The 57671-nt window shown below is 42.6% G+C and carries 68 protein-coding genes and 1 tRNA gene (2 of these 69 running past the window's edge); 59 read left to right on the forward strand and 10 right to left on the reverse strand.

Features of this window, described 5'->3' with window-relative positions; translation table 11 throughout:
* The 51 genes from K9M52_RS04210 to K9M52_RS04465 form a co-directional block, all read left to right on the forward strand.
* Positions 1–66, forward strand: the end of a protein-coding gene (locus tag K9M52_RS04210) for a hypothetical protein (RefSeq protein WP_224070815.1). Its footprint begins 183 nt before the window's first position; 66 of the gene's 249 nt are visible here — the last part of the coding sequence; the start codon falls outside the window, past its left edge; the stop codon is at positions 64–66.
* Between the two features lie 47 nt (positions 67–113).
* Complete coding sequence (locus K9M52_RS04215) at positions 114–707, forward strand: hypothetical protein (protein ID WP_224070816.1); 594 nt, start codon at positions 114–116, stop codon at positions 705–707.
* Positions 708–754: 47 nt separating this feature from the next.
* On the forward strand, positions 755–1015 hold the full coding sequence (locus tag K9M52_RS04220) for a hypothetical protein (protein WP_224070817.1): 261 nt from the start codon (positions 755–757) through the stop codon (positions 1013–1015).
* 180 nt (positions 1016–1195) lie between these two features.
* A complete protein-coding gene (locus tag K9M52_RS04225; protein WP_224070818.1) occupies positions 1196–1828 on the forward strand; it encodes a hypothetical protein in 633 nt (210 codons plus the stop codon).
* 259 nt (positions 1829–2087) lie between these two features.
* Positions 2088–2816 (forward strand): LbetaH domain-containing protein, encoded by a 729-nt coding sequence (locus K9M52_RS19250; RefSeq protein ID WP_262902425.1) that lies wholly within the window; start codon positions 2088–2090, stop codon positions 2814–2816.
* Entirely contained in the window at positions 2816–3283 is a 468-nt protein-coding gene (locus tag K9M52_RS04245; protein WP_224070819.1) for a recombination protein NinG, read from the forward strand. The genes K9M52_RS19250 and K9M52_RS04245 overlap by 1 nt, the downstream gene beginning before the upstream one ends.
* A complete protein-coding gene (locus tag K9M52_RS04250; RefSeq protein ID WP_224070820.1) occupies positions 3280–3681 on the forward strand; it encodes a helix-turn-helix domain-containing protein in 402 nt (133 codons plus the stop codon). The genes K9M52_RS04245 and K9M52_RS04250 overlap by 4 nt, the downstream gene beginning before the upstream one ends.
* Positions 3682–3808: 127 nt before the next feature.
* Entirely contained in the window at positions 3809–4060 is a 252-nt protein-coding gene (locus K9M52_RS04255) for a hypothetical protein (protein ID WP_224070821.1), read from the forward strand.
* Positions 4061–4093: 33 nt separating this feature from the next.
* Positions 4094–4954, forward strand: coding sequence for a YdaU family protein (locus K9M52_RS04260; protein WP_224070822.1), 861 nt, complete (start codon positions 4094–4096; stop codon positions 4952–4954).
* 14 nt (positions 4955–4968) lie between these two features.
* The gene (locus K9M52_RS04265) at positions 4969–5760 is read left to right on the forward strand and encodes a hypothetical protein (RefSeq protein ID WP_224070823.1); all 792 of its coding nucleotides are present in this window, start codon (positions 4969–4971) and stop codon (positions 5758–5760) included.
* Between the two features lie 2 nt (positions 5761–5762).
* Complete coding sequence (locus K9M52_RS04270) at positions 5763–6227, forward strand: hypothetical protein (RefSeq protein ID WP_224070824.1); 465 nt, start codon at positions 5763–5765, stop codon at positions 6225–6227.
* A gap of 10 nt (positions 6228–6237) precedes the next feature.
* The gene (locus K9M52_RS04275; RefSeq protein WP_224070825.1) at positions 6238–6711 is read left to right on the forward strand and encodes a class I SAM-dependent methyltransferase; all 474 of its coding nucleotides are present in this window, start codon (positions 6238–6240) and stop codon (positions 6709–6711) included.
* Between the two features lie 10 nt (positions 6712–6721).
* Positions 6722–6916 (forward strand): hypothetical protein, encoded by a 195-nt coding sequence (locus tag K9M52_RS04280; protein WP_224070826.1) that lies wholly within the window; start codon positions 6722–6724, stop codon positions 6914–6916.
* Entirely contained in the window at positions 6909–7121 is a 213-nt protein-coding gene (locus K9M52_RS04285) for a hypothetical protein (protein WP_224070827.1), read from the forward strand. Before K9M52_RS04280 ends, K9M52_RS04285 begins: the two co-directional genes overlap by 8 nt.
* Before the next feature lie 196 nt (positions 7122–7317).
* On the forward strand, positions 7318–7500 hold the full coding sequence (locus tag K9M52_RS04290; protein ID WP_224070828.1) for a hypothetical protein: 183 nt from the start codon (positions 7318–7320) through the stop codon (positions 7498–7500).
* A 393-nt stretch (positions 7501–7893) separates the two neighbouring features.
* The gene (locus K9M52_RS04295; protein WP_224070829.1) at positions 7894–8295 is read left to right on the forward strand and encodes a hypothetical protein; all 402 of its coding nucleotides are present in this window, start codon (positions 7894–7896) and stop codon (positions 8293–8295) included.
* Between the two features lie 35 nt (positions 8296–8330).
* Positions 8331–9092 (forward strand): hypothetical protein, encoded by a 762-nt coding sequence (locus tag K9M52_RS04300; RefSeq protein ID WP_224070830.1) that lies wholly within the window; start codon positions 8331–8333, stop codon positions 9090–9092.
* Positions 9093–9113: 21 nt separating this feature from the next.
* Positions 9114–9602 carry a DNA cytosine methyltransferase gene (locus tag K9M52_RS04305; RefSeq protein ID WP_224070831.1) on the forward strand — a complete coding sequence of 163 codons (489 nt, stop codon included), beginning with the start codon at positions 9114–9116 and terminating at the stop codon, positions 9600–9602.
* A gap of 483 nt (positions 9603–10085) precedes the next feature.
* Positions 10086–10568, forward strand: a complete 483-nt coding sequence (locus K9M52_RS04310) for a hypothetical protein (protein WP_224070832.1) — start codon at positions 10086–10088, stop codon at positions 10566–10568.
* A 2-nt stretch (positions 10569–10570) separates the two neighbouring features.
* Entirely contained in the window at positions 10571–10789 is a 219-nt protein-coding gene (locus K9M52_RS04315) for a hypothetical protein (RefSeq protein WP_224070833.1), read from the forward strand.
* 1 nt (position 10790) lies between these two features.
* Complete coding sequence (locus K9M52_RS04320) at positions 10791–11192, forward strand: DUF4406 domain-containing protein (RefSeq protein WP_224070834.1); 402 nt, start codon at positions 10791–10793, stop codon at positions 11190–11192.
* Positions 11193–11279: 87 nt separating this feature from the next.
* A complete protein-coding gene (locus tag K9M52_RS04325; RefSeq protein ID WP_224070835.1) occupies positions 11280–11942 on the forward strand; it encodes a phage tail protein in 663 nt (220 codons plus the stop codon).
* Positions 11943–12139: 197 nt separating this feature from the next.
* Positions 12140–12841, forward strand: coding sequence for a ParB N-terminal domain-containing protein (locus tag K9M52_RS04330; protein ID WP_224070836.1), 702 nt, complete (start codon positions 12140–12142; stop codon positions 12839–12841).
* A gap of 2 nt (positions 12842–12843) precedes the next feature.
* A complete protein-coding gene (locus tag K9M52_RS04335; RefSeq protein WP_224070837.1) occupies positions 12844–13410 on the forward strand; it encodes a hypothetical protein in 567 nt (188 codons plus the stop codon).
* A gap of 76 nt (positions 13411–13486) precedes the next feature.
* The gene (locus K9M52_RS04340; protein ID WP_224070838.1) at positions 13487–15271 is read left to right on the forward strand and encodes a phage terminase large subunit family protein; all 1785 of its coding nucleotides are present in this window, start codon (positions 13487–13489) and stop codon (positions 15269–15271) included.
* Positions 15272–15283: 12 nt separating this feature from the next.
* Positions 15284–15664: a hypothetical protein gene (locus K9M52_RS04345; RefSeq protein ID WP_224070839.1), complete on the forward strand. Its 381-nt coding sequence runs from the start codon at positions 15284–15286 to the stop codon at positions 15662–15664.
* Positions 15665–15673: 9 nt separating this feature from the next.
* On the forward strand, positions 15674–15907 hold the full coding sequence (locus K9M52_RS19165) for a phage head-tail joining protein (protein ID WP_394369840.1): 234 nt from the start codon (positions 15674–15676) through the stop codon (positions 15905–15907).
* A complete protein-coding gene (locus K9M52_RS04350) occupies positions 15891–17390 on the forward strand; it encodes a phage portal protein (protein ID WP_224070840.1) in 1500 nt (499 codons plus the stop codon). The genes K9M52_RS19165 and K9M52_RS04350 overlap by 17 nt, the downstream gene beginning before the upstream one ends.
* A 19-nt stretch (positions 17391–17409) precedes the next feature.
* Positions 17410–17688, forward strand: coding sequence for a DUF1064 domain-containing protein (locus K9M52_RS19170; RefSeq protein WP_224071856.1), 279 nt, complete (start codon positions 17410–17412; stop codon positions 17686–17688).
* Between the two features lie 53 nt (positions 17689–17741).
* A complete protein-coding gene (locus tag K9M52_RS04360) occupies positions 17742–19724 on the forward strand; it encodes a prohead protease/major capsid protein fusion protein (RefSeq protein ID WP_224070841.1) in 1983 nt (660 codons plus the stop codon).
* Positions 19725–19792: 68 nt separating this feature from the next.
* Positions 19793–20125 (forward strand): DUF2190 family protein, encoded by a 333-nt coding sequence (locus tag K9M52_RS04365; RefSeq protein ID WP_224070842.1) that lies wholly within the window; start codon positions 19793–19795, stop codon positions 20123–20125.
* Positions 20126–20163: 38 nt separating this feature from the next.
* Positions 20164–20514, forward strand: a complete 351-nt coding sequence (locus K9M52_RS04370; protein WP_224070843.1) for a head-tail joining protein — start codon at positions 20164–20166, stop codon at positions 20512–20514.
* Between the two features lies 1 nt (position 20515).
* On the forward strand, positions 20516–21082 hold the full coding sequence (locus tag K9M52_RS04375; protein ID WP_224070844.1) for a Gp37 family protein: 567 nt from the start codon (positions 20516–20518) through the stop codon (positions 21080–21082).
* 33 nt (positions 21083–21115) lie between these two features.
* Positions 21116–22558, forward strand: a complete 1443-nt coding sequence (locus K9M52_RS04380) for a phage tail sheath family protein (RefSeq protein ID WP_224070845.1) — start codon at positions 21116–21118, stop codon at positions 22556–22558.
* Positions 22559–22609: 51 nt separating this feature from the next.
* Positions 22610–23128 (forward strand): phage major tail tube protein, encoded by a 519-nt coding sequence (locus K9M52_RS04385; protein ID WP_224070846.1) that lies wholly within the window; start codon positions 22610–22612, stop codon positions 23126–23128.
* A gap of 24 nt (positions 23129–23152) precedes the next feature.
* The gene (locus K9M52_RS04390) at positions 23153–23536 is read left to right on the forward strand and encodes a hypothetical protein (RefSeq protein WP_224070847.1); all 384 of its coding nucleotides are present in this window, start codon (positions 23153–23155) and stop codon (positions 23534–23536) included.
* 196 nt (positions 23537–23732) lie between these two features.
* A complete protein-coding gene (locus K9M52_RS04395) occupies positions 23733–25838 on the forward strand; it encodes a phage tail tape measure protein (RefSeq protein ID WP_224070848.1) in 2106 nt (701 codons plus the stop codon).
* Between the two features lie 10 nt (positions 25839–25848).
* The gene (locus K9M52_RS04400; RefSeq protein WP_224070849.1) at positions 25849–26694 is read left to right on the forward strand and encodes a phage tail protein; all 846 of its coding nucleotides are present in this window, start codon (positions 25849–25851) and stop codon (positions 26692–26694) included.
* A complete protein-coding gene (locus K9M52_RS04405; protein WP_224070850.1) occupies positions 26691–26912 on the forward strand; it encodes a tail protein X in 222 nt (73 codons plus the stop codon). The genes K9M52_RS04400 and K9M52_RS04405 overlap by 4 nt, the downstream gene beginning before the upstream one ends.
* A gap of 3 nt (positions 26913–26915) precedes the next feature.
* Positions 26916–27929, forward strand: a complete 1014-nt coding sequence (locus K9M52_RS04410; protein WP_224070851.1) for a phage late control D family protein — start codon at positions 26916–26918, stop codon at positions 27927–27929.
* A gap of 4 nt (positions 27930–27933) precedes the next feature.
* On the forward strand, positions 27934–28647 hold the full coding sequence (locus tag K9M52_RS04415) for a phage baseplate assembly protein V (RefSeq protein WP_224070852.1): 714 nt from the start codon (positions 27934–27936) through the stop codon (positions 28645–28647).
* 61 nt (positions 28648–28708) lie between these two features.
* On the forward strand, positions 28709–29719 hold the full coding sequence (locus K9M52_RS04420; RefSeq protein WP_224070853.1) for a GPW/gp25 family protein: 1011 nt from the start codon (positions 28709–28711) through the stop codon (positions 29717–29719).
* Between the two features lie 13 nt (positions 29720–29732).
* On the forward strand, positions 29733–33050 hold the full coding sequence (locus K9M52_RS04425) for a hypothetical protein (protein ID WP_224070854.1): 3318 nt from the start codon (positions 29733–29735) through the stop codon (positions 33048–33050).
* A 14-nt stretch (positions 33051–33064) separates the two neighbouring features.
* On the forward strand, positions 33065–34171 hold the full coding sequence (locus K9M52_RS04430; RefSeq protein WP_224070855.1) for a baseplate assembly protein: 1107 nt from the start codon (positions 33065–33067) through the stop codon (positions 34169–34171).
* A complete protein-coding gene (locus K9M52_RS04435; protein WP_224070856.1) occupies positions 34161–34811 on the forward strand; it encodes a phage tail protein I in 651 nt (216 codons plus the stop codon). The genes K9M52_RS04430 and K9M52_RS04435 overlap by 11 nt, the downstream gene beginning before the upstream one ends.
* Before the next feature lies 1 nt (position 34812).
* Positions 34813–35286: a hypothetical protein gene (locus tag K9M52_RS04440; RefSeq protein ID WP_224070857.1), complete on the forward strand. Its 474-nt coding sequence runs from the start codon at positions 34813–34815 to the stop codon at positions 35284–35286.
* Positions 35287–35292: 6 nt separating this feature from the next.
* Complete coding sequence (locus tag K9M52_RS04445) at positions 35293–36291, forward strand: hypothetical protein (protein ID WP_224070858.1); 999 nt, start codon at positions 35293–35295, stop codon at positions 36289–36291.
* A 100-nt stretch (positions 36292–36391) separates the two neighbouring features.
* A complete protein-coding gene (locus tag K9M52_RS04450) occupies positions 36392–36697 on the forward strand; it encodes a hypothetical protein (RefSeq protein ID WP_224070859.1) in 306 nt (101 codons plus the stop codon).
* A 2-nt stretch (positions 36698–36699) separates the two neighbouring features.
* The gene (locus K9M52_RS04455) at positions 36700–37056 is read left to right on the forward strand and encodes a hypothetical protein (protein ID WP_224070860.1); all 357 of its coding nucleotides are present in this window, start codon (positions 36700–36702) and stop codon (positions 37054–37056) included.
* Between the two features lie 10 nt (positions 37057–37066).
* Complete coding sequence (locus tag K9M52_RS04460) at positions 37067–37732, forward strand: hypothetical protein (protein WP_224070861.1); 666 nt, start codon at positions 37067–37069, stop codon at positions 37730–37732.
* A complete protein-coding gene (locus tag K9M52_RS04465; protein ID WP_224070862.1) occupies positions 37729–38256 on the forward strand; it encodes a hypothetical protein in 528 nt (175 codons plus the stop codon). The genes K9M52_RS04460 and K9M52_RS04465 overlap by 4 nt, the downstream gene beginning before the upstream one ends.
* Before the next feature lie 76 nt (positions 38257–38332).
* On the opposite strand, the gene K9M52_RS04470 is transcribed toward K9M52_RS04465, so the two are convergent.
* Together K9M52_RS04470 and K9M52_RS04475 are read right to left on the reverse strand one after the other, a co-directional pair.
* On the reverse strand, positions 38333–39586 hold the full coding sequence (locus tag K9M52_RS04470; protein WP_224070863.1) for a tyrosine-type recombinase/integrase: 1254 nt from the start codon (positions 39584–39586) through the stop codon (positions 38333–38335).
* Between the two features lie 91 nt (positions 39587–39677).
* Positions 39678–39762: transfer RNA gene (locus K9M52_RS04475), tRNA-Ser, on the reverse strand.
* 129 nt (positions 39763–39891) lie between these two features.
* Here K9M52_RS04475 and K9M52_RS04480 point away from each other — a divergent pair.
* From K9M52_RS04480 to K9M52_RS04495, 4 genes are all read left to right on the forward strand, one after another.
* Positions 39892–41703, forward strand: a complete 1812-nt coding sequence (locus K9M52_RS04480) for an ABC transporter ATP-binding protein (protein WP_224070864.1) — start codon at positions 39892–39894, stop codon at positions 41701–41703.
* A 129-nt stretch (positions 41704–41832) separates the two neighbouring features.
* Positions 41833–42390: an inorganic diphosphatase gene (locus K9M52_RS04485; RefSeq protein ID WP_224070865.1), complete on the forward strand. Its 558-nt coding sequence runs from the start codon at positions 41833–41835 to the stop codon at positions 42388–42390.
* Positions 42391–42446: 56 nt separating this feature from the next.
* On the forward strand, positions 42447–42629 hold the full coding sequence (locus K9M52_RS04490) for a hypothetical protein (RefSeq protein ID WP_224070866.1): 183 nt from the start codon (positions 42447–42449) through the stop codon (positions 42627–42629).
* Between the two features lie 161 nt (positions 42630–42790).
* Positions 42791–46543, forward strand: coding sequence for a DEAD/DEAH box helicase (locus K9M52_RS04495; RefSeq protein WP_224070867.1), 3753 nt, complete (start codon positions 42791–42793; stop codon positions 46541–46543).
* Between the two features lie 280 nt (positions 46544–46823).
* Here K9M52_RS04495 and K9M52_RS04500 read toward each other — a convergent pair whose 3' ends face one another.
* Together K9M52_RS04500 and argH are read right to left on the reverse strand one after the other, a co-directional pair.
* The gene (locus K9M52_RS04500; protein ID WP_224070868.1) at positions 46824–47687 is read right to left on the reverse strand and encodes a TlpA family protein disulfide reductase; all 864 of its coding nucleotides are present in this window, start codon (positions 47685–47687) and stop codon (positions 46824–46826) included.
* Positions 47688–47810: 123 nt separating this feature from the next.
* On the reverse strand, positions 47811–49145 hold the full coding sequence (argH, locus tag K9M52_RS04505; RefSeq protein ID WP_224070869.1) for an argininosuccinate lyase: 1335 nt from the start codon (positions 49143–49145) through the stop codon (positions 47811–47813).
* Positions 49146–49283: 138 nt separating this feature from the next.
* On the opposite strand from argH, the gene K9M52_RS04510 reads away from it, so the two are divergent.
* A complete protein-coding gene (locus tag K9M52_RS04510; protein WP_224070870.1) occupies positions 49284–49802 on the forward strand; it encodes a gluconokinase in 519 nt (172 codons plus the stop codon).
* 7 nt (positions 49803–49809) lie between these two features.
* Here the strand turns inward: K9M52_RS04510 and K9M52_RS04515 are convergent, their stop codons facing one another.
* Positions 49810–50493, reverse strand: a complete 684-nt coding sequence (locus K9M52_RS04515) for a TMEM175 family protein (protein WP_224070871.1) — start codon at positions 50491–50493, stop codon at positions 49810–49812.
* A 199-nt stretch (positions 50494–50692) separates the two neighbouring features.
* Between K9M52_RS04515 and K9M52_RS04520 the strand changes: the two genes are divergently transcribed.
* From K9M52_RS04520 to K9M52_RS04530, 3 genes are all read left to right on the forward strand, one after another.
* On the forward strand, positions 50693–50953 hold the full coding sequence (locus K9M52_RS04520) for a hypothetical protein (RefSeq protein ID WP_224070872.1): 261 nt from the start codon (positions 50693–50695) through the stop codon (positions 50951–50953).
* A 332-nt stretch (positions 50954–51285) separates the two neighbouring features.
* Positions 51286–51822, forward strand: coding sequence for a DUF2975 domain-containing protein (locus tag K9M52_RS04525; RefSeq protein ID WP_224070873.1), 537 nt, complete (start codon positions 51286–51288; stop codon positions 51820–51822).
* Between the two features lie 4 nt (positions 51823–51826).
* Positions 51827–52081, forward strand: a complete 255-nt coding sequence (locus K9M52_RS04530; RefSeq protein ID WP_224070874.1) for a helix-turn-helix domain-containing protein — start codon at positions 51827–51829, stop codon at positions 52079–52081.
* Positions 52082–52228: 147 nt separating this feature from the next.
* On the opposite strand, the gene K9M52_RS04535 is transcribed toward K9M52_RS04530, so the two are convergent.
* The 5 genes from K9M52_RS04535 to argC form a co-directional block, all read right to left on the reverse strand.
* A complete protein-coding gene (locus K9M52_RS04535; protein ID WP_224070875.1) occupies positions 52229–53338 on the reverse strand; it encodes a M20 family metallo-hydrolase in 1110 nt (369 codons plus the stop codon).
* Positions 53339–53432: 94 nt separating this feature from the next.
* The gene (argB, locus tag K9M52_RS04540; RefSeq protein WP_224070876.1) at positions 53433–54224 is read right to left on the reverse strand and encodes an acetylglutamate kinase; all 792 of its coding nucleotides are present in this window, start codon (positions 54222–54224) and stop codon (positions 53433–53435) included.
* 122 nt (positions 54225–54346) lie between these two features.
* On the reverse strand, positions 54347–55378 hold the full coding sequence (locus K9M52_RS04545; protein ID WP_224070877.1) for a Rossmann-fold NAD(P)-binding domain-containing protein: 1032 nt from the start codon (positions 55376–55378) through the stop codon (positions 54347–54349).
* 131 nt (positions 55379–55509) lie between these two features.
* The gene (locus K9M52_RS04550) at positions 55510–56667 is read right to left on the reverse strand and encodes an aspartate aminotransferase family protein (RefSeq protein ID WP_224070878.1); all 1158 of its coding nucleotides are present in this window, start codon (positions 56665–56667) and stop codon (positions 55510–55512) included.
* Between the two features lie 38 nt (positions 56668–56705).
* Positions 56706–57671, reverse strand: partial view of an N-acetyl-gamma-glutamyl-phosphate reductase gene (gene argC, locus K9M52_RS04555; RefSeq protein ID WP_224070879.1) — the 3' portion only. It continues 27 nt past the right edge of the window; 966 of the gene's 993 nt are visible here — the last part of the coding sequence; the start codon falls outside the window, past its right edge; the stop codon is at positions 56706–56708.

Below are 57671 nucleotides of genomic sequence, written 5' to 3' on the forward strand. Positions count from 1 at the left end.
TCAGTAAGAATCAAGCAAAAGAAAATAATCATCAAAAAAACTAAAATCAAAATCGTATGCCTTTAGAATTAACACAATCCCGCCGCCGAAACCTTTCAATTCAGGAAGGCTTTATGCGGGAACGCTTGGAAGATGGGACAATTAACCAGTTCAACAAATTGTCTGGCGTCCATTTGGTAAAGATCACATTCCGCAAAGTGGAATCAAAAGAAGACGGCCGATATATCGGCGACGTGATCCAGTTCCATTTGATTGATGCCACAGACTATTTTGTCTTAGAAACGTGGCTAAATAGTTCATACGCCCGTGGCTTCTTTCAGGTAATGGCAAGCTTTGAAGTCGGTCACGAATCAAGGTGGGCTACACTTCAATACACCCGAAATGAGAAAAAGAAGGCGTATCTGAACATTTACCAGTACGGGGAACAATTACCTTGGTCCTATACACGTGATAATATGCAAGACTGCCCCCCATTAGACGTGTCAACTGGTCCTGGCGGAAAGACAATCTACAATTCAGATTTACAGGACGCCTTCTTTCTTACGAAATTAGAAGCTGTGATCGCTGAATTGGAATCGACACCCAACCCCTTCCCTAACCATCCATTGTTTGAAAGCAGATCCGGAACGGCGCCGACCGAATCACAAACGGTAAATACTGCACCGCCTGCCTATAGTGAACCGGAAGAAGACGACCTGCCATTCTAGTCACTGCACACCGCTAACCAGATTTTTAATCTTCAATATCAAATAAAATGAAATTCCATACAAAAACAATTGCCTGTGGGCTTTTACTAATACACCTGATTGCTATTGTATTTTTTGTTTATCAGGCGTTCACTACCGAATATGGTATAGTCCTGCCAAGTTTTATGTATAAGGTGACATTTTACCCAATGGTCTTTGATATCAATTTGGGTATTATCTGGGTCATTCTAAATGCGATTATACGATCGCTTGAAAAGGAGGCCCCCAGCCGATGGAAAGACTGGGCCAGCAAACACAATAAAAGCTAACAAATTTTAAACAAATCAACCTTTCCTAAAATGAAAACAGAAAATTTAAGGAACAAAGCCGCCGCGATCTTACAGCTGGTATATACAAAATGTATGTTGGCCCAGCCATTTAAAATGCCTGAAATGGTAAAGACCGTCGGCATATCTTCCAACGCCGGTACTATTATGCGCCGGTCGGGAATGATTAAAAAATTGGGCAATAAAGGTGATGCCGGTTCCTTGTACCAATGGACGTATTACAAGCCTGCCGGATCCACAGAAGCAATTGATTCATTTGTCGCAGCCCTAAAAGCATACAGTGCCAACATGAAAAAGGAACTAGATGCAAAGCGTATGCAAAATTCAGTTGCCGAATTGAAAGCCTTCGGACCTGATGGGCAAAACACCCCGAATCCTGAACCAACACAAATTGACTTAGTTCAGGCAAAGGATGCCGCGGAATACATAAAAAATATTGCAGATCCTATAAGGAAAGTAGCCTTTGAACACTTTGAAAAGGAAAAGCAGGATCGCAGTAACAGAATGGCGCAACCCGATTTATTCACTGCTATTCAGGAATGGGGCGGCACTCAACCTGTGCGGGAATATGAAATTGTCCAGGTATTGAAATCTATTTGCAACGAACTTAAGGGCATCAGGGCCAACTTGGAAAAGAAACCTGATCCGGTTGCGCCAGAAATGCCGGTGGAAATGTCCCGCAGCCCCTTTGATAGCCATATTGAAAAAATGAATATTGATCCTTTTGGAAAGTATTCTGAATCCCAACGAATTACCGAATCAAAACCAGTTGAAAATGAGCAATCAATTAATTGATCTGGCGGTTAAAATTGCAGTTTGTGTGTTTGCTATGTATGCATTTTCTAACCCTCCAAAAAATCGGGCATGAAAAACACATCACCAATTTTACCAGCGACTTACTTCGTTTCTGTCGATCAGATCGTAAAACACTATCAGGCCCTTATTAAGTCATCACATGACAAAAAGGCCAATAAATTCCGACGGAAACGCCTACGGCAACTTACTGCCAAATAATCACTTTCATTACCAATTACCAAATTTAAAATCCAGAAAAATGAAGAAAGAAACAACAATTTTTCTTTGGGTTGATGGGGAAGGCTGGACTGCTTTTACCCTTGAAACAGCAACCGAAGAACTAGCAAAGCGCAACATTACCATTGGCGGACGTGCATCCATTGGCTACGGTGCATCCATTGGCGGACGTGCATCCATTGGCTACGGTGCATCCATTGGCGGACGTGCATCCATTGGCTACGGTGCATCCATTGGCGACGGTGCATCCATTGGCTACGGTGCATCCATTGGCGACGGTGCATCCATTGGCTACGGTGCATCCATTGGCTACGGTGCATCCATTGGCTACGGTGCATCCATTGGCTACGGTGCATCCATTGGCGGACGTGCATCCATTGGCTACGGTGCATCCATTGGCGACGGTGCATCCATTGGCGGACGTGCATCCATTGGCTACGGTGCATCCATTGGCGACGGTGCATCCATTGGCTACGGTGCATCCATTGGCTACGGTGCATCCATTGCAAAAAACGAAAAGATCACCAAAACCATGTTTATAACCGGATCAAGACATGCGGTTAATTGGTGGGGATCAGGACAGATTAAAATCGGCTGTCAGCTGAAAACAATTGCTGAATGGCTGACTGAATATGAAGAAGTAGGCGAAGATCAAAGCTATAATAAAGACCAAATCGCCGAATACCTGGGCTACATAAAAATGTGTGAAGCTCTTCAAAATGCAGTCGACCAAGCAAAAGTTAGTAAGTAATGTCCGAATGTAAGCATCCTACCTGTGGTGAGTTCTGTCGCCGCCCTAAAAAAGAAAAGAAGGTTTATCAGCTGAAACGATCCCCGATCAAAAAGAAAAAGCCCAAAAGTAAGCCGGAAGATCTTCCTGAAATGTTGGATTTGGCACAAATAATCTTCAATAAATGGATCCGGAATCGGGACAAAGACAAGCCATGTATAAGCGGCGGCGGAATAACAGAGGATGCCGGGCATTACTTCCCACAGGGAAAATATTCAGGGGTCAGATTCGACGAAATGAACGTAAACGGACAGTCGAGGTACGATAACCGGTTTAAGGAAGGCAATCTGCCGGGATATTTAGCCGGTTTGATTGAAAGGTACGGACGGGATGCCGTGGAAGATCTGGAAGCCAGGGCAAAGGCAACGAAGTTTTACAAATGGTCCCGCGATGAATTACAGGCAATAATCAATAAATACAAACTATGACATTAGATTTTATACAAGCTGCGGTTTCAAAGATTACTGGCGTTTCTAAATCCGCGTTGGAGAGCCACTACAGGACACGTCGCATTGCATACGCCCGTCACCTGTATTATTATATGGCCTATAAATACACTGCGGAGCCAAACAACAGGATTATAGCCCAGATAGGACAAAAAGAATCCACTGCTATAAATAAGGCACTGGCAAAAATTGGTGATCGCCTTTCGGATCCGCGGACCCGCCGACATATCGAATCCCTGAATAAAACAATCCTGAACCAGTGTATTACGGAAATCCGGAAATGTCCGGACGAATTATTTAACGGGCTGTGTGGTTACCGATACCGGGACCAAGCTAATCGGGAACGTGATTACCAGCCAAAAAATGCCGCCTATGGGTAAAACATCAGCAAGTCAGAGGGAATATAATCGCCGGTATTATCAAGATAATAAAGCCCAGATTCAAGCCGACAATCGGCGCCGGTATCTGGCACGGAAACTAAATCCACCAAAAGAAAAGCCCAAACCAATGAAGCAAAAAATTGATGGTGTTGAAAATCGGAAGATCTTAAAGTTCATCGTCGAACGCCCATTCCATACCAAACCGGTATTAAAAAGAGCCTTTAAACAGGATGGCGTCAAGTACTACGAAACGGTAGACGGGAAGATCTACGACGCCGAAAAATACGATAAGGTATTCGGAAAGGGTAAAAAGGGGGTTATCAAGCATTCCAGGTACAAAGGGGAAAACCCCAACGCCAATACAGCGGCGATGCAATAAGGAATATTAAAAAGAGAGAAAGCACTACAAATTATGGCAAAAGATCCAGCAGTATTGTGGTATTGGGGTGACTGGAAATCTGGCACCAGCTTATTAAGCCGTTTTTTAAAGGGGTGTTACATGGAAGTGCTGGACGCGCAATTTAATAATGGGCATCTTTCATTAGAAGAAATAAAAATTTGTCTTGGATCGGACTTTGGTCAGGCATGGCCTACCCTCCAAAAGAAATTTAAACAGGATCCTGACGGACTGTTTTTTAATGAAAGGCTTGAACGTGAACAATTGAAGCGTCAGAGGTACTGCGCCAGCCGAAGCAACAACAAATCTGGACGTAAAAAATCATATGATAAATCATATGAAAATCATACGACAAATCATATGTATATACATATGGAAAATGAAAATAGAAATAGAAATAGAAATATTTTAGAAAAAGATATAGGGGGTGTGGGGGAAAAAGAAAAAACCTTTTGTGAAAATGTCGATCCTGAATTTTCGGAGCGGGAACGGGAAAAATACTTAGTGCCGGAAATGATGTCTGCCTACATGCGGGTAAACCCAAATTACATTTCGCGAAAAGACATCGATTTTAAGGCACTTTTCCAGATCGGGAAGACAATCGCACAGGCAGGGGGATTAAATGTCGAAGATCAGGCTGCTATGCAGCAAATTTTAATGATCTGGGCCGAAGTCGTAGACTTCATTTCCAAAGATTCGTTTTTCTCTACCTACCAACTATCCCAAATCGAAAGGTATTTCCAAAATATATTTTCCAGATACAGGACCAGTAAGGAAAAGCCGAAGCCGCCACCGGGTAAAGAATCGGTTATAGAGCATAACCAGCGGGCCGCAGATGCCGCCCGTGAAATGCTAGCGAAAAAATACCAACAGTAGTAAAAGAATGTTTTATGAATCAATTAGTTAAATCAGATAATGCCATTGCCTTGCAACGGGACATTTTACCAAAGCTGCCGGAACGGCATCGGGAAATAGTCGCAGCCGGGTTGATGCCTAAGATCGCAGATCAGCCTGCCGGGATGGTTGTTAACGACCTGGTCACAATCATTGTCGGAATAACCACTATTGCCGGTCAGAAGTTGGACACGGCAACGATCGGGATCTATGCAGACGAATTCTATAAAAAATTGATGTCTACCTATCCCCGAATATCCATTGCGGAAGTTAAAGCCGCATTGTATGCCGGTGTGTATGATGAATATGGGGATTATTACGGGTTGAACTGTAAGACCTTTGTTTCCTTCGTTAAATCCTATCTATTCAGCGAAAGCCGGAAAGAAGCTTTTAGGGTATTGGGCAAGGAGGCTGCACTATCCAATGAACGGACATTGACGCCGGAAGAAAAGGAACGGGACCTAAAGGACTTTATCAATTATTCCTACGGATCCTATTGCGTAGCCCAGCAATACAATCCCAATTTAATCCCCGTGCATTTTTACCATTATCTGGAATCAAAGCAGATGATCCGGATTACTACGGAACATAAGCAGAAGCTGCACAAAGAAGCGATCAAGATCTACGGGGATCTAGTGGAAAAATCCAATTTGTTTACCCAGGCACTGGAAAAGGCAATCGAAAAGGCAAAGGATAAAACGGAAACGGTTAAAAACATTGCCCGCCGGTTAGCAGTAGCCGAATTTTTTGCCGACCAAAAGAAAGCCGGTAAGAAGTTAATTTTTTAGATATGCTAACAACAAGGGAAGTCGAATTGAAAATAGCCAGACACGGTAAATATCTGCAAAATATCGTTATCCCACGGGTACAGGGTTCATACAAGTATCTTGGTTTTGAAACCGACATGCTGTCTATAACCAAATCAGGTTATGCAACCGGGTATGAGATCAAAGTTAGTGCCGGTGACCTGCGAAGGGATCTTAAAAAGCCGCATTTGATGGCGGTAATTACAGATCAGCAATCCGGATTAAACCAGTACTACAAGCGATTAAAGTATTTCTACTATGTTGTACCTAAAAAGCTTCTGCCACTAGCAGAAAGTATAGTCCCTGGATGTTTTGGATTGCTTTACGTGAATGAAGATAATCGGATATGTTGCCATAGATGGCCGGAAAGGCTTTTCAATTTCAAATGGGATCAATCAATGATTTTGCACATGGCACACCTTGGCTGCATGAAATTATATCACAAATAATTAAGGATCAATGACAGATAAAAAAATATTAGACGCTTGTTGCGGATCTAGGATGTTCTGGTTTGACAAAAATAACCCTCTGGTACTGTTTAACGATATACGGAAGGAAGATCACGTCTTATGCGATGGGCGAAAATTAGTAATAAACCCCGATATCGTTTCTGATTTCCGGAATATGCCTTTTGACGATGAAGCCTTTAAGTTGGTGGTTTTTGATCCCCCGCATTTAAAAAATCTGGGTAAAAGTTCATACATGGCTAAAAAATACGGTGTATTAGGCTTTACCTGGGAAATGGACATCTTAGAAGGCTTCAAAGAATGTATGCGAGTTTTAGAGCCAAACGGGTTATTAATTTTTAAGTGGAATGAATCCCAGATCAAAGTAAATGATCTGCTTTCTATCCTGCCGCAAAAACCATTATTCGGGCATCCGACAAGCAAAAATGGACATACTATATGGATGACATTTTATAAAAACCTTTAAATAAAGTAAAATGAATGAATTACTTAAGAAGGCTTTACATACTATTAGGAGCCTAAAACTTTCAATGGTCAATCATCCTGACTGCACACCCGGAAGTGAATTCTACGACTTGACCGACGAAGCACAGGACACTGAATTGCTTATCGAAGCGTTTCTGCAAACCGAAATAAACAATCAACAACTCAAGGAGGTATCTAATGGCTAAATACACGCTTAGTTATTCTATAGAGTGGTTTAATGGTGATCTGCGCATCGGCACCTGTGGGGTTGATACCAATGAACCTAAAGAAACAGTAGAGCAGGAGGCCTTTCAAAGTCTGATCGATATGCTTTCCGAGGACGCCGATTTTTCAGACATGGAGCCTTTTACACTAGATGGGGTAAAGGCAATATCAATCACCATAAAGTAAAAATTAAATGAAAAACAAAGACGATTTCCCCGATCTGGATATTCAGGAACTAAGTAAGCCCTGCCCCCCCTACCGGAAGGGCAAAGAATAAAATCCTTTGTTGAAAACTATTGGGCTAAAAAGCCTAAAGCAACCAAAAGGGAAGTTCAACGGGCAGCAACAAAGCATTTTGGAAAACCAATTAAAATTTAAAAGGATGAAAACCATATTAGACCATATCTCCACGCTTCCGGAGCCTTATAGATCGGCGGCAATGGAATATATAAAGTCCCGTCCACGGGCGGCGCAAATGAAATTCGGGAGCCTTAAAAATGCAATTGTCTGGACGTTGCCTGCCGGTATGATAAAAAATAATTTTTGGTCACAAATATTTAAATAGTTAAAAATGAAAACAATAGGACAAATCAAAACGCTAATTAGCGAAGCGGTGTCTGAATTGGACACACCGATATTAACATCCCAAGGTGGTAGAGACTTTAAAGCAATGACCCGCCGAAAGAAAAGGGTAACCAAGCGAGTGGAATACCTTAACAAGATCCGCCTATATCTTGAAACGGGGGGGTAAAAATGGCTTTTTAGAATCGGAACGGGACCGCCTTCAAACGGTTCTGGCTAACTTTTCATTAAGCTATCAGGCGCACTACCGCCGGTGTGGATCTCCTTTCAATGATAAGCCCCTGCGTGCTGCATTTGATAAAATGCACAATATCCAACACCTAAAGGAGCAGCTGCGAACTATCAATTTTATTCTAGACTAAACAAAGTGCCAATTATGGAAGATCAAAAAGTAACCGTCTTGTATCGGTTTGAAAGGAATTGTCCATCTGAATCCCTAACCAATGGCGACGGGACTTCAAATGTACGGATATGGGACAGGAAATTCAAAGTCATACGCGAAACCCCATGTTTTTATATAGTGCGTGAACACGGGATGTATGGCAAGGAAAAGCGGGTGGGTAAGAAAACCCGCCGTCCTTTCGCCTATCGCACTAGAAAGGAAGCCCTGCAATCATATATCCATAGGTGCAACCGGGCAATTGCACTTTCCAAATACCAGATAAAATATGCCCAACTGGCCCAGGAAGCTGCAAAGAAACTATGGGACGAAGAAAACCCGTCAGAAAAACCCTATCAGATAAACCCTAACGATGTATTTGATTGCTGGGCGCCATAGCACAGTATTTAATGAATTTCTAAAATATAAAAGTCATGACACCCGAACAAGGTGATACAATTGTAGTATGGTTTAGTTGCGGTGCTGCAAGCGCGGTAGCTGCTAGAAAGGCTATTGAACAATATAGCCATATATGTACAATTCGGATTGTAAATAACCCAATTAAAGAAGAAGATGCCGACAATCAGCGGTTTCTGAAAGAAATCGAAAGATGGTTGGGGCTGCCAATCGAAAGCCAGATTAATCCAAAATACCCAAACCATTCATGTGTAGAGGTTTGGAATAAAGAAAAATATATGAGTGGCGTGGGTGGCGCACGATGCACCAGGGACCTAAAGAAGGCTGCCCGTCAGGAATGGGAGAAAAACAATCACTTTGATTTTATCGTAATGGGATTCACGGCAGAGGAACGGAGCCGGTATGAGAGATTTGTAAGGACCGAAAGGTCAAACACCCTTAATATTTTAGGTGATCTTGGACTAAGCAAACAGGATTGTTTTGATATAATCCTATCGGCCGGTATTGAGTTGCCATTAATATATAAGTTGGGTTATCCAAATGCAAATTGTATAGGGTGTGTTAAATCCAGCTCCCCTACGTACTGGAATCACGTTAGGGCAGTGCATCCGGATGTATTTAAAGAGCGGGCAGAGCAATCAAGGCGGATTGGATGCAGGCTTGTAAAATACAAAGGGAAAAGGATATTTCTTGATGAACTGCCCCCAGATGCGAAAGGTCGTCCAATGGCGTCGTTAAAAATGCCGGATTGTGGGATCTTCTGTGAAGAAAAATATTGACCAATAAACGAACTGTAAGATATGAAAACTAAAACAGTATTAGCCCCTGATCTATCCAAAATAAAAGTAACAAGGGACAATATAGACGAAATACTTTCCAGAATTGTTGCCGAAGAAATCCCGCCCAAGTTTATTGTAGTAGATCTTTTCTGTGGTGCCGGTGGGACAACAACGGGCTTTGAAATGGCTGGCGGCATAGCCAAAATTGTTGCATGTGTTAATCACGATCCTGTAGCCATATTAAGCCATTGGCGTAATCATCCCCATGTATTGCATTTTGAAGAAGATATTAGGACCCTTAACCTGTATTGCCTTAAACGAATAGTAGACCATTACCGGGCATTATATCCGGATGCAAAGGTTATCCTATGGGCTTCATTGGAATGTACAAATTTCAGCAAGGCAAAGGGCGGCCAACCCCGTGATGCGGATTCCCGCACATTGGCGCAGTCTTTATATCAGATATGGATCCCTGATCCAAAGGACACTACCGGTAAGAAAGGTAAATAAGTCCGGGAATCCCGCACACCCGTTGTATCTAAAAAAAGATATTATCCCTTTCAAATTTAATTAACGCTTTCGGGCATAAACAAATAACACATGTTCACTACCAAGCAAAAGAAAAAGAAGTTTATTAGGCAAATGAGGTCAAGCCATATAATTGGGAAGCAATACCCTTTTGAACGTCGAAAATTATATTCGTTCAGGGGATTGGTCGGACGCATCGCAAAAAGACATTATCTAAAATTAAACCGCACTGGAAACGGAAACCAGTAACGCCTTGCCAAAAGTATCAACAAAGCCTTTCACTAGAGAGTTTCAGTACTTCTGTATCAATATACCCCAAAATTTGAGGGGTAGACTTGAAAAGGCATACGACTACATCAATTCTGATGAAAGCAAAGAAAGGGAAACAAGCAATTGCAAACCGAAGTATTAGAAAAATTCGGGCTTCATATTGCTATCAGAAAAATATATAAAAAATAAACAAATATGAAAAACTTAAAAATCGGGGATCAAGTAATTATGGAAGGCTGCGCAGAATCAACCCTGCCGAAGTATAAAAATAGAATATGGACTTGCCAAACTGATAGTTACATCGACAAATGCGGTCAGGAAGTCGTGTTCTTAGATGGTTTTAGCGGCTGTTTTTTATGCGATTACTTAAAACCAGTCGCCCAAATTGATGCTATTGGGCTTATATCTTCCGAAAGGGCAAAGCAGATTAGCAAAGGTTATACGCCGGAACATGATGCAGGCTATACGGATGAAACTGGATGCAGGTTTGATTCTATTGCGTTTAAACTCCTTAAAGGATGGCCTGCACCCCCAGCATTTAACACCCAATATTGGCAAAACCTTATAAGCCTGCCTTATCAAGACCAGCTGCGCATTGCCGGGGCTTGGATAGCTGCTGAATTGGATCGGGTTTTATTCTTAAACCAGTCAGAAGGCGCAACCAGCAAAGTCGATTGACCATGAAAGAACCATTTACTGTAGACGAGCGGATTGTAATGGACTTAATAGTAAAGGCGCATAATAGCTTTTTGGCTTTGCCCCGAAGTCATCCAGCGGAACTAACCGAGTGGATTAATCACTTACATGGTTTACAGGACGTATTGGGTCGCCGGGTTTTATGCCGGGATTACCCAAATTACTTTAATGGTGGCAAGGAATTAACAACAAAAGAATGTTAGAATGGAATTTATAATTAAAGAAAGCAAAATTAATACCCTGATGCCGCCAATAGATGCGGCATCAGGTCTTGTTAAAGTGTACATAGCTGGTAAGATTTCTGGTTTAGACCCGGTTTTTGTTGAGCAAAAATTTTTGGAATATGAAATCGCTTTGAGGGCAAAGGGGTACTTACCCTTTAATCCTTATGCCTATGTTTCCGAAGTAAACGAGTTTAGAAAGTCCTTTGGATGGGCGCCACTAACCGACGAATCAGACAGGAACAAGATCATGCGTCTATGTGTCGGCAATCTAATGGAGTGCGACGAAATACATTTGCTACCGTGCTGGGTGGATAGTCAGGGAGCAAGGACCGAACTTGAAATAGCGCAAAAATTTGGAATTAGGACGGTTTACTGTACATAATCAAAATAATTGCTTTGAGAATCTGTAATTAATTGCTTGTATTGCAATTGCATTCGCAACGCACCTTTTTGTATAAAATCCCGACAAATGATAGTAGTCGATACAAAACAGGCAATACAGGATTATCAGAAACTAGGTGAAGCCCTTTCAAAAAAGGAGCTTCACAAAGGTATTTCAAGTGCCATCAATAAAACAATGGCAAAGGGTAGAACGGCCGCAAGACGGGCCGTTTCCGATGAATATAATATTCCCCAAAGAAGCTTAAAGGTCGTCGACTATTTACGATCTAATAGTAGCACCCTAACTGCAAAGTTGGGTGCTGACTCGCGCCCATTACCCGTTACGACATTTTCCCCCAAATATGAGATGCCCACGCAAACCATTAGTGTAACCCGGCGTGGTCAGGTAAAGACAAAAGATCGCCGTCGGCGTAATAGCAATGCTGGCAATGGCGTAAGCTTGGAAGTTCATAAAGGAGTGCGTAAAATGATCCCCTATGCCTTTATGACCAGATCTATTGTCGGTGTATTTGGCCGCGGTAATTATGTAGACCGGGGCTTTCAGCGTAGACACCAACGGGTAGCCAATACAGGCAATGATCTACCCATTCGGGATATGGTGTCTGTCTCCGTTCACACAGCCGTTATTAACAAAGATTCCTTGCAGAAGATAAGGGATATAGTTAAAGAAGGATTCCCGCGGGCATTAGAACACGAACTGCAATACAGACTTTCCAAACTAAAAAAATAATTGTTCATCACCGGGATCGACAGTCCATAAAACTAACGATTTCACGAATTTTCGACCCAGCGAAAATACTAACAAACAAACGATAACGTTCGTTAGTATTTGGGTCCTTCTGAAAGGGCAGCGATGCGGGTGGGTACAACCGCGAAAGTTCGATAGTGTTAGGATTTTTTGGGGGTGTCAACCAGAATAGAAAAACCATGAGAAAAAAAACGGCTGAAAATAGCGCCAATGTTGAGTTACAGAATAAAACCGTCAACCAAATAAAAACTGCCAAATTATGCGATTTGGTGTTAGACAACCGGAATGCCAACAAGGGTACCGATTTGGGGGGCGAATTATTAGAAACCTCTTTAAATAAATACGGTGTCGGCAGGGGTATTTTGGTAGATAGGAACAACAGGATTATTGCCGGAAACCAGACAGTGAAAAAAATGAAGGCATTGGGCATTGAAAATGTTGTCATTGTCCCTACTGACGGGAAAACCTTAGTTGTCTCCCAGCGAACCGATGTTGATATTGATAGTAAAATCGGGCGAGAATTAGCAATTGCTGACAATAGGGTCAGCCAGGCAAACCTAAATTTTGATGTAGAGCTTTTAAAGGATCTTGAATTTGACTTCGATTTAGAATTAACGGATTTGGCAATTGACCTGGGCAGCGAAGATCCTTTCCTGTTAGAAACCAAATCCGATTATGACGAAGAATCGGACGAACCAGAAGATAATTCAAAAAATTCCGAGGCCGCCGAAATCGACGAAGGGGACGAAACACCGACAATGTTTCAAATTGTAGCCGCACTGTCCGAAAGCGATGGACGCCGTTTTGCTAAATATAAAAAAGAAAATGGGTTGCATACCGACGGCGAAACCATTGTGCAAATGCTTAACGAACTCTTATAGATATGGCTAGACCAAGACAGGAACGGGTATCGCAACGGGAATATGCAACCCGTATCGGAGTTAGCAATGAAGCGGTACGGAAGGCCATAAAGGAAGGCAAGATCAAGCGCGGGTGGGATTCTAAGGAAAAGAAAATTATTGTTCAGGCAGCAAATGCAGAATGGGGAAAAATCCATATGCAAAACAATGTTGAAAAGCTGATCCAAAACAATACGAGAAAAACAGAATCCCCGCAGGGATCTTCCGGCCCCGTCGAGATAAACAAAAACAGCAGTTATGCCGATATCAGGCGCGGGACCGAATTATTAAAATTTCAGGCATCGCTGCTGGATCTTAAAAAAAGGAAGGGGGAATTAGTAGACAGGGTCGAGGTTCATAAGCAGCTTTTTGTCTACGGGCAGCAGGTTCGTACCGCCTTGCTTGCGATTCCTGACAGACACATTGATGCAATATTGGCGGCAAAATCCCGACAGGAAGCGTACGGGATCCTATCGGCTGCCCTTTATGACATCTTAGAAGATTTAACGAAAAAAGAAATTGATTTCACACCACGTGATGGAGACAGCTAGCTTAATATCAGGATTTATAGAGGGATTACGACCTGAACCGCGACTAACAGTCACGGAATGGGCCGATAGCCATCGAATGCTGGATAGCAAGTCGGCATCAGAGCCTGGACCGTACAGGTCCAGCCGTACCCCTTATTGGATTGAGCCAATGAACAATCTTTCTGTTACAAACATTGTCCGGAAAGTAATTATAATGAAGGGCGCCCAGGTTGGCGCCACGGAAATCGGCCTAAATTTTATAGGTTATGTTATTGATGTTGCACCCGGTCCGGCTTTAGCAGTTATGCCAACTGATGAAACCGTAAAGCGAAATTCAAAAATGAGAATTGCGCCAATGATCGAAGCAAGTCCCCGTCTGCGTGAAAAGATCCGTCCAGCAAGGGCAAAAGATTCAGGAAATACGATCAATCAAAAGGAGTTCCCAGGCGGGATGCTGATACTGACGGGTGCAAATTCCGGTGCGGGGCTTAGATCTATGCCGGTTCGTTATCTTATGTTGGATGAAACTGACGGTTATCCTATGGATGTTGACGGGGAAGGGTCGCCAACTGGTTTGGCCGAACAACGTACTGCCACTTTTCCAAATAAAAAAATATTAGAAATCAGCACACCTACCATTCAGGGGCAAAGCATTATAGAAGCTGATTTTGAAACTACAGATAAAAGATACTATCATGTCCCCTGCCCATTTTGCGGGTGCGAACAAACACTAAAGTTTGAAAACTTAAGGTGGGAAACAGGTAATTATGACAAAGTAGAATACGAATGCGCCCATTGTAACGAAAGAATCCAAGAAAGGTTTAAAACGGAAATGCTTGCATCCGGATATTGGGTGCCAAGCGCACCCGAAAAAACAAACCCCTTTACAGTTGGTTATCATTTAAGTTCCCTTTATTCCCCTTTCGGTTGGAAATCTTGGGCAGAAATTGCAGAACAATGGGATAAGGCCCAGGGGGATGATCCGAAACTGAAAAATTTCTACAATACAGTATTAGGTGAGACGTGGAAACAAAGATCTACTGCACCCGAATGGGAACGTCTTTACGACCGGGCAGAAGACTATCCAGTTAACAAACCATTCGCGGACGTAGTCTTTCTTACTGCCGGTGTGGATGTGCAGGGCGATCGGCTAGAAATCGAAATAGTTGGCTGGATGGAAGGAAAGCGAAGCCAGTCCATAGATTATCGTGTACTAAACGGCGATCCTTCTAAAAAGGAAGTATGGGCGGAACTTGACAAAATTGTAAACGAAGTTTGGGAGCGTGAAGACGGTGCAACCCTACCCCTTCGATTAATGGCAATTGATACCGGTTATCTGGCAAGCAAGGTATATGCCTGGCAACGAAAACATACTTTCACGCGAGTGATCCCGATAAAGGGATCCGAAAGCTTGGAAAACTACTTTTCCGCACCCCGCGCTATTGATGTAGTCAAACATGGAAAAAAGGTCGGGAAGCAAAAGGTTTGGCATGTGGGATCATCCTTTATAAAGTCAGAGACCTACGGATTTTTAAGACAATTTATAGATCCGGAAAATCCCGAAGAAATACCAGACGGCTACTGCCATTTTCCGAAAAGGGATCCCCATTACTTCCGTGGACTAACTGCGGAAGTTCAGGAATCAAAGAAAACTACCCGTGGGTATTATAAAACCTATTGGGTTAAGAAATATGACAGAAACGAACCATTAGACACACGAATTTATGCGCGGGCAGCCGCTGCCGTTATTGGCATGGATCGCTGGACGCCGGAACGATGGGAACAGGAACGGGCATTTTCTACAGTACATGTAGAAAAGCCAAAAGCCAAAACAACAGCACCAAAACCTAAAGCAAAAAAAACAAGTTACTGGAATAGATAAACCCCTTTTATTATGAAAGAAAAAGTTTATAACGGGCTACAGAAGCCGATCGAAGACAGAATCGTATATGCTGCATGTATCTATTGGAATGTAGATCGTGAGTATTTTAACAACACTGGCAGAAAAGGTAATACAGAAATGTCTTATCGACGAAGTGTAGTATTGTATCTATTGAAGACACTAACCCCTTATGCGCATGAAACCTTTTGCCGGTTATTTAAAATCAAATCGCACAGTAATTCCATAGATACTATTGCAAATTTTGATACCCTAAAGGGAATATATAGACAATATGCAGACGATGCAAAGAATATTGAAGCAATTGCTTCTAAATTAGAGGCTTCTTTAATAGTAAAATTCGTGGATAATGAAGCAAATTTATCCAACGGCTAATTAAAAATCATGGTGGTAATTCAACCAAAATATACACTAGACCAATATAAAGCAATAGTAGCGGCCTACTCCCAGGGAGTTACTAGGGTAAAATATGGCGACAAAGAAATCGACTACCGTAGCGTAGTTGAAATGGAACGTATTATCGCCAATATGGAAATTGCATTAGGACTTCGCAGTTTTCACAGGAAAAAGACTATCCGTTACAATAAAGGGTTAGATAATAATGAGTGTTATAGATAGAATTATTAAGGAGTTTTCCCCCGAAAGGGCGGTTAAGCGTGCAGCACATAAGGCCCAATTGCGATTAATTTCAGATCACCAGCGCCGGTATGAAGGCGCGGCATTTGGTGATCGCCACTCCGGATGGTACGGGAAGACTAACGAATCATTGAATCAAATGATTCATAGGGACCAGAAGAACCTTGTTCTTAGGTCCAGAAATTTGGCGATTAATAATCCTTATGCCAAGAAAGCACCTAAAACGATAGCCAATAACGTAATTGGTTCAGGCATTATCCCTACTCCTAAAGGCCGAAGCAAGTCGGTAGTTAAGCAACTGAAAGACCTTTGGAAAGACTGGGGAGAAAGTCTAGTATGTGATTATGACGGCAGGTTTAACTTCTATGGCCTGCAAAAAATGGCTATGCGTTCCGTCGTTATAGCCGGTGAAATTCTGGTTATTCGCAAACGCGTCGAATCTTCTGTTAATAAATTCGGGTTGCAAATACTTTTGCTAGAGGGCGAATACATAGATCAAACAAAGCATAACTACAGTGGCGGCTTCCCCACGACGGGGGAATATGATTATTATGGAATTAGATATAATTCTAAAAACAAGATCGTTGGCTACTGGATTTATGATCGTTCCCCTTTGGAAGGCAATCTAAAAAGTAGTTTAGTAGACATCAAGGACATTATACACATTTTTGAAGTGGATCGGCCACAGCAGAACCGCGGGGTTCCTTTTCCGTCTGCTACAATTCTTAAGCAGCGGGATCTTGACGATTATGAAGACGCTGAACTGTTAGGCAAAAAGGCAGCGGCCTGTATGCCAATATTTGTAACAAATAAATCAGAAGAAGGCGAAGGTGGCGTTATCTCGAATGATGATCGTGTAGAAAACTTGGAACCCGGTACAATCACGTATCTAAAAGCTGGCGAATCGGTAGAAATGACCCAACCCCCACAAAATCAGGGGTATTCCGAATATACCAAAACACAACACAGGGCCATTGCAAATGGATACGGGCTAACCTATGAGCAATATACCGGAGATCTATCCAATGTAAATTTTTCTTCTGGCCGGATGGGCTGGTTAGAATTTCAACGCCAGGTAGACGATTGGCAAAATATGCTGATTATCCCACAACTATGTGGGCCAGTTTATAAATGGTTTTTAGAAGCGGTAGAGACATCAACAGGAATCAATCTAGGTGGGGTTAGGGTGGATTGGACTGCACCGCGTAGGGAAATGATAGATCCTGTTAAAGAAACTAACGCCTTAGTGAAGGCCACGCAAGCCGGTTTTACCAGCTGGCAGGAAGTTGTAAGACAGCAGGGTTACAATCCAGATGATGTGTTAAAGGAGATAACGGAAGATCAGAACAATTTTTCATCCGCTGGACTAATGCCAAATTGGACACAATTTTTCGCCATTATGAGCAAAATACAAAATGCGACTAATAAAAATAAAAACGCAAAAGACACCCAAGTACCGCAATAAAAAATGTTAAGTCGATGGGATAAAGTTTGATTCCATCAAAGAAGGAAATAGGTACAGGGTTTTGGCACTGCAAGAGAAATCCGGAATAATAACAAATTTAAAACGGCAGGTTCCATTTGTTATAAAGGTCAACGGTGAAAAGGTTTGTACATATAAAGCAGATTTCGTTTATATGGATCGAAGCGGCGCGAAAATAGTCGAAGATGTAAAAAGCGATTTTACCCGAAAGGACAGGGTTTATAGGCTCAAAAAGAAGCTATTACGGCAAACACATGGAATAGATATCAAGGAAGTTTAAGCTGTCTGTAAATTGTCTATATAGTCCAAAAACCTTAACTGAAATTTGAAAGCGTGAAAGCAAATAAAAAAATACAAGAAGGTCGGTTTTTCAGCCGTGCAATGGTCGATTCAAATTCGATCATAGATACAGACGACGAAAAATCTTTTGAAGTGGTTTTCGCTACAGAAACGCCAGTGTTTCGGCGTGGATGGGATGAAAAATTCAATGAAATACTTGTATGTAACAAATCAAATATTAGGGCTGGACGCCTTGATGCCGGTGTGATCCCATTATTAAATGGACATGATCGGTGGGACGGCGTAAACGGCCAATTAGGGGCCTTAGACAGCTGGTATATTAAGGACCATGAATGCCGTGCAAAAATACTGTTTTCCACACGTCAAGAATTTGCGGGAATCTGGGGGGATATTAAGGCCGGAATTATCCGCAGCATTTCAAGTGGGTATAATGTATATAAGTATATTCGGACAGCACCAGAAAAAGAAGGCGGTGTCGCTACATACAAGGCTACTGATTGGGAACCTTTGGAAATTTCATTAGAGCCGGTGCCCGCTGACTTTAATAGCAAAGTCAGGAAAACAGAAGACGCTGAACACGAAATATTAATCGAAAATTTTTTATTAAATAATAAATCACGTTCCAATATGGAAAACGAAACAGTAGTGGAGCCACAGGGCGCCGCACCAACCGAACAACCGGCAACGCGTAGCGAACAAACCCCGCCCGCTGCCGTTGAAAAACCTGTAACAGCCCAGCCAACTGCTGAACAAGTCAGAAGCGAAGCGGTACAGTCAGAGCGCAAACGTACATCCGATATTATGTCCGCTGTCCGGGCCGCAAAATTGGATGATAAATTTGCTGCCAAATTAATTGAAGATGGCACAAGCATCGAAAATGCCCGTACCGCAATTATCGACAAATTGGCAGAACAAGATACCACACCCATCGGTGGGCCATCTGCAAGGCTTCGTGGTGACGAAGCTGATCAAACACGCGCAGCAATGTCTGATGCGATAATGTCCCGCGTTCAGCCAGGTAGCGTAAAAGAGATGTCAGAGACCGCACAGGACTATAGGCATTCATCAATGGTGGATATTGCCCGTCGTTGTCTGGAAATGAAAGGCGAGCGTTCTGGCCGTTACAGTCCTAGCGAAGTTATTACCCGCGCTATTGCTACAACGGATTATCCGTTGATTTTGGGAACAACTGTCCAGCGCTTTTTACGTAAGTTTTACGAAGCCCAAAATTTCGACTGGAAAAAACTGGCAAGTTCAGTGCCTGCCACCGACTTCCGCCAGCGTAACGGTCTATCGGTTTCCGGAAAGGTCACTTTTGAAGAAATCGCAGAAGGTGGCGAATACAAAGAAGCATCAGTACTTACAGAAGAAAATGCAAGCATCAAGCTAAAGACTTACGGGAAAAAGATTTCTATTCCCCGTCAAGCCATGATTAACGACGACTTGCGCGTATTCAGCTATTTACCGTCTATTATTGCCCAGGGTGCGGCCAATTTTCAGGCAGATAAGGTTTGGGCTTTGATTACCGGTAATGCCAAGACCCCAGACGGCAAGGTGATGTTTGAAGCCGCTTCGCATAAAAACTTAGGCGCCGCTGCGGCATTGAATGAAGATTCACTGTCCACCGCACGTACGGCCATGTTTAGGCAGACAACGCCGTCAAAGGATTTTATGCCAATTCAGGCCAAATACCTTGTCGTACCACCAGAATTGCAGACGACGGCTGAAAAATTAATGACAGCCATACTGGCAAATGCAACCGGTAGTGTCAACGTGTTTGCCAATAAATTTGAACTGGTGATTGATCCTAGGCTAACAGATCCCAAAGGATGGTATCTGGCAGCGGATCCAGAAACTTTGCAGGGAATTGTATATGCCTACTTACAAGGGGAAGAAGGGTTGCATATCGAAAGCAAGGTAAATTTTAACGATGATAGCGTCGTTACAAAGGCCCGCCTAGACTTTGACTGTAATGTTTGGGATTACCGTCCTTGGTATAAAAACCCTGGCGCATAATTGAAGCCTAATCATTAAAATAATTAAATAATAGCCCGGTCGGAAAGGCCGGGCATAAAAAAATAGCTATGTTAAATCAGATTCAGTCCGGATATTCACTTCAATTGGCTGCGCCAGCAGATGGCGTAGTCGGAGGGCAAATGTACGGCGTAGGCAATTTTATCGGCGTTGTAGTCGCTGACGCCGCCGAAGGTGAACAATTCACTTTAGTGATTAAAGGCGCCTTTGATGCAGTAAAGAAGAAGGCTGGCGAAGCATGGTCCCAGGGTGATGCGCTTTACTATAGCGCCGACGATGGATTAACCAAAACAGCCGGTGCGGACCCTGTGTTGCCTTTAGCGGGTTATGCCTATGCTGACGCTGCATCAGCAGATGTTGTTGGATCCATCCTTTTAAAATAAAAATTTAAGCCCTTCGATTGAAGGGCTTATTTAAGACAATGAACCTTTTTGATAGCATACAAGACACCGCCTTCGACGTAGTGACAACAACTTTTGGCGTTTTAGCAAAATGGATTCCAAAAGGCGGTGGCGAAGAAAAAACTGCAAAGGTGCTATATAAAGATCCGACGGAAAGCCAGCAAATTGGAAATACCGATTACGATGCACCGGGTTATACAATGGAATATAAAAAGGGGGATTTTGAAGGTTTAAAAGAACGGGCCGACGACGGTATATTAGACACAGTTTCAATTGAACAAAGGGATGGGTCGTTTATTTCGTTTCTGATTCAAAATGTCAAATTGAAATACGACGGTCGTACAATGGTGGCAATATTACACATGAAATAATATGAATTACGGAACCGCAGAAGAAGAAATATCAGATCGGCTAAACGAAAAATTTATTGCGTATGCCGCTGATTTCTTGGACGAAGTTTCGCTGTCAGAAACTGGGTATAAAGGTCAACCGGTTAGCGAATTTATGGAAGCCCTTCCAATCCCTGATACAGAAAAGGACTTCGACAAATTAAAGGCAAAATCAGACAGGGGTTTAGTCATTGCCGAATACATTGACGGAACATTTGATCCAGATAAGGGTAACGATACGGCTAGGATAATGGAGCGGGCCAGGTTTCGGATTATCTTTTCATCTCCACGGCGGAGGGGTCCCTACGGCATTTATACGCTGATTGAATTGGTTAAGCTTTATTTGACTGGATTTGCCCCTTCAAATGCTGATCGTTTGACCCCTACAAAGCCGGGTAGAATTGAAACGGAAAACAATGCATTTCAATACTATTTAGAATTTGAATGTAGGACCTATAACATGCAGCAAGAATATACCGATCCAGAAGAAACTATCGGTGAGCAATTAAAACGGGTCGCGGCGGAAGAAGAGTTCACATTCAATGATTAGAAACAAAACTTTTTAAAATAAAAATTAATAGAAATGTCTGCAAACTTTTTACACGGAACGGAAACGATCGAAGTTAGCAACGGCGACGTTGTTGTTTCGGAAGTAAAAACCGCCGTCATTGGACTAGTAGGGGTCGCTCCCAAAGGGCCATCAAATACCCTTCAATTGATCCGTAGCACTACAGATGCTGCAATATTCGGGGACCCAATCCCAGGGTTCAGCATTCCGCAGGCCCTTGCGGCGATCTTTGCCCACGGTACCGGGACTATCTTGGTGGTGAATGTCTTTGATGATGCAAAACACACAGAAGCCGTAGTAGACGAAGCGCAGACTGTCACAAATGGCGCACTTAAGCTTGCGTCGGCGCCCATTGACCTGGCAGCCGTGACCCTCAAAGATGATGCTGGCGAAGCATCAACATACATTGCGGGTACTGACTATACATTAGATCAATATGGCCGATTTATAGTTATAAAGGGTAGAATTCCAAACGATACGGTTATTAAGTTTTCGTACTCCAAACTTAAAGCTCTATCTGTATTAAGTACTGACATAATAGGGACTGTGTCTGAAACAGGTGTGCGTACAGGTATGAAGCTTTGGGATCTTGCTTTCAATAGCTTTGGTTTTAAGCCGAAAATTCTTATCGCACCCAACTACAGTTCAACGCCAGCCGTTTCCACTGCAATGTTAACCAATGCTATAGGACTTCGTGCAGTGGCCTTGATTGATTCTGTCGCCGGTGAGACTGTCCCAGATGCATTAACCAATCGGGTTGGAGCCGCTGACAGTTCTTTCAATACCGCCGATAAGCGTGCAGTGTTGCTATATCCTTTCCTAAAAGCCTACGACGCTTCCAAAGATGATGGCGATCCGAACACCGATACAAACACAAACTACCCATTTTCCCAATTTTACGCCGGATTAATGGCCGCTACAGACCGCGATTTAGGGTATTGGTATAGCCCATCTAACCAGTTGCTTAAGGGAATCACTGGTATTGAAAGGGAGTTATCAGCAAGCCTGAATGATGAAAATTGCGATACTAATACGCTAAATGCAGCCGGTATTACAACTGTCTTTAATTCATTTGGAACCGGATTTCTGGCATGGGGTAACCGAAACGCTTCTTTCCCATCCAATACCCAGCCTGATAGCTTTATCAGTATGCGTCGTATAGCCGATGTGGTCCATGAAAGTTTGGAATTGGCTTCCCTACCCTTCATTGATAAGCCATTAAATCAGGCTATCATTGACGAGATCCGAAATAGCGGAAACAATTTCATGAATGTACTGATTGGAAGGGGTGCGATTTTGGAAGGATCAAAGATCACATTTAACCGGGATCAGAATCCCCCTGCGGATCTTGCAGCCGGTAAAGTGAAATTTTCGATCAATTTCATGGGTGCAGTTCCAACCGAACAAATTACGTTCCTGTCTACGATCGACACGTCTTTATATTCCGTATTGAAGTAATATGAAGATCTGATCTAATTAAATTCAATACCCCTTTTAAAAATATTTGAAATGAATATCACAACGAATAAAGTTACCAACTGTAACATATACATGGACGGTAAATCTTACATGGGGCGAAGCGAAGAAGTGACGTTGCCGGATGTGATGCCAAAAATGGCCGACCATAAAGGACTGGGCATGTTTGGCGAAGCCGAAGTAACTGCCGGTCTTCAAAAAATGTCCGCAAAGATCAAATGGAATGCGATCTATCCGGAAGTAATGCGAAAAACCCATGATTTCTTTAATGCTACCAATCTGACAATCCGTGCATCCATTGAGACCTGGGACGGCGGAAGCCGTGTCGCTCAAACGCCCTGCATTATTTTCCTGCGTGGAACATGGAAAATGGCCGGGGGATTAGGATTCAAGCCACAAGACAACGTAGAGAGAGAAGACGAAATGAACGTCACAGCCTATAAAATGGAAATCAATGGGGAAGAAATCGTAAATATCGACGTTCTGGCTAATATCTGGCGGGTGAACGGCGTCGATCAACTGGCCCAATGGCGACAGATTCTGGGAGCCTAAAGTAAAACTATTTAAACGCCCTGCATGGTAGGGCGTTTCTTTTCTAATTTAAAAATCAAAAACAAAATGAGCAAAGCAGCGCAAGTAGATGAAGCAACCAATGACTGGCCAACCGTGGACCATGATTACATGAAAGACAAAGTTGAAGTCAAAAGGACTGAAAACGGAGCCTGGGTAACCTACGTCAAATTATCTGATGATCGAATCGCTAAAATAAAAGAAGGTACAGGGGCGGATGTAGAAAAAGCGACCTTAATTTCGGGGAATGACCAAAGTAAATTCCTGTCCGCATTGATGGCATGTGCCATTGAAGTAGATGGATCACCGATTGTAATGGAAGATTTGTCTGGATTCAAAATGAAAGATTATTTAGCAATGCAAGTAGCCTTCGCAGACCTAAATTTTTAGATCCCGTCTCTGAACCGAAATTAGTCAGTGACGGAAAGAAATCGATAGTAACAGCCGATAACATGGCCTTTATAGCCCACTATCTTAATGTAGGGCTTGAAGTATTATTCGGTTGGAAATTTCCCAGATTAAGAATGTGGCATGAGCGTGCAATTGGGCTTTATAAAGAAATAAATTCTACAGAAGAAAAATAATTATGGCATTAGATACAACTATGAAAATTGCTGTCATCCTATCCGCATACGATAGGATGTCTTCTGTTATTAATTCATCTGTCAGCAATGCCCAAAAGAAACTTGCATCGTTTTCGGCCAAAACAAACCAGCTGGCCGAAAAATCATTTCAAACCGGACGGCAACTAGTTACTGCGGGATTGGCTATTGGCGCACCGATCTATAAGGCCGTTGATGCAGCAAAGGAGTTTGAAACAAAGATGATCGATATTCGCAAGCAAATGAACGTCGATAGTCCAGAAACCGTCAAGGCAATGACGGGTGATATATTCAGATTATCAAAAACTTTACCTATTGCCACAGGTCAAATACAAGACATGGTAGCTGCGGGCCTTCGTATGGGAATTGCCCAGGATAAAATTATAGACTATACTAAGCAGGTTACAAAAATGTCAGTCGCCTTTGATATGCCTGCCGCTGAAATTGCCGACAGTATGGGAAAAGTGGCCAATGTGTTCAAAATTCCAATAGATAAGGTTGGTGAATTTGCGGACGCGATCAATTATTTGGATGACAATACAATAGCAAAAGGCCCCGAATTGATCAACGTATTACAACGGATTGGCGGATCCGCAAGAAATTTAAGTCCGAATACAGCAGCAGCCCTTGCATCGACTTTATTATCTGCTGGGGAAAGCGCAGAAAATGCCGGAACCGGTATAAACGCAATGCTAAATAGGCTTGGAGCGGCAACCATGCAAGCAAAGAAGTTTCAGGATGGCATGGAACTTTTAGGGTTGTCTTCCCAAAGAATCCAAAAACAAATGTCAGACAAATCTACAGCCAAAAGTGCCATTCTGGAAGTTTTCGACAAAATATCTCAATTAAGGCCAGAAAAACAAACAGAAGCCTTGGTAAGATTATTCGGAAATGAACAGGGGCCGAAACTTACAAAGTTGGCATTAAACGTTGGGGAGTTGCGCCGTGAAATGGAAATGGTTAACGGCCAACAAAAAGGGTCAATGGATAAGGAATATCAAAAGCGTCTTGCATCTAGCAGTGCCCAGATGCAAATATTTAGAAATAAAATATCCGAAGTCGCTGTCCGGGTTGGAACTGTATTATTGCCGTCGTTAAATAAATTAATGACATCTATCGGCGGCATAATGGAAAAAGTCAGCCGATTTGTCGAAATACACCCAACTTTAGTATCGGGATTAGTAAAGGCAGCGGCAGTCGCATCTGCATTAGCACTTGCAGGCGGCTATCTTTCCCTAGTTTTTGGAGGTATATTTAAATTATTTAGCATAGGTAGCCGTGTAATTAGCTTCCTTGTGAGTGCGTTTAATGTGCTAAAAACAACATTCATGGTCTTGCGGGTTGTCGTAATGGCATTCCCTATTGTTGGTTGGATAATGGCGATTGCTACTGCTGTTTTCTTTATCATCAAATATTGGACTCCAATAAGTAAATTCTTTGTTATGGTCTGGCAAAAGGTCAAACTGGCTTTTTCTGCCGCATGGCAATGGATCAAGAAAATGTTTTTGAACTATACCCCCTATGGGCTAATAATTAAACATTGGTCCAAAATAACGGGATTCTTTTCCGGGATGTGGGGGAAGGTTAGAAATATATTTAATGGGGCTGTAAATTGGGTAATGGGGCTTGGAAAGACATTCTATAATGCCGGTGTGAATATTATCAACAGTCTATGGAAAGGCATTAAAAGCATGGCCCACAAGCCTATAGAAGCCATGCACAAAGTAGTAAGCAAGATTCGAAAAATGCTACCGTTCAGCCCAGCAAAAGAAGGCCCGCTGCGGGATATTAATAAGATCCGTCTGGTAGAAACAATTGCTGAAAACATCCGCCCAGCGTCAATGATTAATGCCATGCGAAATACGGCATTTGGCGTAATGAACTTCCTACGGAACCCAGGGACCGGAATGCCGCAACTTGCCGCATCAGGTGTTCATGCCGGTGGGGGATTTACAATGAATGTAACGGTTCACCTTTCCGGATCTGCCACGGCTGCCGATGGGAAGGCAGTAAGTGATGCAGTTAAAAAAGAATTTCCCAAATGGATCAGAGAATATGAGAGACAGAAAGGCCGAATATCATTTATTTAATTAGCATGTAATGTACGCACAGTTAGGAACCAATATATTTGAAAATCTGAAAAGCTTTACCGACTATTATCGGGGATCCGGTGTCACTTACGCCGAACAACCGTTAATAGACGATAAGCCAGATCTGCAATTTACGGGGGCTAATCTGGACGAACTTTCCTTGCGGATGCGGCTGCATGTCACTTTCTGCAATCCGGAAAAGGAATTACAGTCCCTTAAAGACAGCATGAACAATGGGGAAGTATTACCCTTGCTATACGGAAACGGGAAATTAGCCGGTAGCTTTGTTATTACCGACATTCGGGAACGGATAGAAGATGTTGACGGCGTGGGCAATGTATTTTCTTACTTGGTCGACGTTGAATTAAAAGAATATGTGGCAAAAGACAAATTGCAGAGCCAGCAAGCCGAAAACAGAAAAAATGCTACGGCCGTGGGCAATAAAAAGCCGGTGGCCCAGAAAAAGAACAACCCGTCCACGTGTGCGACTACTATTTCCGGGATTATTACAAAGGTTAAAAACCATTCGGACGCAATAAACGGCACCGTTCTTTTGGGTGGTGGCTCCCTTACCACAGAGGGTAAATTTGAAACGTCTTCACATTTGACGGCAATTAAGCTATTATGCCAGGATCTTATTAAACGGACGGGTGATTCAAGTTCCTGCGCCTATGGATCGGATGGTTTGTCAGGATCAGCTGAAAGCACGTTGTCTGCCAGTGATTCCTTCACGGCTAGTTTACCGGTTATGCAGCCGGATATTATTTTACAAAAGAATTCCGATCTGGTTTCAGCCGTGGCGGACCTTAAACGGAATGGGCAATCATTTCTAACCAGTTCAATATTAAGGAAATGAGCAACGAAATACAAATAACCACACAAGGCGGTGAGCGATGGGACAATATAGCTGTTTCAGCATACGGTGATCCTGCTAAAATGAATGCCATTCTGGCGGCAAATCCGGGCGTTCCGCCTTATGATATACTGCCGGAAGGGATTGTAATTAATATCCCCATCATTGAAGCCGCAGAGGTAAAAACAAATGCGGAACAACTACCCCCATGGAAACGCTAAACAATGAAGGTATTAAAAATACAATACGAGGTCCTTTATAATGGTAAAAATATAACAGCGGACATATCACCGAATGTTATCTATATTTCCTATACAGACCGGGCAAGTGGTGAAGCCGATGAGATTTCAATCTCTCTATCGGACGCGGCCGGATTATGGCAATATGCTTGGTATCCGACTAAGGGTGATACTATCACTCTAAATATCATTAAAAAGGGGCAGCCCCTTAACTGCGGGACCTTTACAATAGACGAAGTGACTGGCGATTTCTCCAAAGATAACGGCGATACAATAACGATCAAGGCCCTTGCAGCTGGCATAAATAAGAATATCCGGACATGTAAATTTACAGCCCACGAAAAGAAAACATTAAAGGAAATTGCAAATACAATTGCCCAATCCCAGGGACTAACGGTTATAGGCAACATCCCTGATATCATCATTGAACGGAAAACCCAATCCCTGAAAACAGATCTGCATTTCCTACAAGAACTGGCCGACGATTATGGATATACCTTTTCCATCCGGAACAATCAATTGATATTTACCAATATTTACGAACTGGAATCAAGGGAATCGGCATTAACGATCCAGCGAAATGAAGTTACGTACGTAAATATTACAGACAAAACAGCCAATACTTATGGATCAGTAAACATCAAATACCATCACCCGCGCAAGAAAAAAACTATTGTCTACGAACAAAAGGAAAACAACCCCGCATTATTAAATACCAAATCGGATATTTTAGTATTGCGCAAAAGGGTAGATAATGACCAGCAAGCGGAAGCAATGGCAAAAGCTGCGCTGTATCGGGCCAATAGTTTCCAGCAGGAAGGGTCGATACAAATGCCGGGGAACATCTTTATAGTTGCCGGTAATTCAATTGAATTGTCCGGCTTTGGGATGTTTTCAGGAAAATACTATATCACTGAAAGCAGCCATGATATAGACAAAGATAATGGGTATAATGTCACAGCTACCATCAAGCGTGTGGGTCTAATCGAAAGAAAATAATACAATGCACCACGGAACCATTTTAAAATACGGATTAGTTTGCGAAGTCAAACCGGGTTACGCAAAAGTAAATTTCGACGATGACGACGATCTAGCGACTGATTGGCTGCCGGTGTTAGTTCGCCGGTCCCAATCCGATAAAGAAAGCTGGCAACTCGAAATCAATGAACATGTTGTCTGCCTTATGATTAACGACGGGGATGACGGCGTTATTATTGGTGCAATATACAGTGACGAAGACACCCCGGACAACGGCGAAGCGGCTGGAAAATTCCGGAAATTATTTTCAGATGGCACATTAATTGAATATGATAAGACACTTCATAAATTAACTGCATCTGTTAAAGGAGATATCGCAATCAATGCCGCCGGAGATGCCCAAATTTCCGCTAAAAACATCCAAGCAGTAGCGACCCAAAAGGCGGCAGTTTCTGCCGCTGAAATCGAAGCGACTGGTTCTACATCGGCAAAAATTGTTTCGCCGGTAATCACACTGCAAGGTGCCGTTACAGTTACAGGCGCGTTAACTGCGGCGACCATAGCTACTACTGGCGGGGGCGCCATTACTTCCACAGGTGATATGAATATCACAGGCAAGATCGAAGCCGGTGGGGAAATCAAGGGCGGATCCGTTGTTGTTGGTGATATAGATTTGGGTACTCACACCCACAGCGGAGTTACCACTGGCGCTGGAACATCAGGCCCGCCAGTTCCTTAGTTTTAAATTGTCTTTATGTTGTCCTAATCCCCCATCCTTTACAATCGAAATTAGCGGGGTAATGGCAACACTGGATAACATAGACAGCCCCGTATGGGGAATTTCAATATTAGGGTATGGAGCAATAGCCCAGGGGCTGGCATCTATACGCCAGTGCATTGATATTATCCTGCGTACTCGAAAGAATTCAGATCCGTTGCGTCCCGAATTTGGTTCAGACATATTTAAGTACATCGATCTACCCGAAAACATCGCCATACCGAACATCAAAAAGGCTATTATAGACGCATTAGAAATTTGGGAGACCCGAATAAAGGTAACTGGTGTCAGTCATTATATAGAAAGCTACGGCAAGCCGGTGTTTACCATTGGGTACAAAGTAGTAGATCAAAACGTAACTGATGCAGTAACCTTCAATATAGCAAAAGGGGTAACAGCAGAACAACAAGACGCGGAAGTTATTTTACAGGCATTTTTCCCGCCTAATCCTAAAGGGTATCGTTATCAAATTTCATTCTTAGAAAACGGAACGCAAGTCTTACCTGCCCCAATTGAATACGGTTATGAATCTTTAAGCGATCTATTTAACTGGATCAAAACCAATTGGCTTTCGTTTGGAAGATGGTTTATGTTGGCAGACAGGATCATGTGTTATATTAGATCTGCTGACGTCGATTCTGCCAGTCTAGGGGTGTCCCTACTGCCGGTGAGGGAAATTAAAGCAGAATTCCCTTATTTGGCACCAACTGGCGTTTATTCGGTAATGTTTAAAGTTGCAGGTCAAGATATCATACCCCAGATGCCGGGTTATGACAACTTTGGAGATATCCTTGATTTCGCAAAAGAAAATTGGTCACAATATGGCAAATGGTATATTAAATCAGATCTGGCCGTAGATGGGCAAACGCCGATCTACCAGTTAATCTGTGTTTCAGAAAATGAAGATTTTAATGCTGAATTAATTATTTCAACTCTCTATTACAAAGTACTTATGATTCAGGCGTCAACAGGAAAGGCCCTAGGGGATTCTGCGCCATTTGGTCGAATTATAACAAGTGAATCACCGTTTTAATATTATTTAACAAATGAGCAATAGCACCGTTCCCGTTGGAACCGAAATAGAACTACAGTCAATTGAAGACACCGCCCAAGTAACGGAAGCTTTTGAAACCGATAGCGTTCCTATTGGAAGGGGTGGCGTAACTGTCCATATGCCATTTGGCGATTTTAAAGGTGATATAGTCAAAGAAGCTACAGAATCTTACATTGGCGAGATCGCATTAAACAGTGAGTTACCAGACAATCCGGATAATAAACCAATTTGGGGGGATGTTACCAATACAAAAATTGCCCCAACGCCTGATGATGGAAGTAGTGACGATATATATAATGAATTCTTGGATAAGAATAATGAACCCCTTGTGGTCCCAGCAAGCACATCGGGCAAGTTCAGCTACAATGGCCAGTATTGGAGCTATATATTAATATACAAAAACCTTCTTTTACTGATTGAAAATTGGTCCCCTAGAAAATACAAAACAGGGGAGCAATGTGTTCATAATGGCGGATTATGGGCTGCAAAAGACTACACTACCGCTGCTGCCGATGAACCTGGTGTTTCCCCTTTATGGCGTCCTATATCAGTTCCATCCATCAGATTAAATAAGATCACAGAAAATGCCGCAACAACATTCACCTATGGGGATACCCGTTATGCCGATTTAGGGAATACATTTCTTTCTATGGTTGATAAGGCCATTAGAGAAATTAACGTAATTAATAGCAATTATAAATACGTTTCACTGAAAGCCTGGGCCAATACCATTAAAACTGACGGAACCAGTGCATTTAATTGTACGCTTACATTAAGCAATAACTTGACACCGGGAGATCCGGAAGACAAGGATATCTTATGTTATGTTCCATCTTTAGATGTACCGGATGATGGTATTGTTAAACTTTATTTCAAAGATAATTTATCTTCAACTGCCCTGGAGAATGTAGAAATTGTGTTTGATACGACAGGATTTATTAAAGATTTATTATATGCATGGACATTTGGTGAGAAAAAGCTGGGGGTATTGAATGCGGGATTTATTAATAATATAACATCAACTGACGGATACCCAATTGGTCATGATACTTATAATGTATTTACTGGCGCTCCCTTTGTGATCCAAAGATCCCTGAAAAATATAACATGTTGGGGTAATGTCGCCGACAAAACATTTAAATTCGTAAGGCTTATTAGAGATAACAATGACCGTGTGATATTCGATATTGCTGTTTATCAAAACGGGGCACAAATTTCACTGCTGCGATCTATACTTTTGCCGGAAAATTTTTCAGGTTTATATACTGATTCAATGCCGTGGGGTGGATCAGGATCCCCTAACAGGGACTATGGGCTGACACTGACATTAGATTGTGATGTTATTAAAAGCAACTTCCCAGCCGGGGCATTTACCATAGTTCCCTTGGGTGATGATGTTATTTCTTTGAAAAAGGGGGATTATAAGAGGGCTCTACTAGCTGATTACTACGACATATCCAGCGGTGTTGGATATGCGGACTATCGCGGAATGTGGTACGCTCCGGGAACTTATAGACGAAATACAATCGGGATCCGGATCCCGGAAGGGACACAATCTTTGGAATACACTGGCGGCATGGATAAAAACGCCAATATACTATTTGGCGACAAAAACGGGAAATTAATTGGTTACGGGTGGACAGATGAAGACGGCGTAAGTAAATATAGCGGTGATGAAATAAAAACATCAATGACTATCCCGGTGCCGGCAGGCGCAAAATTTGTACACGCTTCCACATTATATGCAAATGTAAACAGCTTCCGGTTATATGCTGTTGGCAATTTTAAGCATGAAGTTAAATCGGACTATTATTCTATACAGGATGCAATTTTAGACCATACAGTTCCAGATGGGGTATATACAGCGCAAAAGTATCAATTCCGGAAGGTCGGCACGAATATTAATTATGTCCAGATTCTAGACGGAAACAATTTGGCACTTGCAGACGATTATAGCTATAAAGGCGAATTAATCCAAGGGCAACATACGGGGCAATTGGTGCATTACAAAAACGGCCTTTATTACTTTATTAATGGCCAAACCATCGAAGTTTATACACAGGATGAACAAGGGAACGTAACTTATCTGTTTAATCAGTCCATGTATCCAGATGTTTGGGCCTTATGCCCACAGCAACAGCAAGGAAGGGCTGTTTTAGAGGTTTTAGACGATGGATCTGTTTTATTTGCATTAATGATGGAGGTAGATGGAAATAGATTTTATTGTCTATTCAAGCGGAAGCCCGACGGAACACTTACTAAATGTTTCAAATATTCAAATGACTTCTACCACAAGGATTGGCTGGATCCATCAGATCCAGACTACAATAAAGTAGGGTTTGGTAACGGTGCACCGTTAGGTGAATGGTCCTTTGCTTATGGTGCAGGTCTGATCTTTGCCACGGAATACGGTGCCGGTACAAGTAAATATTGGGCGCAAAATAATACCGGTTTGGCTGGGAATGCCCGCGGGGTATCTTCCTGTGCCTGGGTAAGTCCAGACGACGGGGATACATGGTACAAAATGTTTGACCTTAACGACAAGAAAAATCCGCTTAATGGCGAATCCGACGACAATTGGGTGTATTTCACTTCTACCGAATATAGAAAATTAGCCCATATACATACAATTCGTTATGACAATTATGGAAGGCGAATTTTAATAACCAACGGCGACGGGCAGGATTATTTATGGCATTTAAGTATTGACGACCTCTTAGCTTTCCTTACAACAGCCACGGCCGTGGATCCGGAAGTATTCCCCACAGCAAATACACCTACGCCCGTTTGGTCGAGCTTCATGTTTTGTATCAAAAATGAATTTGAACCCAACATGAACTACAATACAATGCGGCCACAGTATACAGCCATTTTCCCTATTCAACAAGGGTTATTGCTAGGTCATGATGCCCCCAGGGAGTTTATGTATTTAGTCCATCGTAACGGATATGAAACGAATGATGTGAATGTAGAGCCTACGTATATGTGGGAACAATCAACCGATTTTGACACCGCGGAGCAATACCGCGTAAGTCAGACGTTAACAGATGGGTTTGTAATGAACATGGTTAGATTTGGTAAAGGGGAACCTGTGTTGATTGGACATTCCGCATCTGGAAAATATTGCAGAATCTGGGCCACTTACAATGGCGTCGAGCATCGGAAAGTGTTTGAAAGTGAAGAAAAAGTAATCAAATTTGGATGCAGAATTTTTAAGCACCCATCCGGGGACTTACTGGTTAGCACCGATGCCGCACTAGATAGCTGGCATTCGGGTTATTATATACTTAGAAAAAATAGATTAGACTAATATACGTATAATATATGTCAGAATTGATAAAAATTACCGACGAAGATTCAGGCCGAATAATATCCGAAATGAAGGCCGATCTGGAATTTCGTCTAAACCGTCAAATAGCACCAGCAGATGTTGAAATGTTAATCATCCAGGGTTTGGCGTACAGAGAAACTATTATCAGATCCCAGATTAACGATGCATATAGACAAAGCCTAGTGGCTTTTGCCCGTGGTGCATCCTTGGAGTATTTAGGCGAGTTAGTCGGGGTTTATCGCCTTCCAGCGGCCCCCGCATACGTTGTTTTGACTTTCACGCTTGTAGATGGACAGACTGGCATTACTATTCCGGAAGGGCTTCGGGTTCAATCAACCGACGGTAAGGCAATTTTCCAGACAATAGAAACAGTAATTGTCCCCGCTGGTGTAATCTATGTAAATATAAAAGCTGCATGTTCGGAAGCCGGAACTATAGGCAATAATTATTCTGCCGGTACGATTATTATAATCTTGGATCCAAAGCCTTATCTGGTGGGAGCGCAGAACTTGGATCAGTCCTCTGGCGGTTCAGATGAAGAAAGCGACGACGATTTACGAGAGCGTATAAAACTTGCGCCAGCTTCATTCAGTGTGGCGGGGCCGTCAGAGGCTTATAAATTTTTTGCAAAAAGCGCTAGCCCCTCTATTGCAGATGTAGCGATTACCAATCCGACGCCGGGGGAAGTTCACATTTTCCCGCTTTTGTCAGGTGGCGTTATACCAGGTCAGGCGTTACTTGATACTGTATATGCCATCTGCAATGGCGAAAAGGTCCGTCCCTTGACTGATACGGTTATCGTCTCCGCGCCGACAAAAATTGACTATGCCATTGAAGTGGAATTAACTATCCTGTCTAATGCAGTCAATCTAGGTGCAGATTCTACAGTTCTGGACGCAATACAAAGATGGGTAGATTCAAAGAAAAACATATTGGGCGTTGATGTGGTTAGGAACAAAATAGCGGCACTTTCCATGCTGGATGGAATAGTTTATAATGTTGACGTCATTAGTCCGGAAACTGACATCGTAGCTAACCCAGAAGATTATACAAATTGCACGGGAATAACAGTAACAATTAACGGAACCCATGACCAATAACGGGAGCATATTAGCAGATAGTATAGCACATATCACCCACATCGCAGCTTTTGATCTACTTATGAAAAGCAGGTTTAATAACATGCAATTAGATCAACTGTTGGTATATATCATTGATACAGTTGACGCGTCAGCAATTCCTTACCTGGCACAGCAATTTGACGTACTTGGTTATAAGGGGTTTCGATTAGCCAATACTGACGCAGATAAAAGAAATATAATAAAAAGGGCAATTGAATTACACCGTTACAAAGGTACTCTGTGGGCGATCCGTGAAGCTTTAGTTTCCATTGGCTACGGGGACGCTGAAATAACGGAACATGTAGGGGAACATTGGGCTAATTTTCGTGTAACAATCGACCTGGGCGAAAAATCGTTAGGCGACGCCGAAGTTCAGGACATTGTAAAAATGATTAACGAGTACAAAAACGCAAGGTCGACATTAGTGGATGTAAGCTACATCATATCAATTTCAGGTGAAAAGATAACCTTATCTGATTCTGAAACAGATGGTCAGGCAATTGAAGACGAAGACGAAGTGTCAGCCGGTGGCAATGTACTTCATAATGGTTTGGTGGTGCGTAATGGCACAAACAATTATGGACCTGACACTGATTTATTAATAATTGAAATTCAATAACATGAAATTAAAAATACTAAGAAAGTCCAAACCGTTGGTTAATGATGGCATATGTGCAACCGGTGCAGTTCATATTGATATATTTAACAACTGTCAATTAGTTGCATCTATACAAGAAAACAACTTAGTTGTAACCCTGGGAAAAACGAATATAGCAAAATTATTGGGTGGTAATTCCGCTGGAAAAGCCATTACTAAAATTGGCATCGGAACCAATGCTACAGTAGCAGCCCCAGGCGATTCAGCACTTACGGACATGTTTAGTAAGTCCGTCGACTCGGTGTCGTTTCCGGAAGCAAATAGCGTACAATTTAACTTTGATTTAAATAATGATGAAGGGAACGGGATTACTATTCGAGAATTTGGCTTGCTGAATGCTGACAATATTCTTTGCGCCCGTAAGGTTAGAACGGGTGAAATAGAAAAGACCGACGCAATTCGCATCGTCGGAAGTTGGAAAATCACAATTAATTAAATTACTATGGCAACATATACAGGTAATAACGCTTGGGTTGATGAAATTTATAATTTTGAAGAAACGGACATAGTCCAAGGTGGTCCGGACGGAATAGACAACTTACCTTTGCAGCAACTTGCAGATAGAACCCAATATTTATATGGAAGGTTAGGGTTAGCATCTCAATTGGTGGGGGAAATTATTTTATCGTCAAATGCGTTATTGGACGATTCTTTTGCAGGAAAACTTATTATTGCGAGATCGTCAAATAATACTGCACTAACTATCACGCTGGCTGATTCAGATTCCTTTCCCGATTTTTCTATTTTACCTATTTCCAGTTTTTGTGCCGGGGCCTCTGTTATTAAAATCGTAAGCGGCAACGGCCAATATTTCTACGATACAGACGGCAACAGGTCGGAGGTATACATGCACCATAAAGAACATTTGTATTTAATGGCTTCTGGTGGACATTGGAAAATCGTAAATGCAATCGGTAATTTTTACTGTGTTGGAGAAGAAGTAAAGTCCAGGAAGCAGTTAATTAATACGCTTCCTGCTATGGGGCAGCTTATCAACCGGACTTTTTATCCGAGATTATGGGAATTTGTTGATTCCCTTTCGGTTGGGCATGAAGTCATTTCTGATTCGCTTTGGCTGTCTAGCCCTACAAAGTACCGTGGATTCTTTTCAACAGGTGATGGATCGTCAACCTTTCGTATGCCAGATGAAAGGGCCATGTTTGAACGTATGTTAGATTTGGGCCGGGGCATCGAATTTAAGAGGGTGCCAAATTATGCTGGTGGTTACCAAGCGGATGAAATGCTGCAACATAACCATACAACTGAAAAAATCGCAGATCGTGGATGGCCTGATGCATCCGGGGACAGAAGCCCGCAACAATACTGGATGGATGCAATCAGGGATCCATCCGCAGCGCGTCTGATTCAGGTAAATAATGCTGGTACTGGATCCGAAACAGTCGTCAAAAACATAGGTAAATTATTCCTTATAAAATACTAATATTTCTATTCTGTCTATATGATGTTCATATAAGAATATCAATTGAAACTAAAATTGCAGTTAGTAAGCATCAATCTTAACTAACTGCAATTTTTTTATAATGAAAGCAGGAGACATGACACCACTGGAACAAAAAGAAATTAAGGGAGTTACGGGCCGTCTTATGACAGCCATCATTATTGGCACCATTAGTATTTGCAGTTCAGTCGTGGGCGGTGTCTTTTCTATAAAATCGGAGATCCACAGCCTTAGTGATAAAACCGAATTACATGGCGAAGCCATCAAAGAAATAAAAGCGGACGCCAAAGGCCGTGATCTTCAAATACGTGCCTTGCAGATTCAAATTTCAACACTGGAAATGCGGTTTAACGATTACGCTGCCGGTAGAGCATCTAAAACCAACTAATTATGTTAAAGGATATTTTAGGGGTAGCCACTATTCAGGAATTTTTGACGCAAGCATTTTTTGCGTTCGTGGGTGTAGTTATTTCACTATTGATCCACGGCGCCACAAAATACAAAGAAGCTGTTGGGACGCCGGTTAAATTTTCTTTGTGGTTTTTATTGAAAGATAATGCTAAACGAATCTTATTAAATATCCTTTTAATATATGCAACTCTTCGTTTTTTCCCTGACATAACCGGAATTGATATTACATTCTTTTGGTGCCTGATTATTGGACTTTGTTATGATCGTCTAGCCCAATTGCTTAAGTCAAAAACCGATATTCTGGATGTGCAAAGGAAAGCAGATCCCGACAAATAAAAATAAAGCCATGTCAAATGTAATTTACAAGTACGGAACTCGCCTTATGGGCATCCTAGCTGCTTTATTTATTGGACTAATACTGATTACCGCCACTTCCTGTAGCAGCGTAAAAAAGCTACGGAAATCAACGACAGTCAATATTGATAGTACAGCCACAAAGTCCCGTCAAGCGTCCCATGTGAATAAAAAAGACAGTGCTGCCCATTCCGATGTAACTGCTTCTCAAAAGTCAAAAATAGATAGTGGTTATAGCCGAAAAACTGTAGTGCGTGAATACTGGACAAATGATTTTGATTTAGGGTCAGATACAAGACCCAATCCTGTAGTACCTACTCAAACTAAAAATGGAAAGGAAACATCAAATATAAGCCATACCAGCCACAAAAAAGGTGGAAGCCATAAGATGCCGGGGAAGTTACTGTATCGGGAAACCACAACCTACGAAAAAGGAAATCTACAAAAGGAAACCGAAAATAATACCGGTACAAAACAGGGTGTCAGGCTCATTAATGCTGATTCGTTGGGGGTGAAAAATGCTGATTCCTTAAATGTTAACAAGGGCACGGTCGAAAATATAAAAACGGTCGATCGTAAAAAGCTTTTATCCGGAATAATGATCGTTGCGGTAATTGCAGTGATTTGTTTTGGACTATATAAATGGTTGAAAAAATGAAAGTAAGAAATTCTTACCCCGAAAAGCCCAAATTACCCTATGAACGCACATCTGTTGATATGGCAGATGTGACGCAATATATTAGGACTTTGCCAATATCATTGGCCCTAAAGGCTTCTTTATATACTGTATTCCGCAATGAAAGTGCTAACGGGAAGTCTGGCGTTTGTAATAACTACGGGGGGATTCAAGCCGATTCCGGCCGGTGGGATAAAAAATTTGACGATGCCATAACAGGGACTTGCGTCAAAAACGAAAACATGACGGGAAATGCCCGTCGTTTCGTTTGCTTTGCCAGCTGGCATACAAGTATAGACTTTCTGGCGGACCGGCTAAAGGATCGGGGGCTTTTTGTCGGGGGATATGCCGGTAAAATTGCTAAGATAGAGATTCACACAGTAGAAGACCTGGCGCGGGCCTATTGGAAAGAATGGGTTACTGGATCCAGAACGGCGGAACCGTCACAATCGGAAATCATGGATTTTGAAAGCATGCACCATAAAGGCGTTGCGCTTTTCTCATAGACATTGCTCTGTTTTAGGTTTGTTTTGATTTGGTTTTTAATTGGTGAAAGGGAAAGGCCCCATAATGGGGCCTTTTTTATTGCGCTGCACCAACAAAGTTTGGCGACTTCTTTATTATTTCGTCCTGATATACGCCCTTTATTTGCTTGACATACGTTTCAGTCATTTTTTTATTTGTATGCCCGTATAGGGATCGCAAGGCGTCAAGATCCACGCCCGCTACGATCTTGTCATTGCCGCCGGTATGCTTTAAGGCATATAGGTGTTTATTGATCCCAAGTCCCTTTATTACAAGCTTTCCCCATAGATTAGTTACCGTGTCCCGCTTTACTCTGACAGTTGACGGAGATAGGAAATCAGGACGCATTGCCCCGCTGACACCTTTTAAACTGGATCCTTTTCCACGGTTTCCGGAAGTGCCGCAGTTGCTTCCAAACGCATAATGGGTGTGGGGGAATTTTGAAAGGCCCAAGCGCATAAGGTAATTATATAGCTCATCATCAATAGGCACCCTGCGGACATTCTTTGTTTTACTATTTTCTGCCGCCAGATCCGGCCGAATGGTAATTACCCTTGACAGTAAATCAATATCGCCGATTTTGAGGGCTAATACTTCTTTTGGCCGTATGCCCGCATGATACACTACCAGCGAAAAGACAAAAAAGTTAAAATGAATTCTTTCCAGATTTTCAGCAATTTTTTTCTTTTCCGCTTCCGTCAATGGGATATATTTACTTGATTCCACTTTCGCCCGTCCCCGGATATTTGCTGCCGGGTTAAATTCTATAATGTCCCAATCCAATAGTTCACCTAATAAGGCCCGAAGCGTGTCCCTGTATTTATTAAATCCGTGATTGCTTAGGCCCTTTGCCCGGTCCAGATCATCTAAAATTGTCCGGATATGGATCCGTCGAACGTCCTTTATATTCAAAATATCATACCCACATCTTGAAATTGACTGCTCAATGAACTTTAATTGGTTGCCATAATCCTGCATTGTCTTGGAAGCAACTTTCTTTTTGGATAGCGAAAATTTGAGAGCCTGGGCGAACGTCATCGGCCGCCCCGAATCCGCCCGGATAACATGCCGGTTCTTAAAGTCTGGATCCAGAATCGGGTTCCATCCATTTTGCAGCCAGATTAACTTAGCTTTTTGAACCGCCTGTAGTTCCTGCATTTTAAATGCTTTCATGTGATCCCGGTTCGCATCACCCCGGTATTTCTTTACATGCCATTTGCCGGCGTGGAAAAAACGAAAATAGACATAACAGTCTTTAGGGTTCTTTGTTACGATCTTAGGGGGTGTGTAGCATACTGTTTTTGCTTCCATGTGTTATTTTATTTGTGCCGGGTTTTGTACCGACTTTTTTATTTAATAACACACAAACAATTGAGAAACAAGCAATTATAAGGAAATTAAGCGGAGAGTGAGGGATTCGAACCCCCGGACCTGTGACAGTCAACGGTTTTCAAGACCGCCGCATTCGACCACTCTGCCAACTCTCCGGGCGCAAAATAATATCTAATAAATTTAATAACCAAATTTTTTTGCCATTCTTCCCGTAATTTTGCGATTCGATCCCTGTTTCCGGCACATCAAAGCATCTAATTTATCTGCAGGGTCACTCATTAACTATGAAAGAATTATCAGTTCTCAATAAATACTTCTGGAAATATCGCTATCGTTTCATACTGGGTTTTTTGTTCATTACTGCCTCCAACTACTTTGCTGTAATGTCGCCACAGGTATTCCGCTATGTAGTCGGAAAACTGCAGGAAACATTACCGGGTCCCCACCCTGAGGCAGGCACTCAGGTTGTCAAGGATGTTATACTAGCCCATTTTTTCTCCTGGATGGACAGCTTTCCGTATGGCAGAATGGTTCTGGTAAGCAGTATCGTTATAATCGTTCTTGCCTTAATCAGGGGCCTTTTTATGTTCTTTATGCGGCAAACCATTATTGTCATGAGCCGTCATATCGAATATGATCAGAAAAATGAGGTTTATGAACACTATCAGACCCTGGATGCAGGTTTTTACAAGACCCATTCAACAGGCGATCTGATGAACAGAATGGCCGAAGATGTCAGCAGGGTTCGTATGTATACCGGACCTGCTATTATGTATTTTATTAATCTGACGACCCTGATCGCCTTATGCCTGATCAATATGTTACAACAGGATGTCAGGCTGACTTTGATTGTCATTTCTCCTTTACCCATACTCGCCCTGACCATTTATTTTCTGAACATCAATATTCATAAAAGGAGCACAAGGGTCCAGGCGCTGTTATCTGATCTAACGACCAATGCCCAGGAATCTTTTTCTGGCATCCGGGTCATCAAATCGTATGTTCAGGAGAAGGCTATACTGGGTTTCTTCCGAAAAAGCAGTGAAGAATATCGAAAAAACGCGGTAGGCCTTGCCAAGATGGAAGCGGTATATTTTCCCAGCATGAACCTGATCATTGGCCTCAGCACATTAATTACCGTGCTGATTGGTTGCCAGATCGTTTTGCATGACACGACTAAGGTAGGCCTGATCGTGGAATTCGTGATCTATATCTTACTGCTCATTTTCCCGGTGAGTGCCATTGGCTGGGTGGCGAGTATGACCCAGCGGGCCGCCGCCTCACAAAAAAGACTGAACGAATTTCTGGAACAGGTACCCGCCATTCAGGACAAACCCGTTACGAAACCCGCCGAACTGGACGGAGATATTTTGTTTGAACACATATCCTTTACTTATCCCAATACGGGCATCAAAGCGATCAAGGATTTTAATTTACGGGTAAAAAAAGGCGAAAAGGTGCTGATTTTGGGCAAAACAGGCAGCGGCAAATCAACCGTTGCTCATTTGCTGCTCAGGTCCTTTGATCCGGATCATGGCAACGTCTACATTAAAGGCGTCAATATCAAAGATATGCCTTTCAGGCAGCTTAGGCACAATATCAGTTATGTGCCACAGGACGTCTTCCTGTTCAGTGATACGATTGCCAACAACATCAGCTTTGGCTTGAATGAAAAAGCGTCAAGAGAAAGCATTGAAGCCGCAGCCAGATCTGCCAGCATTCATAATGAGATCCTGGAGTTGGAGAACGGTTATGAGACCATGGTAGGCGAACGTGGAGTTATGTTAAGCGGAGGACAAAAACAGCGCGTTTCAATCGCCAGGGCGCTTATTAAAGAACCAGAATTAATGGTATTTGATGACTGCCTGAGCGCTGTAGACGCCAAAACGGAAAACCAGATCATCTCCCACCTTAACCAGTTTTTGAGCGATAAAACCGCTATTATCATTACCCATAGGATTTTCACCGTATTTAACTTTGATCAGATTATCATTATAGATGATGGAATGATCACAGAAAGGGGTACACATGACCAGTTAATGAAACAGGGCGGCTATTATGCCGAACTCTACAGAAAACAGATCACAGAGGCATAATTGTATGATTTTCACACTTACAGGTGTTTGTCTGCATAAGTTTTAACGTGTAATATCTGCACGCGGCGAGGGATAAATAGGTATTTATAATTACCTTTGCACCCAAATTTCCTATTAAACAAAAAAGGCATGATTAAAACTACGCAGGTTTTGCATCCCTGGCATGGCGTTGAGACTGGCAAAAATGCACCGGAATTCGTGAATTGTATTGTAGAAATCCCTCAGGGATCCCGTTCCAAATATGAAATCGACAAAGCCAGCGGCCTGCTGAAACTGGACAGAGTCATCTATTCATCCTTCCACTACCCTGCCAATTATGGCTTTATCCCCCAGACATACGGCGATGATAAAGACCCCCTGGACATTTTGATTATCTCCAGCATGACCATTCAACCCATGTGTATTGTCGAAGCCAAGGTTATTGGCGTTATGCAGATGCTGGATGGCGGAGAAGGAGATGACAAGATCATCGGTGTAGCAGCCAATGATCCTGCCATCAACTATTATGAAAATATCGAAGAACTGCCTAAACATTTTTTCAACGAATTACGTCACTTCTTCGAGCAATATAAAGTACTGGAAAAGAAGACTGTTAAAGTCGAAGAGTTCGGCAACAAACAACAGGCCCTGAATATTATTAAAGAAGCAATGGTCTCTTACAACAAACTGTTTACAGAAGAAAAATAGGAGCCGGGCGCACTAATTTTTATTTTTTTACCTACATTTGTAAAAATTTTACTGAAATGGAAGAAACAACATCACGTGGAAAATATTGGGTATGGTTTGTCATTTGGCTGGCAATTATTATCGGTCTGATGATCTGGGCCAGACAATGGTTCTGGTTGGCTTTACCTGGCGTTTTGACCTATTTTGTAAAAGCAATGGGGCTGATGGACGAGAACAAAAAAGAAGATCAGTTCTATTAAGAAGCTGACTGATATTATAAATAACATTAATACAAGGGATAAATTTCGGTTTATCCCTTTTTTTATGCCTTCAGCGGCCGATTGCCCCTTTAAAAATACCCTGAAAATCGTTACCTTTGCAAATTGCTTTTTGGCAAACTAATATTTGAAAAAGACAAGCATTGTTACCATTTTTTATAAAACAGATTTATAGTAACGGATCCGAAGAAATCACAGCACGCGGCCGGAAGATTTTTAATAGTGGCAGAATTGAAGTCGCTCATCACGACACATTATCCAACACGATCAGCTTCCGGGTAAAGGATGATATGTATGCCAGCTGGTATAAAGTGCAGGTTCGTGGCTATAAAGACGAATCTACTTTATCTTTAAAGTGTAACTGTACTTATAATCTGGGAGAACTCTGCAAACATGAAGTAGCGGTGCTTTTCCAGTTGCAGCAAATGTCTGATCAGCATCTGTTGGCCAACGTTGAGGTTAATTATGATCAGCAACACACGACCTTGCGCATGAACCGGTTGGATCTGAGGCAGATCCGGGCATTCGCTGCGACAGAGACCTATGAATCCGCAGAAGAATCCTTACGGATGAGCAAGCCATTATTGCTGGAAAGTGCTAATGAAAAGGTGGTCGCGGAAATCACGGTAGACAGGGAAGTATTTCCGGTCATTATACAGAAAAATACAGAAAGAAACTTTGATACAAGCTGTAACTGCGGCAGTGAAACGCATCATCCGCTTTGTCTGCATAAGACAATATTGCTTTTACACCTGGTCAACATTGGAGGCGCCGATTATTTTGACACCATACGAAACTGGGATCGGGAAAAAAATCAATTATTAGGCCTATACGGTTTCTCACTGGAAGATGATCTTTCCGGCAAATTTGAGTTTACATATAAAAACGGCAAACCCTTCTTACGCGTACTGGATCCCAATATCAAAAAGGTCGTTAACCCCAACAGCTTTAACCCGCAAACCAAGATCGTCAAACAGGAAATCGCCCCTGAACCGGAAGTACTGGAAAAAGAAAACGGCGATTTCAGGGTGGGTATTGTTATAGCCGAAAATCAGCATCAATATCCTTTTGTGCAATTCATTCCTGTAAGGGGTGAGACAAATGAAGCAGGCACCAATTTTATCGATCAGATCGAAAAGCTCGATTTTGGCAAGACCATCGATTCGGAGAAAATAGCGGAAGAAGACTGGAATATTGTTCATACACTGAGAAAAATATCGACCAGTGAGGTCAACCGCTATCTGGATCGCAATTCTGAGTTTAGCGGCATATGGGATAATATCGTTCAGCAAAAAGGTCAGCCGTTAACTGAGGATACACGCAGACTTATTGTAGATTACCTCTACCAAAAGCTGAAACATTTATTTAATCTATCTATTGACAGTTACCTGACGTTTTATCTTCCGAAAGGCAAAGCGTTGTCTTCTGCCAATATAGAACTGGCCAATTACTCTATCAATTATGTCAAACCCCATTTCGAAGTGGCCCATAATGACGGAAAATACGAGGTCATCTGTAAGGTCGATACCCTGCTCGGCGAGAAGCTGATCACAGAAAACGAAATGGGCTCCAATTTGTTATTCCAGGTAGAGAACCAGTTTTATCTGTGGAGTAAGGCCGAAGACGTTATTACCGTGGAAAAATTCCTGGATGACGGCCGCATCCTATATGATGAAGACCAGTGGGAGCATGCGCTATTTGACTTTGTCATACCCTTATCAAAAGACTACAAAGTTAATTTCACGAATATCCAGCAGGAAGAGATTTTCGATATGATTCCTGAATCCAGGATCAACTTAAAGGAAAGGGGCGATTATCTGGTATTCGACCCTATATTCATTTATCATAATCACCGCATTACAGATGAGCAGAATGATCAGATCATTTTGCCACAGAAAGATAAATTACTGATCATCCACCGTAACCGTGAGGCTGAAAACGCGTTCTTTCAAAAAATACATAGTCTGCATTCAGGTTTTGCGGTCGTTAATAAAAACCAACTGGCCCTGAAAGGGCAGGACGTATTAAAAAATAACTGGTTTTTTCTCTTCGTAGACAGTATGAAGGAAATGAACGTACCCGTCTATGGTTTTGAAACCCTGAAAAAGTACCGGTTTAACACGGCTAAGCCGACGACCGTTATTAATCTCAGCACCCATACAGACTGGTTTGATGCAAAGGTGGATATCGATTTTAACGGGCAGAAGATCTCGGTCGCCGAGATCAAGAAAGCCCTGAATAATAAACAGCAATTTGTACAGCTGAAGGATGGCACGCTAGGCGTCTTACCGGAAGAGTGGCTCAAAAAATACAGTCTTTTATTTCAGGTGGGTGAAACAACGGATTCCTCACTAAAACTAAATAAATATCATTTTACCATCATCGATGAGCTGTACGCTCAAAGAGATGAAAAAGAACTGATTTTCCACCTGGAGGAGAAATATGAGAAGATACGCAGGGAACACGTCATTCATGAGCTCGAAGTTCCTCAGCATCTAAAATCTATTCTACGCCCCTATCAGTCTGCAGGCTATCACTGGCTGAACTACCTGGATACCGTAAAATGGGGCGGTATACTGGCCGATGATATGGGTCTTGGTAAGACCATCCAGACGCTGACCTATCTTTATCATTTAAAGCAGGAGAAAGCTACTGCGTTCTCTGCTTTAGTCGTTTGCCCCACTTCTCTGCTGTACAACTGGGAAAACGAGATCCGTAAATTCACGCCTGGCATTACGTACTTTATCCATCACGGTGCAGGACGTAATCTGGCGAAGATCATATCCGGTGATTCAGATATTATTATTACTACCTACGGTACACTTCGTAGCGATATCAAGCATTTTGTCGAGAAGCGTTTCAATTATGTTGTGTTGGATGAAAGCCAGGCGATCAAGAATCCGGTGAGTAAAATCGCCAAAGCCGTTAACCTGTTGCAGGCTGACAACCGGCTTTGCCTGAGCGGTACTCCCCTACAGAACAATACATTTGATATCTATGCACAGATGAACTTCCTGAATCCCGGGCTTTTAGGCAGTGTGGAATGGTTCAAGCAACAGTTTGCCATTCCTATTGATAAGTTCGGAGAAAAACAGCAAAAAGAACAGCTCAGGAAGCTGCTTTTCCCATTTATCCTGCGCAGGACAAAAGAACAGGTAGCAAAGGACCTTCCGGAAAAAACTGAACAGGTACTTTTCTGTGAAATGGGTAAACACCAACGGGAAATATATGAAGCCTATCGCAATGATGTCAGGGATAAAATATTGGGAATGATCGATCAACAGGGCGTACAACGCTCCCAGTTATCTATTTTGCAGGGCCTTATGCGACTGCGTCAGATCTGTGACAGCCCTGCCATTATAAAAGACGAGAACTTTCCGAATCACTCCATCAAGATCAAGGAGCTGACCAAAGAACTGGAAGAGAACCTCAGTAATCATAAGGCACTTATCTTCTCACAATTTTTGGGCATGTTGGGTCTTATCCGGGAAAAGCTGGATGAGATGGGCATTAAATACCAGTATTTTGATGGCGGCACCTCAGTAAAAGACCGGGAAGTGGCGATTCAAAACTTCCAGAATGACGATGATTGCCGCGTATTTCTAATCTCCCTGAAAGCCGGTGGCGTGGGTCTGAACCTGACCGCTGCTGACTATGTCTATATCGTTGATCCCTGGTGGAATCCAGCAATCGAGCAACAGGCCATTGACCGTACCCATCGTATCGGTCAGACCAAAAACATATTCGCTTACCGGATGATCTGTAAGGACAGCGTGGAAGACAAGATTTTGACATTGCAGGATCGTAAAAGGGCCCTCGCCAATGAGTTAATTGCAGAGGATAGTTCCTTTGTCAAGAGCCTGACCAAAGAAGATATTGAATATTTATTCAGTTAGCATTCATGCGATAGTCGCTAACGTTCCATTCTTTTGATTTTTGCGCCAAAATAGTTATATAGAACGTCAAAAGCTTCTTCTTGAAAATTGATATTCGTTCTAATAATTGTATTTCACCTCTTTCACCCAAATGTGATTACATAACACTTCGCATTGGGAAGGGTGTGAATATTCACAGCCCATTTCTTGATCCCATAGCTAAAGAATATTCATAAAGCGAGATCCCACCTTGATTCAATTTTTTAATAATCTGTCTTTTGTCATCAATTGAAAATTCACCTTAACGCAGGCTTGTCACCGCTGGTTGGGCCGGGCCGGTAAGTAATTTATTAAACACCCTTCTAATTGATTTAAAATTGCCGATTTTTATAATCTTACCATCCTTTCCAACCAAAATCTTGGTAGGAAATTCGAATACGCCCAGCTTTCCTTCTATATATGCCTTCGCGTCAGGAACAATCTGAAAAGCGAAGCCCTGCCTTGTCAGGAATTTTTCAATGGCAGCGCTGTCATCCAGACAAAGGCTCAAAAATACGACATCCTTCCTGTCCTTATATGGATACACCCACCGGTTCAGATCAGGCATCTCATTTACACAAGCGGTGCATCTCACAAACCAGGTATCCAATACAAGAATCTTTCCTTTACAATTGGCATTTGTATAGTTTTTTCCTTCGATCGTTGTGAAATCAAAATCAGGCAGTGGTGTCCCTTCCTTTTCAAATTGCCATAACGCTGTGGCTGCCATTTGCCGGATGGTACCGGCGATATCAGTCACAATTTTCTCGGGCAATGGTATGAGCTGATAAGTATATTGATCCTGGTTAATTCCTGTATTTACAGGCATAAACTTACCTGTATTTAATTTCTCCAAAAAGACTTTTTTAGAGATTTGTTGACTGTCCGTATTCAATGCAATAAAATTCCTTGAAAGGTCAACACTGTCATACCAATAATTCCAAAAGCTCTTAAAATCCTTGGTCAGTTTATTTACATCCGGATGAAGCGTTATGGCAACGGATGCCGGTTGATCAGCAGTAGCATGCACATTAACCCGGTCCGTTCGCGTATCACAGCCAATACTGAATAATCCAAAACAGCAAACAGGCATCAAACATGTAGATAAAAGAAAATTTATACGCATACAATGACTTTGATCAACGTACCGGCAATGAATATACAACAAATTCCCTTTATACCCCCTTTTTACGTAGCATAGATATATTCATCTATTGCTGAAATCATTTTAATCAAATGACGGACGCTCTCAGGATTGCAGCAGTCGTTCTATGGCTTTGTGATAAGTAATAAAATCAAAGCTGGAAAGCGCTTTATCCATATTGGCTTTAATCTGGGCGGTGCAAAGATTACCGATACTTCCTTCATGGGTATGATGCACTTTAGTGGAATAGTCAAACTTACCGGCTTCAATATCCAGCCCCACTTTCTTGTACGCGTCCCGGAACGGCATACCGGCTAAAACCAGTTTATTGACTTCTTCTACACTGAAAATATATTTATACTTAGGATCTTCGACGATATCTTTATTAACTTCCATATGACTGATCATGAGTCCCGTCATTTCAATGCAGTTATGGAGGGTCTGGAAGGCCGGGAACAAGTGCTCTTTTAATAATTGCAGTTCCCTGTGATAACCCGAAGGCAGATTGGTAGTCATCATCATTATCTCATTCGGTAAGGCTTTCATCCGGTTACTATACCCCCTGATCAATTCAAATACATCCGGGTTCTTTTTGTGTGGCATAATACTGCTACCGGTGGTCAGTTCCGGCGGAAAAGAAATAAAAGAAAAGTTCTGTGACAGGTACAGGCAGCAATCCATCGCCAGCCTGGCCAGGGTCTCAGCAATGCCCGCCATTGCCATGGCAGTGACTCTTTCTGCCTTGCCTCTGCCCATCTGCGCATAGACCACATTATAATTTAAGTCAGCAAAACCCAGGAGCTCGGTAGTAAGTGTCCTGTTTACCGGAAAAGAGGATCCATATCCGGCCGCTGAGCCTAATGGATTTTTATTGACTACCTGATAGGCTGATTGTAATGTCAGCATATCATCAGCCAAGCCTTCTGCGTAAGCACCCAGCCATAGTCCAAACGACGAAGGCATGGCGATCTGCAGATGGGTATAACCTGGTAATAACACATCTTTATATGCTTCACTCTTTTCTATCAATAAATCAAACAAAGAACGTACGTCCCTGGTGATTTTTTCTATTTCTGCTCTGAGAAATAACTTGAGGTCTACCAGCACCTGATCATTACGGCTTCTGGCCGCATGGATCTTTTTGCCTGTATCCCCCAATTTCTTTGTTAGCAGAAACTCTATCTGGGAATGGATATCTTCCACCTCTTCCTGAATCGCGAATTTTCCTTGAAGAATATCCTTATAGATATCCTTCAATGCCGCAAGCAGCTCATTTTTTTCAGCTTCCGTCAATAAACCAATAGTGGAAAGCATCGTGGCATGCGCCATATTGCCCAGAACGTCAAAAGGGGCCAACTGCGTATCAAACTCTCTGTCCCTGCCGACAGTAAAATTTTCTACTTCTTTCAATGCAGTTGTATTTTTCGCCCAGAGTTTCATCGATATCCTATTTTAAAATGATTGATATGCCGCCACTGCCGTATATACCGGCCCCTGCCGGAAGGCAATGATTTCCTATGCAAAGAAACAGTATTTAACGCGGATTATAATATCTTTGAAAGACAAAAACAGAAAAAGATGCGGGGAAAATGTATAATCGTTATGGGTGTTTCGGGCTGTGGCAAATCCACCATCGCTAAAGCCATACAGCAGCAAACGGGTGCTATTTTTCTGGAGGGAGATGATTTTCATTCCCCAGAAAATATTGCCAAAATGCACAGTGGGCACCCTTTAAACGACCAGGACCGCGCCGGATGGTTAAAAGCCATCCACGAAAAAGTGACAGCCCTTACAGAAGACAGTAAAGATGTCATCGTTTCCTGCTCAGCACTCAAAAAAAGTTACCGGGATATCCTGCGCCGTGATATTGACAATATGCTGTTTGTCTATCTGAAAGGGTCCTTTGCGTTAATCCATTCCTGGATGGTAGCCAGGAAGCACCATTTTATGCCGGCTGGGCTCCTTAAAAGTCAGTTTAATACCCTGGAAGAGCCGGGTTCTGCCGAAAAAGACACGATTACCATTCATATCCAGCCAAATCTTAAAAAAGAAATCCATCAGGTCTTTGAACGGCTGCGCGGCAGGGGGTATATGTAATAACCCTTTATTTCCTGTTATTTTTTTTCTGCGGGCGAGGTTTTTCTCCTTCTTTATCTTTGACCAGCCTGAAGTAAAGCGGGATCAACATCAGTAAGTATCTGCCCCAAACCGCATCAAAAATCCAGCAGGCTAAAAAGGAAATCAGAAAGGCAAAAGGAAGGATGAGCGCCCTGATTTTGGCATTACGTACAAATCTTTTAGGAAAAACCTGCTTACAAACAGGATTACCGGGTTTAGTAATATAAACCCATATCCAGAAATTCGTCAATCCGCAAAAGATGATATTCAGGCTGTATATTAAAAATGGCCCCAGTAGATGCACATATTGCTCGGATACATATGCACTATAAACCTGGGTTGAGAAAGGCATCAGCACAATGGCCGCCAGCAGCAGTAAATTCAGGAAAATCAGCTTAGGCGAATAATCCGTAATATAGCCAAAAACTGCATGATGTTTTGACCAGTAAAGCCCTATGAGCGCAAAACTCATAAAAAAGCCAATAAATTCCGGGACCATTTCCGCCATTTTCTCACTAAAAGAACGATTGGTAAGCGGAAGTCCTTCCAGACTGGGTGGATGAATTTCAATGATTAATAAAGTAATGGCAATGGCGAACACGGCATCACTGAACAAAATAAGCCGGTCCACCTGGAATCTTTTTCTTTCTTCAGTCAGCAAATCATGCATACGTCGCACTTGAAGTTGGACAATAATGAAATAATTATCTAATATCTATGCTAAAATTAAGGTGCGGTGCGAGAAATTTGGCAGGGTTTGTCTCTTTTTTTGTCAATATTTCCCGTTTTTTTTCTACTTTTAAAAGGAAGTCAAGGCAAAAACGCTGGATTTTGGGTATCTATTCCCCTCAACCCCTAAAAATTGACCTATGATGGAAGATAAAAAAAATAAAGGTAAACACAATCTGTTCGATCTAAAGCATCTTAATAAAAGCAAGGTCATCTGGCTGAGTGTCCTATGGGTAATCGCCGTTGTTTGTTGCCTGATTTACATGAGTGATTTTTTTAGCCGATCGGTTTTTACCAGAAGGTCCTTTACCCTATGGGTTATTTTGATTGTCTCCGGGTATACCATTGTCAAGATTCATAGAAATTACAATCGCCAAAAAAGAGGCGAAGAAATATCATAGACAGCCTTGCTTTTGACTTTCCAGCGCATCTGCCGGCACTGATTAAATGTCATAAACTATAGCCATACGTTGAATCCTGCAGTCAGGGTTATAGTAATAATCCTTTGTTTGCAGTTTTTATCCATTTGAAAAATTCCGGGTCGTATATACTTTCCGCTATATCTATAGCCTTCCGGGATAAAAGCTTACTGCTCTTCCCCTTTGGCTTCAGCCTGATATGAAACTCAACCGTTTTGAAGAAGTCAACCTTAAAAAGAATAATATCGACAAATATTTATTGTTTATCAATAAATATTTATTACCTTTGCATTAAACATCAAAACCTAAATGTTATGGCAAAACGAGATAATCTGCTGTTCAAAGCTTTGCTGGTAGTAGCTTGGCTCATCTTTACAGGCTTATGTATACAAACCGGAGGTCTGGTTGTCAATTTTATTTTTAGTATCTGCCGGCCAGACTATTTACCACGGCTATACCAGAAGCTGGATCTGACTGATATGTACAGACATGGCAGGTGGGCTTTTTTCGGGATGTACACATTCATCCTTTTCATCTCCTTTCTAAAAGCTTATCTATTCTATATTGTCATCAGACTTATGCACAAATTCGATTTATCAAAACCGTTTAATCACTTTGTTGCCACGCAGATAACTAAAATCAGCGCCTGCGCCTTTTCTATCGGAATTATCAGCTATATCGGACATCAATCTGCCAGTAATCTGCAACATCATGGTTATATAACGGATACGCTTAACCCATTTTGGGCCGACAGTCACGCATTTATTTTAATGTCAGCCATCGTCTATATCATAGCCGTTATTTTCAAAAGAGGCATTGACATCCAAACCGAAAATGATTTAACCATATAATTCCATGCCGATAATAGTCAACTTAGATGTCATGATGGCCAAGCGTAAAATGTCGCTAAATGAGCTTTCCGATAAAGTTGGTCTGACGCTCTCTAATTTATCCATTTTGAAAACAGGGAAAGCAAAAGCCATTCGGTTCAATACATTAGAAGCAATATGCCAGGCACTCAATTGCCAGCCGGGAGATATTTTGGAATATGCCAATAGCTCCCCGGCAACAGATAGGGCCGGTGAGAAGGATAAAACAGAAGCAGAATAAAATAACTTCTGTTATACTGTCCATTACCCCGGACATGCAGCCGATCCCAATAAAAAGCGGGCCGCCTCATCCTTATTGTCGATAAGAGATAAAGCGGCCCGCTGCGTTTTATATTAACGTGTACCTATTATAGCATCTTAGGGATACCTAGATAAACCGGGTGGTGTCCAGCATCTGAATATATCTTTCTATTCCTGATTTAATCTCATCCACATAAATAAACTCGTCGGCGGTGTGAGATCTGGCACTGTCGCCAGGCCCGCACTTCAGAGCCGGGAATGGCATTAATGCCTTATCAGAACAGGTAGGAGATCCATAAGGCTCCCCGCCCAGCCGGATAGCCGCCTGAACCAAAGGATGCTCCACTTCAATACGGGTGGACCTCAGCCGAATGCTACGTTCTTTAAAATCGCTTTTGATATTGTCCTTTATAATAGCCAGGACCTCCTCATGGGTATAACAGTCAGGTATACGGATATCTACAACAAAGCTACATTCTGCCGGCACGACATTATGGGCTTTATTCTCTGTTTCTATGACAGTAACAGTCTGGTGTACTTCGCCCAGCCACTCAGAGTCTTTAGGGTATTTAAAGGTTTCAAACCATTGAATATCTTTAAGTGCTGTATAGATCGCATTATCGCCTTCATTGCGGGCAGCATGTCCGGCCCGGCCCTGCGCCTTGGCATCCAGTACCATCAGGCCCTTTTCTGCGATAGCCAGGTTCATTTTCGTAGGTTCGCCTACGATCGCTGTAAATCTATCCTGCTGCTTAAAATCCGGGTGATGAAGGCTCGACAAAAATTCATCGTGCTTAAGTAGCGCCTCAATACCATCTTTACCGGTAATCTCCTCTTCCGCGGTTGCCGCCAGTACCAGATTGAAGGACAAACCCGGATTGTCATAAAAATGTACAAATGCAGCGATCAGTGATACCAGGCATCCGCCGGCATCGTTGGATCCCAGTCCGTATAATTTCCCGGCTTCTATATCAGGCACAAAAGGGGAACGGGTATATTTAGGATTCGGTTTTACCGTGTCGTGATGCGAGTTGAGTAATATGGTAGGCTTAAGGGGATCAAAATACTTATTGATCGCCCAAACATTGTTCAGATATTGGCGGGCCGGAATATCTTTATTATGCAAGAAGGTTCTGATAATGACTGCGGTCTTATCCTCCTGTCGGGAATAAGAAGGTGTGGCAATTAATTCTTTCAGCAAATTGACTGCGTCCTCAAATAGAGAATATTGTTCCATGCGTTTTTGTTTTCCAGATAACCGGCCTGTATGGACATGCTCAGATAGGATCATCCTGATACCCACCAGCCGTTACCTGCGATTTATTTTTTGTTTAAAGATGAATGAGCGTTCCTTTTGTGTTTATTGTGGTGTTGGCATAGAGGTCATTACTGTCACCTATCAGCACATCTTTTACACCACTGTGAATAGCGGCAAAGGCATTATCAATTTTCGGGATAATGCCTTCAAATAATTTCTTATCTGTTAATAACTGCTGATAAAGCGCCTGATCAATCTGACCAATAACGGAATCTTCGTTCTCGATATCCATCAGTACGCCTTTCTTCTCAAAACAATAGATCAGGCGGACCTCAAAGGCAGCAGAAAGCGCCACAGCCAAGACAGAAGCGATAGTGTCAGCATTCGTGTTCAGCATATGCCCCTGACCGTCATGCGTCAATGCTGCAAATACCGGTGTAATATCTTGTTGAAGTAAAGAGGAGAGAAATACGGTGTTGATAAGGCCATCGTGGACATCTCCAACCCAGCCAAAATCCACTTCTTTTACCGGTCTTTTTACTGCAGGGATTACATTGGCATCCGCCCCCGTAAGGCCGATGGCATTTACCTGCAAGGCCTGCAGGCTGGCCACTATCTTTTTATTGACCAGTCCTCCATAGACCATGGTCACCAGATCAATGGTCTGGTCATCAGTAATACGTCGTCCCTGATGATAATTGGGTTCCATACCCAACTGCTGTCCTATTTTTGTAGCAATCTTACCTCCGCCGTGGACCAGTATTTTTTTACCCTTCACACCGGCGAATGTTTGGAGAAAACCTCGCAGTTTCTCAGGGTCATCAATCACGTTACCGCCAATCTTAATTACAAATAATTGTTCCATATATTAAAAAGTAAATTGAGTGGTAGGACCCCTCACCCACTGTCTTACCTTTTGATAGCTTTAGCCTTCTACAGGCCGGCTTATGGAAACCGGCCTGAGATAAGGCTACGCTGGAACAAATACTAAGAGCGTCGCAACAGTTCGCTGATAACCGCCTGGGCAGCCCAGACCCGGTTACCCGCTTCCTGTGTTACGATACTATGGGCACTATCCAGCACCTCATCACTGAGTTCGACATTTCGCCGAACAGGTAAACAATGCATGACTTTCGCCTGGCGTGTCAACTGTAATTTTTCCAGTGACAACATCCAGGAAGGGTCGTTTTCAAATATCTTTCCGTAATCATTATATGTGCTCCAGTTCTTAACGTAGACAAAATCCGCATCTTTTAACGCCTGATCCTGATCATGTACAATACGGGCACCTTTGGTAAATTCAGGGGCCAGCTCATACTGTTCAGGATGCGCTATAACGAATTCACTCTTTCCCTGCCAGGCGCACATCCACTGAGAAAAACTATTAGCCACGCACTGAGGCAATGGTTTTACATGGGGGGCCCAGGTAAGCACTACCTTCGGCTTACGACCCATGAAATCTTCCGGACGATCCCGCATCTGTTCAGTGATGGTGATCACGTCTGTCAGCGATTGCAGGGGATGTAGTGTCGCACTTTCCAGGCTGATTACCGGCCTGCCGCAATACTTAATAAACTCGCTTATATAAAGCTCACTATAGTCATCTTCCCTATTGACCAGAGAAGGAAACGTACGTATGCATAAAATATCAAAATAGCTTCCCAGAATAGGCGCTGCATCCTTTACATGCTCAGAGGTGCTCCCACTCATAATGGCGCCTTCCTCAAATTCTAACTGCCACCCTTCCTTATCCACGTTAAACACGATGGCTTCCATGCCCAGGTTCCTGGCAGCGATCTGTGTACTCAAACGTGTTCGCAGGCTCGGATTCAAAAATAACAACCCGATGCGTTTTCTATAACCCAACTGAGCATCTTTAAAAGGATCAGCTTTATATTCAAGCGCCCTTTTCACGAGTGTATCTATATCAGAGACATCCGTTGCTGTCGTAAACTTACCGGTTAACAGAGAGCCGGCTTCTTTTAAATTGACAGACCCCGCGGGAATTGATTCTTCCATTTTTCGAATTAATTAAAGCGATTAATTATTGACCAAAATACAAAAAATAAAAAAATATGTTTGTGCGCTACAGCCCTATGCTATGTACACAAAAACTATAAAAACAGTGATGTAAAGATACCATTTTACGCTTAAGCCTGCGCCTGCGCCTGGCTAAGCAAACTTACTTCTTCGGTCAGTATTTCCACAAACTGGTCCAGTTCCCTCCGACTGATCGCCAGCGAAGGCAATAAGCGTATAACACTGGGTTTAGCCGTGCCGGTAAACACCTTTCTGTCAAAAAGCAGGTTCTTACGAAGGTCTTTTAAATGGCCTTCTGCATCGAAACCGATCATCAAGCCCCTGCCGCGTATATTTTTTAGACCGGGAATCCCTGACAATGCCTCCACCAGATACTGTCCATTCTCTTCCGCCTGCCGGATCAGCTGATCCGACTCCATCACTTCCAGTACGGCCAGGGCAGCGGCACAGGCCAGATGGTTGCCGCCAAAGGTCGTCCCCAACATGCCAAACGAAGCCTTGATTTTCGGCGCAATCAAAATACCACCGATTGGGAAACCATTACCCATACCTTTGGCCATAGAATAGATATCTGCATCTACCCCGCTGTAATCATGAGAGAAAAACTTGCCGCTCCTGCCATAACCACATTGTACACTGTCGGCAATAAAGACAGCACCGTGTTGGTCACAAAGGCTGCGGATCAGTTGTAAAAAAGATTCACTGGCCACCCTGATACCGCCTACACCCTGGATACCTTCAACAATAACTGCAGCAATATCCTCTCCATTCTCTTTAAAGTAACCGGCCAGCGCACCTTCATCATTAAAGGGCAGAAAAGCAATGTTTTCTGTTTCATTAACCGGAGCGACAATTGCGGGGTTATCGGTAGCAGCTACTGCCAGCGACGTCCTTCCATGGAAGCTCCCTTTAAAAGCAACGATCTTCTTTCTGCCTGTATGAAAGGATGCCAGTTTCAGGGCGTTCTCATTGGCCTCCGCCCCACTGTTACATAAGAAAAGCTGATAATCTTTTTTACCGCTAAGCAGGCAGAGCTTATCGGCCAATTGCTGCTGCAAAGGGATCTGAACGGAATTCGAGTAAAATGCAATCTGATGCAGCTGATCTTCAATACGCTTTACCCAATGCGGGTGCGTATGCCCGATTGAAATAACGGCATGACCACCATACATATCTAAATAGGCCTGGTCCTGATCATCCCAGACGGTTGACCCCAGGGCCTTAGTAATGGTAATGTCATAGAGAGGGTATACGGGAAACAGAGACATAATTTTTTGATTTTATCCGCTTATTTTAATAAGCGGGATTAAAAATAATTGGCTTTTAAACCGAGCCCGGTAGATTCATCCAGACCGAACATCAGGTTCATATTCTGAACAGCCTGCCCCGAGGCTCCTTTCACGAGATTATCCGTCGCCGAATGGACCACCAGTTTGGATCCGACTTTTTCCAGATAGATCACACAGAGATTGGTATTGACGACCTGTTTTAGGAAGATTGGCTGTTCGCTGACAAAAGTAAAACGGGCATCTTTATAGAAATCCTGGTAAAGCTGAACCAGTTCAGACAATTCCTTCTCACAAGTGATCGTAGAACTGACGAATATCCCTCTGGGGAAATCTCCTCGCCAGGGCACAAAATTGATCACTTCTTTATTCTCTGCCCAGGTAGGCAAATCAGGCTGCAATTGATGCAAAGACTGCTGGATCTCATCCAGATGCTGATGAGTCAATGTTTTATACGCCTGGATATTATTCGCCCGCCAGCTAAAATGTGAAGTTGGGGAAAAGGACTGACCGGCACCGGTAGAACCGGTAATGCCCGTCGTATAGACTTCGCTTAATAATCCGGCTTTCGCCAGGGGTAATAAACCCAGTTGGATACAAGTGGCGAAACAGCCCGGATTGGCAACGTCCTTTGCTTTTTTAATGTCTTCTCTGTTGATCTCGGAAAGGCCGTATACAAAATCCCGGCCCTTGAACTGTTTATCTTTAATCAACCTGAAATCATTGGCCAGGTCAATGATCCGAATGGAGGGATCTATGTCATTTTCTTCCAGAAACTTCTTAGAGTTGCCATGTCCCAGGCAAAGGAACAATACATCTACGTCGCTGGATAGTTCTTTTGTGAAAACCAGTTCCGGATGACCGATCAGATCCTGATGTACCTTGGAAACAGGGTTGCCTCCGTTGCTGTTGCTATGCATAAAAGTCAGCTCCACTTCAGGATGTGTGATTAACAATCTGATTAACTCTCCTCCGGTATATCCGGC

Source organism: Arachidicoccus terrestris (genome assembly GCF_020042345.1).
GTDB lineage: Bacteria > Bacteroidota > Bacteroidia > Chitinophagales > Chitinophagaceae > Arachidicoccus > Arachidicoccus terrestris.

Excerpts from the sequence above, each read along its gene's own strand:
- K9M52_RS04215 (WP_224070816.1), top strand. The coding sequence starts at position 114 with ATGCGGGAACGCTTGGAAGATGGGACAATTAACCAGTTCAACAAATTG.
- K9M52_RS04220 (WP_224070817.1), top strand. The coding sequence starts at position 755 with ATGAAATTCCATACAAAAACAATTGCCTGTGGGCTTTTACTAATACAC.
- K9M52_RS04225 (WP_224070818.1), top strand. The coding sequence starts at position 1,196 with ATGATTAAAAAATTGGGCAATAAAGGTGATGCCGGTTCCTTGTACCAA.
- K9M52_RS19250 (WP_262902425.1), top strand. The coding sequence starts at position 2,088 with ATGAAGAAAGAAACAACAATTTTTCTTTGGGTTGATGGGGAAGGCTGG.
- K9M52_RS04245 (WP_224070819.1), top strand. The coding sequence starts at position 2,816 with ATGTCCGAATGTAAGCATCCTACCTGTGGTGAGTTCTGTCGCCGCCCT.
- K9M52_RS04250 (WP_224070820.1), top strand. The coding sequence starts at position 3,280 with ATGACATTAGATTTTATACAAGCTGCGGTTTCAAAGATTACTGGCGTT.
- K9M52_RS04255 (WP_224070821.1), top strand. The coding sequence starts at position 3,809 with ATGAAGCAAAAAATTGATGGTGTTGAAAATCGGAAGATCTTAAAGTTC.
- K9M52_RS04260 (WP_224070822.1), top strand. The coding sequence starts at position 4,094 with ATGGCAAAAGATCCAGCAGTATTGTGGTATTGGGGTGACTGGAAATCT.
- K9M52_RS04265 (WP_224070823.1), top strand. The coding sequence starts at position 4,969 with ATGAATCAATTAGTTAAATCAGATAATGCCATTGCCTTGCAACGGGAC.
- K9M52_RS04270 (WP_224070824.1), top strand. The coding sequence starts at position 5,763 with ATGCTAACAACAAGGGAAGTCGAATTGAAAATAGCCAGACACGGTAAA.
- K9M52_RS04275 (WP_224070825.1), top strand. The coding sequence starts at position 6,238 with ATGACAGATAAAAAAATATTAGACGCTTGTTGCGGATCTAGGATGTTC.
- K9M52_RS04280 (WP_224070826.1), top strand. The coding sequence starts at position 6,722 with ATGAATGAATTACTTAAGAAGGCTTTACATACTATTAGGAGCCTAAAA.
- K9M52_RS04285 (WP_224070827.1), top strand. The coding sequence starts at position 6,909 with ATGGCTAAATACACGCTTAGTTATTCTATAGAGTGGTTTAATGGTGAT.
- K9M52_RS04290 (WP_224070828.1), top strand. The coding sequence starts at position 7,318 with ATGAAAACCATATTAGACCATATCTCCACGCTTCCGGAGCCTTATAGA.
- K9M52_RS04295 (WP_224070829.1), top strand. The coding sequence starts at position 7,894 with ATGGAAGATCAAAAAGTAACCGTCTTGTATCGGTTTGAAAGGAATTGT.
- K9M52_RS04300 (WP_224070830.1), top strand. The coding sequence starts at position 8,331 with ATGACACCCGAACAAGGTGATACAATTGTAGTATGGTTTAGTTGCGGT.
- K9M52_RS04305 (WP_224070831.1), top strand. The coding sequence starts at position 9,114 with ATGAAAACTAAAACAGTATTAGCCCCTGATCTATCCAAAATAAAAGTA.
- K9M52_RS04310 (WP_224070832.1), top strand. The coding sequence starts at position 10,086 with ATGAAAAACTTAAAAATCGGGGATCAAGTAATTATGGAAGGCTGCGCA.
- K9M52_RS04315 (WP_224070833.1), top strand. The coding sequence starts at position 10,571 with ATGAAAGAACCATTTACTGTAGACGAGCGGATTGTAATGGACTTAATA.
- K9M52_RS04320 (WP_224070834.1), top strand. The coding sequence starts at position 10,791 with ATGGAATTTATAATTAAAGAAAGCAAAATTAATACCCTGATGCCGCCA.
- K9M52_RS04325 (WP_224070835.1), top strand. The coding sequence starts at position 11,280 with ATGATAGTAGTCGATACAAAACAGGCAATACAGGATTATCAGAAACTA.
- K9M52_RS04330 (WP_224070836.1), top strand. The coding sequence starts at position 12,140 with ATGAGAAAAAAAACGGCTGAAAATAGCGCCAATGTTGAGTTACAGAAT.
- K9M52_RS04335 (WP_224070837.1), top strand. The coding sequence starts at position 12,844 with ATGGCTAGACCAAGACAGGAACGGGTATCGCAACGGGAATATGCAACC.
- K9M52_RS04340 (WP_224070838.1), top strand. The coding sequence starts at position 13,487 with ATGCTGGATAGCAAGTCGGCATCAGAGCCTGGACCGTACAGGTCCAGC.
- K9M52_RS04345 (WP_224070839.1), top strand. The coding sequence starts at position 15,284 with ATGAAAGAAAAAGTTTATAACGGGCTACAGAAGCCGATCGAAGACAGA.
- K9M52_RS19165 (WP_394369840.1), top strand. The coding sequence starts at position 15,674 with ATGGTGGTAATTCAACCAAAATATACACTAGACCAATATAAAGCAATA.
- K9M52_RS04350 (WP_224070840.1), top strand. The coding sequence starts at position 15,891 with ATGAGTGTTATAGATAGAATTATTAAGGAGTTTTCCCCCGAAAGGGCG.
- K9M52_RS04365 (WP_224070842.1), top strand. The coding sequence starts at position 19,793 with ATGTTAAATCAGATTCAGTCCGGATATTCACTTCAATTGGCTGCGCCA.
- K9M52_RS04370 (WP_224070843.1), top strand. The coding sequence starts at position 20,164 with ATGAACCTTTTTGATAGCATACAAGACACCGCCTTCGACGTAGTGACA.
- K9M52_RS04375 (WP_224070844.1), top strand. The coding sequence starts at position 20,516 with ATGAATTACGGAACCGCAGAAGAAGAAATATCAGATCGGCTAAACGAA.
- K9M52_RS04380 (WP_224070845.1), top strand. The coding sequence starts at position 21,116 with ATGTCTGCAAACTTTTTACACGGAACGGAAACGATCGAAGTTAGCAAC.
- K9M52_RS04385 (WP_224070846.1), top strand. The coding sequence starts at position 22,610 with ATGAATATCACAACGAATAAAGTTACCAACTGTAACATATACATGGAC.
- K9M52_RS04390 (WP_224070847.1), top strand. The coding sequence starts at position 23,153 with ATGGTAGGGCGTTTCTTTTCTAATTTAAAAATCAAAAACAAAATGAGC.
- K9M52_RS04395 (WP_224070848.1), top strand. The coding sequence starts at position 23,733 with ATGGCATTAGATACAACTATGAAAATTGCTGTCATCCTATCCGCATAC.
- K9M52_RS04400 (WP_224070849.1), top strand. The coding sequence starts at position 25,849 with ATGTACGCACAGTTAGGAACCAATATATTTGAAAATCTGAAAAGCTTT.
- K9M52_RS04405 (WP_224070850.1), top strand. The coding sequence starts at position 26,691 with ATGAGCAACGAAATACAAATAACCACACAAGGCGGTGAGCGATGGGAC.
- K9M52_RS04410 (WP_224070851.1), top strand. The coding sequence starts at position 26,916 with ATGAAGGTATTAAAAATACAATACGAGGTCCTTTATAATGGTAAAAAT.
- K9M52_RS04415 (WP_224070852.1), top strand. The coding sequence starts at position 27,934 with ATGCACCACGGAACCATTTTAAAATACGGATTAGTTTGCGAAGTCAAA.
- K9M52_RS04420 (WP_224070853.1), top strand. The coding sequence starts at position 28,709 with ATGGCAACACTGGATAACATAGACAGCCCCGTATGGGGAATTTCAATA.
- K9M52_RS04425 (WP_224070854.1), top strand. The coding sequence starts at position 29,733 with ATGAGCAATAGCACCGTTCCCGTTGGAACCGAAATAGAACTACAGTCA.
- K9M52_RS04430 (WP_224070855.1), top strand. The coding sequence starts at position 33,065 with ATGTCAGAATTGATAAAAATTACCGACGAAGATTCAGGCCGAATAATA.
- K9M52_RS04435 (WP_224070856.1), top strand. The coding sequence starts at position 34,161 with ATGACCAATAACGGGAGCATATTAGCAGATAGTATAGCACATATCACC.
- K9M52_RS04440 (WP_224070857.1), top strand. The coding sequence starts at position 34,813 with ATGAAATTAAAAATACTAAGAAAGTCCAAACCGTTGGTTAATGATGGC.
- K9M52_RS04445 (WP_224070858.1), top strand. The coding sequence starts at position 35,293 with ATGGCAACATATACAGGTAATAACGCTTGGGTTGATGAAATTTATAAT.
- K9M52_RS04450 (WP_224070859.1), top strand. The coding sequence starts at position 36,392 with ATGAAAGCAGGAGACATGACACCACTGGAACAAAAAGAAATTAAGGGA.
- K9M52_RS04455 (WP_224070860.1), top strand. The coding sequence starts at position 36,700 with ATGTTAAAGGATATTTTAGGGGTAGCCACTATTCAGGAATTTTTGACG.
- K9M52_RS04460 (WP_224070861.1), top strand. The coding sequence starts at position 37,067 with ATGTCAAATGTAATTTACAAGTACGGAACTCGCCTTATGGGCATCCTA.
- K9M52_RS04465 (WP_224070862.1), top strand. The coding sequence starts at position 37,729 with ATGAAAGTAAGAAATTCTTACCCCGAAAAGCCCAAATTACCCTATGAA.
- K9M52_RS04470 (WP_224070863.1), bottom strand. The coding sequence starts at position 39,586 with ATGGAAGCAAAAACAGTATGCTACACACCCCCTAAGATCGTAACAAAG.
- K9M52_RS04480 (WP_224070864.1), top strand. The coding sequence starts at position 39,892 with ATGAAAGAATTATCAGTTCTCAATAAATACTTCTGGAAATATCGCTAT.
- K9M52_RS04485 (WP_224070865.1), top strand. The coding sequence starts at position 41,833 with ATGATTAAAACTACGCAGGTTTTGCATCCCTGGCATGGCGTTGAGACT.
- K9M52_RS04490 (WP_224070866.1), top strand. The coding sequence starts at position 42,447 with ATGGAAGAAACAACATCACGTGGAAAATATTGGGTATGGTTTGTCATT.
- K9M52_RS04500 (WP_224070868.1), bottom strand. The coding sequence starts at position 47,687 with ATGCGTATAAATTTTCTTTTATCTACATGTTTGATGCCTGTTTGCTGT.
- argH (WP_224070869.1), bottom strand. The coding sequence starts at position 49,145 with ATGAAACTCTGGGCGAAAAATACAACTGCATTGAAAGAAGTAGAAAAT.
- K9M52_RS04510 (WP_224070870.1), top strand. The coding sequence starts at position 49,284 with ATGCGGGGAAAATGTATAATCGTTATGGGTGTTTCGGGCTGTGGCAAA.
- K9M52_RS04515 (WP_224070871.1), bottom strand. The coding sequence starts at position 50,493 with ATGCATGATTTGCTGACTGAAGAAAGAAAAAGATTCCAGGTGGACCGG.
- K9M52_RS04520 (WP_224070872.1), top strand. The coding sequence starts at position 50,693 with ATGATGGAAGATAAAAAAAATAAAGGTAAACACAATCTGTTCGATCTA.
- K9M52_RS04525 (WP_224070873.1), top strand. The coding sequence starts at position 51,286 with ATGGCAAAACGAGATAATCTGCTGTTCAAAGCTTTGCTGGTAGTAGCT.
- K9M52_RS04530 (WP_224070874.1), top strand. The coding sequence starts at position 51,827 with ATGCCGATAATAGTCAACTTAGATGTCATGATGGCCAAGCGTAAAATG.
- K9M52_RS04535 (WP_224070875.1), bottom strand. The coding sequence starts at position 53,338 with ATGGAACAATATTCTCTATTTGAGGACGCAGTCAATTTGCTGAAAGAA.
- argB (WP_224070876.1), bottom strand. The coding sequence starts at position 54,224 with ATGGAACAATTATTTGTAATTAAGATTGGCGGTAACGTGATTGATGAC.
- K9M52_RS04545 (WP_224070877.1), bottom strand. The coding sequence starts at position 55,378 with ATGGAAGAATCAATTCCCGCGGGGTCTGTCAATTTAAAAGAAGCCGGC.
- K9M52_RS04550 (WP_224070878.1), bottom strand. The coding sequence starts at position 56,667 with ATGTCTCTGTTTCCCGTATACCCTCTCTATGACATTACCATTACTAAG.